We start from the raw sequence: 57,660 nt of genomic DNA, 5'->3' as shown, positions 1-57,660 counted from the left end.
CTATATTTATACATGAGGACGCTTAAAATAACACATAATATAAATAACTGTAAAATTAAAGAAGTGCTAAAATTGAATTATGAAATTAAATAAGGATACTAATACTTTAAATCAAGTTGCTACACTCGTTTCTGAAGCTTTTAAAAAAGAGAAAGATCTAAAACAAAATAACAATTTTATGACTAGATATAATCATAGTGATGGGTATGGAATTGTTAATGACCATAATTTAGAGAGCTACATTATGGTTAATCAGTTTGATTGTCGTGTTTTTAGAGAACGAACTAAGATGGCAGGTATTGGCTATGTATCTTCTTCAAAACTTGCGAGAGGGAAAGGAAATATAAGCAAGTTAATGAAAGAAATTTTCGAGGATTTACATAATCAAAATATTCCTTTTGCTAACTTAGCGCCTTTTTCGGAAACATTTTATAGACAATACGGTTTTGAAAATACTATTTATCAAAAGAAATATTCTTTTTCCAGTAAAGCTTTAAAAGATATTTTTGAACCACAAGATGGCGAGATTAGGGTAGGTAAGTGGCAGGATTTAATTATTCAAAATGGAGCTGCACAGTTATATGAAGTTCCCATGCATACCACTAATGAACGGAATACTATAAATAGGCCGTTTTGGTGGTGGAATCGCCTAGATGATTATTATCCTGATAGAAAACTGGCTGTATATTTTGGTAGAGTTGGTTTACCTGAAGCATATATGTTTTTTACCGTGAATCAAACTCATTTCAAAATAGATGAAATGTTTGCAAATGATGTTCAGGGGATTAAAGGATTATTAGGTTTTATGGCTGAAAAGAGTCAACCTAATATGGATTATTCAATTATTACTCCTGAAGAAAGCAGATTGGAAAATATGTTTCCTGAACAAAGATTGCTTTCTATTAATACTTATCCATATATGATGAGCAGGATTATCAATATTTCGCAAATTTTTTCTGCAATTAAGTTAGTGGAAAATGGTTCGTTTGTAATTCGTGTTTCTGAAGATGAATTATGTCCGTGGAATATTGGTAATTGGAAACTTACTCAAACAGATAATGAAATTAAAGTTGAAAAAACTGATTTAAAACCTTCCTTTGAAGGGAGCATTAATGCCTGGACTAAAATTTTTCTTGGTAATTTAAGTGTTGAGAAAGCATTTAAATTAGGTGAAATTAAGGGTAAAAAGCATTCTGATTTTGAAGTTATAAAAGGTACTACTTCATTTTATGATTATTATTAAAAACAGCGATAGGTTGATCTACCGCTGTTTTTTACTATTTATAATATTGCATATCTCTATATTGATAATTGTATGTATAAGTATAATTATCAATATAGAGATATGCTTGAAAAAACAAAATTATTGAATTACTTTTTAAACATTTATACAATATACGTATATGAAATAAAAATCGATAAAAACAGTTTGTTTTCATCGATTAATTATAATATTAAATTGTTGAGAAATAATATTAAGTATAAGTATGTAATAAGGAAACCTGATAGATAAAACTACTTTTAACTTCATCATAGTTTCTGATTTAACTAAATATATTTAGTCGATATTCCATGGATATTACGTGATCACAATTAATATAATCTAATAAATTAACTACTTTGACAACCGATAAAAAATCATAAAAGTTATAGTTGAGAACATTTTTTTGATATTGTTTACTAATCGAACAATATAAATATTTTGTTCGATTAACATATAGTAGAATTATAAAAAAAGAAAAAGGAAAGATTAGGAAATGGAGAAAACTATTCAGTATCATCGGACTAGTCGTGATATTATTCAGGCTTGTTGGACGCTATTGAAGGAAGAAAATTTTAATAAAATTACTGTTAAACAAATATTAGATAAAGCAATGATCAGCCGTTCAACTTTCTATCAACATTTCAGTGATAAATATGAAATTATTGAATATGTAGAAAAACAATATTTAATAGAATTTATGAAGTTAGTTAATTCGATGGCTATATTATCTAAAAAAGAAGATACCAATCTCAAATTTGATCAAATAGATAAAAAGGCTACAGAATTCTTTGAAAAAAATAATGAACATTTGAAATTGCTTTTTGAAATTGACGAAACTGATTTGAATTTTAGATATAAGCTTAGAAAGACAATTAGCGAATATATTAGTAATACGACTCCAAATTTAAATGAACTCGAATTGGCATTATTATCTGCACAGGCAGTTGAATATATTGTTTATTATATTAATCATACTAATGAGGTAAAAAACTTCGCGAGAACGATGATTGACGGCCAAATCACGGTGTTTTTAACTATTTTAGGAATTAATATTAATAGTACGAATGGTGGAAATATCAAAGAAAAATTGAATAATTTGATGATAAATTATCCGGGAAATAAATAATTATGAAAGAATCACTTCAATTTCAGAGAACAACTCGAGATATTATTAAAGCTACTTGGAAATTGTTAGAAGAAGAGAATTTTAATAAAATCACTGTTAAGCAACTGATGGATGAAGCGATGATTAGTCGATCAACTTTTTATCAACATTTTCCTGATAAATATGCTATCGTTGAACAAATTGAAGATAATTATTTGGAAGAATTTAAACGTGTTATAACTAGAAATGCTATATGGGGAGGTCAGCATCGAAGTTATAAAGAAATTAATCGATCATTGAAGAAGTTTTTTGTTGGTTTTAATAAACAATTAAAAATTCTAGATAATATTGATGACATGAATTTAAATTTTACTTTTAGGCTAAAAAACGTAATGATCGAATTTATCACTAAAAAAGCTCCATTTTTAGGTGATTTAGAAGTAAGAGTTTTAGCAGCACAAGTAACAGAATATTTTGTTTATTATATTGATCACCCAAATAAAGTAGATAATATGGCAAATAATGTGTTCAGTGGACAGCTCGATTTAATTTTATCGACATTTGGTATTCAAAATAGTGAAGAGAATCGTAAAAAATTAAAAGATACGTTAATTAACATGATGGGCTTGTAAAGTTGGGAAGGTATTAACTCTATAACGATTGCATTCTTCACCCATATAATGATACGTGTATTTATAAATATACATATAATTGCAATGATGACGTATATTTAACATAGAAATAAACTGTCTAAGTACTTTAAGAATAAGTTTTATCATGTGCGAAACGTTCCACGTGAAATATATTTGTTTGAAATATTAATCCAAAACAAAACCACAATCATTTCGAATTGAGACCCAAAAGTTAAACACTTTTGGGTCTTTTTAGCATAAAGTTAAACACTTTTGGGTCTTTTTAGCATAAAGTTAAATGCCGCGTTCTACTTGACTTTACATAGGAAGATCATAATATGTTAAGTTTATTTGTAATTAAAAAAGAATTATCAATGGTTGTAGAGAATAAATTATTATTTTTGTAAAAATAGTTAAGAGTAAGATATTTTTATAGGTAAATTAAAAACTAATATATTTGAGATGTTAATTTAAATAGGATTATATCATTATATTAGATATTTCTTCTGGTAAGAGTTTATTTATCATTAAATTACAACAGTATTATGAGCAAATAATGATATTATAAATGATCTAAATAGATGACAATATTTATTGAAGAAAGCGGTTGCATAGAAGGCAACTGCTTAATTATATAAAAAGTAGAATGATCTTAATATTGATTAAATTTTCATATTAATCGATAAATTAAGATATTTGTATTTTTTTATTCTTAAATGTTTTTCTGTTTTAGAGAGAAGGAATTATAAATGGATGGGAAAAGTGAAGATCTAGCCGTTAAAGTTAATGGTGGGAAACCGATTCCTAAATTTGGCTTAAAGGATAGAATTGGTTATGCTTTTGGTGACTTTGGTACGACTTTGTTAATGGGAATGTTAGCCTCATTTTCAGCTATTTACTGTACAAATGTTTTAGGAATTTCACCATTAACTTTCTCTACTGTAGGGCTTGTTACTACTTTCTTTGCAATGTTTACTGATGTTACAGTTGGGAGAATTTCTGATTTAACACCGTTAGGTAAAAAAGGACGTTTTCATCCTTGGATTAGAACACCGAAATGGTTTTTAGGCTTATCAATTATTATTATATATTTACCATTTATTCGGCAATGGGCATTGGGAGCTAAAGTTGCATATTGGTTTATTGCTAACATGTTTTATATTGCTTGTTTATCAAGTTTTAATATTCCATACGGAACTTTAGCTTCAGTATTAAGTAATGATCCTGATGATCGTGATTCATTATCAATTTTTAGAAATATCGGTTCAGCCTTGGGTGCTGGAGGAACAGGATTTGTTGTTCCGTTCATTGTTTACTCAACTCATAATGGTCAGCAAGTTCTTTCTGGTGATCGCTTATTCTATTGTGCATTGGGCTGTGTTGTTTTAGCAATGATTTTTTATACTATTATGTACGCTTTAACAACAGAGCGTATTGTAGTAGAACACCCCAAGCATGCTGAAAAGAAAACTTTCGTTAAAGGAATTTTAAAAGACAAAGCTTTACTTATCTTTATTCTTGCTGAAATTTTTATTGTACTAGGTACTTCATTTATTTCTTACATGACTAATTATATGTATGTTGTATATTTCCAAAATAGTCATGCATTATCTTTTGCTAATTTGTTTAATTATGCGAATACTTTGATTCTTTCATTATTTGCTTTTCCATTAACTAAAAAATTTGGTAAAAAGAAAGTTGTTTCAGTTTCATTATTTATTGCTTCCTTTATTTTCTTGGTAGTTTATCTTTTGAAGTTAAGTAACGGTTGGGTTTATTTAGCTTTGAGTTTCTGCAGTGCATTATGCTTCTCAATGTTTAATATTATGACTTGGGCATTTATGACTGACGTTAGTGAATATCATGAATATTTGACTGGAACTCGTGAAGACGGAACAATCTATAGCGTTAATATGTTAGGCCGTAAAGTTGCGCAAGCTATTAATTCGTTTGGCGCAGGTGCTTTATTAACAGCAATTGGTTATAAAGCAACGACAACTGGTAGTACAACTCAATCAGCTGATGTTTTAAGTAAAATGTATTCAATGAGTACACTTATTCCGTTTGTTTTATTACTTATCGGTGCATGTATTCTCGCCTTTGCTTATCCACTAAGTAAAGAAAAACTTTCTGAAGTTACTAATGAATTAAACAAACGTAGAGGTAAAAAAGAAAGTAAATAATTAAATATATAGCTCTAGGTTATAAAATGATCTGGAGCTATATATATTTATAAATATAACTATATGTACAAAGATAATTGATTTTACAAAATATTTTTAAAAGATAATAAAATAATCAAATTATGATATTTATTCAAGTAAAAAAACTATATAAATATAGTTAATAATCCAGAGAATATAAAGTACTCATAAGTATTTAAGAACTAAAAAACGGTCAATATAAAGGGAGGAAAAGAAAAAATGAAAATTTTCTTTATTCAAAGAAAAAGTAAAATTATTTTAGATGATGACCAAATTACAACCTTTTTAAATAGTAAAAAATTTCCACATAAAGATAATATAGAAATCCATTTCATTAATTATAATTCTGAAAAGGAATGGCAAGAAATTAAAGTAGTTAAAGATGACATCGTAATTTTAGGTTTGGGGCGTAGTTTCAATCCTAATTATGTTAGGAAAGAACTTAATAAGCAAATAAGATTTTTTATGGCGAAAGATGCTAAAGTGGTTTTAGCAACAGAATGTCGTTATTTTGATGAAATGGAAAAATACTATGATAAAGATACAGATAATTTATTAATTCATAAGTTGTCAAAGGATTATCGTTTACCCGTTTTAGATATTTATAGCTTTATTAATTCATGGTATTTATCTGCAAATAATGAGGAAAAAGAAATAGCTTTAGAACAAGTTCCAGGTTTAGAAACAAAACAGCAATTTAAGTCAGTACAAAGCAAAAAGTTATTTACTAATTTTATTGCAAGATGGCTTTATCATCATTTCTTTATGCCTACTAAGCAAGAGTATTTTTATGGTGCATCAATGTATCCTGAAGTATGGAATGATGAAGTAGTTGAAAAAGATATTAATAGTCTTCATAAATCTGGGTTCAATACCGTTCGTATAGGTGAATTTTTCTGGGATAAATTGGAACCAGAGGAAGGCCATTATGACATGAATTATCTAAAGAACTTATTAGATAAATACCAAAAAATAAATATTAATGTTATTCTCGGTATTCCTTCCCCTACACCGCCACGTTGGTTTACGATTCATTATCCCCAAACAAGAATTGTAAATAAGGATGGTCAGATTGATGAACATGGTTCAAGACAACATGTATGCACTAATAATTTGATTTTTAGAAAAAAAGTTTATGAATTAACTAAACAAATAGCTAATATTGCAAAAAAATATTCTAATGTTAAAGCGATTCAGATAGATAATGAATTTAAATGTCATGTTGATCAATGTTTTTGTCCAACTTGTAAGATACTATGGCATCGCTGGCTCAAAGAAAAATATTTAACAATTGATCGGCTTAATCAAGCTTGGGGAACCAATATCTGGAGTGAAGGTTATCCTAATTTTGATGCGGTAGTTATGCCTGTAAAAACGCCATTTGCTCACAATGCAGGTTTAGAAAATACTTTTGCAAAATTTACTCAAGATACGGTTAATGATTTTGCTTCAGGGATCATTCAAATTTTGATTGCAAAGACAAATATTCCAATATTACATAACACTTCAATGAACTTTAATTTAGATAACTTTGAATTATTTAATCAATTAGACTTTGTAGGTTATGATACTTATCCACGTTTTGATGAGTATTGGAATTTCCACATCAATTTAGATTTGTGGCGAAACTTGAAAGATAATAAAAAGTTTTATCTTTTAGAAACGTGTTCATCTCATGTTGGTTTTATTGGAAATTATGTGCCACCATATCCACGTGGTTATTTAGTAACTGAAATCTTTTTGGGTTATGCCGCCGGATTAAGTTCAATTCTGTTTTGGCCATATAGAGCCCAGCCGGTTGGAGTTGAACAAACTCATGGTGCGGTGTTAACTCAAGCCGGAACACCAGATTTGGGCTATAAAGATGTTGTTAAGGGTGGAAATTTACTTCAACAATTAAAACCAATTTTAGAAACAACAACTATTAAAGAATCAAAAGTTGCAATTGTTTATTCTGATGCCACTAAAATTTATATGAATACGGAAAGTGGCGGTATTTATCGTTATCGTCCAACTTTTACAGAAATATATGAAGCTGTTACCAGACGAGGTATTTCAGTAGAAATTATTAATGAAAATGATGATTTTAGTAAATATAAATACGTTTTTGTTCCATTTATTAGATATGTAAGTGATCATTTGCTAAATAAATTTAAAAATTTTACAAAAATGGGAGGAAAATTATATCTTGGACCATTAACTGGTGATCGAACAATTGAGGGTAATTGGCATAAAGACATTAATGGTTTAGGAAAATTAGGAGAATGGTTACAAGTTAAAGACGTAATACAATATTTGTCCAGCGAAGAGAAAACGGTTGCAAAAATTCACATAAAGGAAAAGAATGATCAATTCAAAGATTTAGTAACTTTATTTAACACAGATTATCCAATTAAAGGTTTTGTTACGGATGCACAAGTTGCAGAGAAGCGATCAATTACTTATCAAAAGAATAATGTTACTTATATTGGTGGAATGCCACGGAATTGTATGAAGAGTCCATTTTGGGATGAATTGCTTGCACCTATTAAGAAAGAAAGTCAAATTATAATGGATGATGGTATTTATAAATATGAACGTGAAAATAATCAGAATACTTTTATATTTTTAGCTAATATGTCGGATCATGCATCTAATTATAATCTAAATATTAATTATAAAAATATGAACAATGAAATTGTTGAAATCGGGCAACATACTATGCCTGCATTTTCATATCAAATTCTCAAATTAAAAAAGTAGAAGGCATATTATGCAATATTTTGAAAAACATATTGAAACTCCCCTTTCAAAGGATGCTGTTTTAGATTGTTATATTCAGGATAATGAGTCTTGTGCGCAAGATCGTCTTCGTCCTGCAATCGTTATTTGTCCGGGTGGTGGATATGAAGAAATTGCTGATCGAGAAGGTGAACCGATTGCAATTAAAATGTTGGGATATGGCTTTCAAGCTTTTGTTCTTAATTATAGTTTAACTCCAACGCATTTTCCGGTTGCTTTAACTGAATTAAGTAGTTCAGTAGAGTTTGTTAGAAAGAATGCTAAAAAATTTAATATTTCTCCTGATGCTATCTTTGTTGCAGGTTTTTCAGCGGGAGGGCATTTAGCTGCCAGTTTAGGCGTTTATTGGTCATCAAAGTTATTAAAAGAATTGGGGTATAATTCAGAAGATATTAAACCCAACGCTTTATTACTAGGATATTCAGTTATTACGTCTGGAGAATATGCTCATCATGCTTCTATTGTTAATTTGTTAGGTAAAAAGGATTCTAATAGTTTAAAAAAGTTGCATCAAGTCTCACTAGAATTACACGTAAATGAATTAACTCCCCCAAGTTTCATTTGGCATACAGCTACAGATGATGTAGTTCCAGTTGAGAATAGCTTAATGTTTGCATCTGCTTTAAAGAAAAATAATATTAATTTTGAATTAACTATTTATCCTCAAGGTGGGCATGGCTTGAGTCTGGGAACAATTGAAACAGCTCATAAAAGTGGAGATGATATAGTTCCGTGTGTAACAAATTGGCCAGATAAATTTGCAGAGTTTGCAAAAAATATTGGTCATACTTTTTTAAGTAAAAGAGGCAATGTATGTTAACGTCGTTGGATAAATTTAAAGACTATCGAGGTGTAGGTGAAAAACCGAAAGATTTTGATCAATTTTGAAAAAAAGGTAAGAAAAATGTTGATAAGTTAGGTACAAATTATATTTTGAAAAAAGCTAATATTCCATCTAACGTTGTTAACTTTTATCATTTATATTTTACAGGTATTGGCGGTGCAAAAGTTCACGCTCAACTTGTTATTCCGAAGAAGATACACGGTTTTCATCCAGGAATGTTAATGTTTCATGGCTATCACTGCAGTGCTGGTGATTTTGAGGATAAAATAGGCTGGGCAGCAGAAGGCTTTATAGTCTTAGCTTTAGATTGTCGCGGTCAAGGTGGTCTTTCAGAAGATAATCAAGCCTATCATGGTGATATTTTAAATGGTTTGATTATTCGCGGAATTGAAAATTGGAATCCTGTTAAACTGTATTTTTATCGTGAATTTTTGGATACATATCAAGCCACTAAAATTTTAATGAAAATGGAACATGTTGATAAAAATAGAATTTTTGTACATGGTGTCTCACAAGGTGGTGGGTTGGCTATCGCTTGTGCAGGGCTCGTTCCAGAGATTTATAAAGTACAAGTTGCGTATCCATTTTTGTCAGATTATCGTAAGGCTTATTTATATGGTTCGTCAACAGCTTTTAGCGAATTATCTTATTGGTTTCATTATCGTGATCCGTTGCATAAAAAAGAAACAGAATTCTTTAATATGTTAGATTATATTGATATAAAATTTTTTGCTGACAATATAAAAGCACAAGTGTTGTGGGAAATGGGAGGTTCGGACACTCAAGTTCCACCAGAGACACAAATGGCAGCGTATAATCGTATTAATTCTAAAAAGCAAATATATTTAGCACCTGAATATGGACATGAATTCATCCCACGTATTGGTGATAATATTAGAAAATTTTTTATCCATCCGATGTAAGCGGTATCATAAAATGATACAATTAGACTGTAAGCATAAAGTTGAAAAAAGCGATGGTCTAATGAATATTGAATTTAATGAATCTGAGAAAAATTATCCTTTCAAGTTTTATGATATTGGTTTGAATTGGGTTCAACATAAAGTTTATCGTCCTAGTGGTTTTAAATACTATCATTGGTTACAGACGGCTAGAGGAGTTGGACACATAGAAATTGGTTCTAAAAAGTTCAAATTATATCCACATCAAGGATTTTTAATGCGCCCCAATGTTCCATATTCTTGCTACCCAGATTCTGATAATGAATGGTTAACTTCATTTTTAACATTTGAAGGTACAGCAACAGATTCAATTGAAACTTTTTTGGAATTAAATAATTATCAATTATATTTAAGTCTTGATCCAGAATTAGAAAATTTTATTCAACAGAACTATAAAACCTTTTCGTTGGCTGATTATCCTTCATCTTTAGATCAATCAGCACTAGTTTATAAATTTGTGACACTTTTAAAGAAGAATGCTTTTTCTAATAAGACTCAGTTTACTACTAACAATATTAATAATTCGATAATTGAGTATATTAGGGTACATTATCGTGAAAAAATTACTAATCAAACTTTGAGTTTAGTAGCTGGATATTCAGTTCCTCATACTATTCGATTATTTAAAAATGAAGTTGGTGAAACACCAATGGAATACTTGAATAAATTTAGGTTGAGAATGGCAAAAACGTTAATTGATTTTAGAGATGAATTGAGTATTGAAGAAGTTTCTGAATTAGTTGGTTATAGAAATCTTTCATACTTTATTCAGCAATATAAAAAATTCTACAATTTAACACCTGGTCAGGAACGGAGAATAGGTAGTGATTCTAAAGAAGCTAAGTAATAAAAAGTTTGCTTAGCTTCTTTTTTATAAAAATGGGAGTACAAATATGGAAAAAAATTATTTAAAGCTAACAGTTGATAAACCAAATAAAATTAGAATGCAAAATTTTTATTTAGATGTTTGGTTTAATTTTCATGGATTTGCTACTTCAATTAAATATTTAGGGAAAGAATTGCTTAATAATTTACAAGGAGAACCTTGTGATCCTGATAAAAATCATAGTTTCTATTGTGATTATCATTTAGATGGCAAAACTATTCGAATTAATCCTAATAATTTCAAAATAATTAAAGCAGATCAAGAATTATTACATATTGTTTTCACTGATAATAAAAATGTTTTAGAGATAGCTTATCACTTTATTATGATGAAAAATGATCCTGTAATTTATTCTTTTGTAAAAGCTAAAAACAATGTACATAAAGAAGTTAAACTTGATGAATTAAGAACAGTTTATCGCTTTAATCATAAGCTATTCCCGATTGCTTTCAATGGAGTTAGAACTGGGATGCAGCCCACTTCTAAAGAAATGATGCAAGGAACAAAACTACAAGACGAAACTTATGAAATGTTAAAGGGTTCTTTGTATTCAAACAGTAAAGTTTATTCTAAATATGATTATGCTGGTTACTTTAAAGATACTAATTTTTGGGGACAATTTGGGGATGATTTAGGAGTTTGGATAATTAATACGGATACAAGTTATTACGGTGGCGGACCGTTAAATCAGGATTTAATGGTTCATTATGATGGTATCGTTTTGAATTATTTATCTAGTGAACATTTTGGTAAAGGAAAATTTTATATCTCTAAAGATTGGCAGAAGCTTTATGGACCATGGCTTATTTATTTTAATAATGGCAGCATATGTGATGTAAAAAAACGTGTTGAAAAAGAAAAGCATATTTTTCCATATTCTTGGGTAAAAGATAGCAATTATCCAATTTCATTAGGGGAAGTTTCAGGCAAACTTGATTTAAAAACAACTTCTTCAATTCAATATTGTATGATTTTGGCTTCCAAAAAAGATATTCCTGTTTTAGAGCAACATGATGGTTTTACATATTATTGTTTAACTGATGAAAAAAATAAATTTATGTTTAAAAATATTAGACCTGGTGAGTATTATCTTTCTTGTTATGCTCAAAGTGGCGATGATCTTGAGAATCATCAATTAGGTAAAGTATGGGTTAAGTCCAATCAAAGTCAAGATTTAGGTATATTTCAAATTAATAATAAAAACCAAACTATTTGGCAAATAGGTCAATCTGATCATACCACTAAAGGATTTAAATTTAGTAATCAATTAAGAAACTATATGTGGATGAATTTAGTACCTGATAATCTAAGTTATCATGTGGGAAAAAAGGACGATTGGTATTATTTACAAAATGATAAAGGTGTATGGAATATTTATTTTAATCTTGATAAACACTATTTGTCTAAAAATTTAAATTTACAATTTAGTTTTGCTGGTGTAACACAAAAACAAATGACTAAAAATGATGGTGAGGATATTTTTATTGAATTAAATGATCGTCATTTGATGAAGAAGCATTATGAAAATGATCGCTCAGGTTATCGGTCGTCTATGTTAAGTGGACGATATCATTTCTTAAATATAGAAGTTCCAGCACTGTATTTGAAAAAGCATAATAAAATTTCTATTTCTACGAATGGACTAATTATGTATGACACGATTAAGTTGTGTAAAGAAAGGCATTAAGATGAATAATAATAAAAACGTTGGAAAAATTCCAATGTGGCGAAAATTAGGCTTTTCAGCCTTTCAACTTTCAAATGTTATGGCAACTTTAGTGACTACTTGGTTGATGTATTACTATACAACTTTTTTAAAAATTCCAATTGTTATAGTAACATTAATGTTTACAGTTGCTAAAATAATTGGTGCTATCTTGACACCGATATATGGTTATATTTCTGATCGTCTTTACCAAACAAAATTTGGTAGAAAACACGGTAGAAGAAAATCTTTATTTTTAATTGGAATACCTTTAAAGGCTTTAACTTATATTTTTATGTGGATTCCAGGAATGTCAAAAATATTTTATTTTATATTCTTTTTACTTTATTATATGGTTACACCAATGCTTTCTACCTCACAACTCACTTTAACTTCAGAAATGTCTGAAGATTCAAAACAAAGAGCTCAATTAATAGGATTTAATCAATTTGGTAGTGCTACATCTGGTATTTTTGCTTCTTTGTTTATTACTTGGATCTTTAAAATTTTTGGCCAGGACAGTTTAAATAGTTTCATTGCTTCCGCAATTATTTATGATGTAATTGGTACAATAATGTTGATTATTTTTTACAATTGCGTGTATGAACGACCGATTGATGAATCAACAATTTTGGAAACAGAAAAGATTGGAATCTGGTCGAGATTGGTTAATATTTTTTGGAATTTTTTTAGTGCTATAAGAATTAAGTCATATTGGACCTATGTTTTAATGTGGCAATGCGAAGAACTGTTTAGAACTATTCGTGGTGATATTAATACTTACTTTATTATTTTTGTCTTGTTGCTAACCCCAGCTGATGTTGCCGTTTCTACTAGCGTAGGTTATATTTTTGGAATTCTATTCTTGTTATTCTTTATGTGGCTACAGAGTAGAACAAATGGAATGATTTCATATCGTGTAGGTGCATGGAGTGGAATTATTGTATTTGTTTTAATTGGAATTTTAGTAATAATGAAACCAAGTCATCTTAGTTTCTGGTGGATTGTTGCCATGATCGCTTTAAATTTTGGTATTACTGGTGTAGTTAATTCTTCACAGTATATTTTTACTTTTTTACCAGATATCGATGAAATTGTTACATCAAAAAGACGTGAAGGTGAATATGCAGGTATTAATACTACTTTAGATACTTTATTAGATTCTTTGTTTACTTTAATTATTGGAATTGTTTTGCAAGCGACAGGATTTCAAGAGGGAGCGAAAGTTCAGTCTTCTATTACGATTAACGCCTTATTTATTTTATATACAGTTATTCCAATTGTTTTATTGTTATTAGGGATTTTATTCTCTCATATTTGTAAACTTAATGTTAAAAATCATAATATTGTTTTAGCTGAAATCAATCGGTTGCGTAATGGTGGTTCGATGACTGATGTAGATCCTAAAACGAAAAAAGTTATTGAAGGATTAACTGGGTTTAAGTATGAAAACTGTTGGGGCAATAATAATGTAATGGATTATACTAAGAATAAAAATATCAGAAAATAATTACGGTTTTATATAATAAATAGTTTTGTAAATTATATTTATTGTTATTATATTATTTTCATATTTTTTAATGAAATATATTTGCTAAACATCCAAAGTCTTTTTAGTTTCTGGATCGAAGAAGTGAGCCTTGTTCATTTCAAAGCCCATCTTTACGCTTAGTAAAGTCACGAGCATCAACCTTGGATACCAATTCAATACTGCCGACCTTAGTGTAAAGTTGAGTTTCTGCACCCAAAAGTTTTGAAACGATAACTGTAACTTCAACGACTTGATCTGTGGGCAACGTCTTCTGGATAGAACTCCCCCTCTTAGATTAAAACTAGAAAGCGCACCAACTAGTTATGTACTAGTTGATGCGTTTTTGTATGCGCGTGTACATAAGTGCATAAATATACTTATAATATCATTTATACATATAAGTTATATTTATAAAACCACAATCAAATTCCTTGTTAAAACTCATAATAAAGATTAATATTTAATTAAAAATCAATAGCGAGGTGTTTAGTTATGATTCTTGAACATTCGGCAGGTGCAGTAATTTATAGAAAAAGGGACAAAGTACAACAATTAGAGTATTTAATTGTACAAAGTATTAAAAATAATAATTGGGGTTTTCCAAAAGGACATTTAGAAGGTGATGAAGCTCCAAAAGAAGCGGCACAACGTGAAGTGCTTGAGGAATCAGGTTTAAAACCGATATTTGATTTTAATTTTGTTAAAAAAACAAAATACGCTTTAAATGCTTATAAAAATAAAGAAATAACTTTTTATCTGGCAAAGGCTGTAGCAAATCAAAAAGTTAAATTACAAAGAGAAGAAATCAAGGCGGGTAAATGGGTTACTTTGGATGAAGCAAAAAAATATTTAACTGAACATGATAAAATGCGTATTTTAAAGGCAGCCCAAGAATATATTGAAAATTGATAAAAAAGCGCTAATATAGCGCTTTTATTATTTATAAGTAGTAAAATAAAAGTAAACATAAAGTAAATAAACAATAAAAAGTGAAAGAAGATGCAGTATGCCGAGTATAAGAGATGTTGCGAAAGTAGCGGGCGTATCACCAGCTAGTGTTTCACGAATTTTAAATAAAGATCCAGATTTTCATATTAACGTTAATACTCGAAAAAGAGTTTTAGAAACAGCTAAAAGACTCAATTATTCAAAAACGAAAAATAAACGTGGTCCTAAAGGAAAAAAAGGGATGTCAATAGGTTTAATTTTACGTCATACGGCTGAAAATGAGCCTGGGGATCCATATTTTAAAAATATTCATGACGGAATTACTGATGAAGCTGCTAAGTGGCGCCTTGATACAAATGTAGTATTTCGTATGCATGATAAGAATAAGGACTGGGAAGAATTAAGCAAATATGGTGCTGTTATTCTTGTGGGTCAAATGACTAATGACGCTATTAAAAGGATTAAATCACTTAATGAAAATGTGATTTTAGTTGATGCTAATCCAGATCTTGATTATTGCGATTATATTCAAAATGATTTTACAGATAAGACAACACAAATTTTGAATCATTTATATGAATTAGGACACCGCAATATTGCTTTTATAGGTGGTAATTCTAGTATAGTTGATATGGATGGAAACACAATTCCGCTTAAAGGTGATTCTCGAGCCGTTACTTATTCAAATTGGATGAAAATAAAAGAGCTAAATAAATATGAGCATTCATACATCAGCGACTGGTCAATTGAAGATGGATTTGAAATGTGTAATAAAATGATTGATGAGTTAGATGAATTACCAAGTGCAATTATTGTAGCTAGTGATCCAATGGCTTTAGGCGTTTATAAATCGCTTAATAATCATCATATTAGTATTCCAGACCAAGTTTCAATTATTAGCTTTGATGATGTTGAAATGAATCGCTATTTAACACCCTCGCTCTCAAGTGTTTACATGGACTCACGAGAAATGGGGAAAACAGCGGTGAGATTAGCAAAAGATATGATGATTGAAAAGTCTGCTAATACTATGCCGTTAGTAATAACTTGTAGAAGTCAATTACGTTTAAGAGATTCAGTTACAAAAAAAGTTTAGTAAAAAACTAAACTTTTTTTATTTTGCCCTTGTGTAAACAAAATATAAACATATATTATAATAAATGTAAACAGAAAGCGATTACAAAGCTTAAAAGGGAGTTTATTATGAAAAAGTTTTTAGATTGGATGCAAAAGAAACTCGTCCCTGTTGCGAGTGCTCTTGGGCAAAACAAATACTTAACTAGTCTTCGTGATGGTATGATGGTTGTTTTTCCTGCAACTATGTTTGGTGCTATCATGGTTATTTTGCAAAACTTGCCACAAACATTTGGTTTTGCACAATTTTTACCAAAAGGTGTTTTAGATTTTATTAATAATTTCTTTGCTCCTGTTGGTAATGCAACAATGAATATTTCTGCTATGTTCATTGCCTTTGGTGTTGCTTATCAATTAGCCGGCAAATATAAACAACCAAAAGTTTTTGCTGGTGCAATTTCATTATCATGTTTCTTAATGTTAACACTTGTCGGAACAGATAAGACTCAAGGAGCATTCTTCCCAATTACACAGTTGGGTGCACAAGGTATGTTTGTTGCAATTATTACAGGTATTGTTTCCAGTGAAATTTACTGCAGAATTAGTAGAGCAAACATTACTATTAAATTGCCTGACTCAGTTCCTCCAATGATTGGTCAATCATTTGTCGCCATCATTCCTGGTGCCGCTCCATTATTCTTATTTAACTGCATTAGATTTATATTTACTTACACACCATATAAAGATGCAATCGACTTCATTTATAAAGTATTGCAACAACCACTTATGGGCTTAGGTGATACTCTTCCAGCTGTTCTTCTTTCAGTATTCTTTATGCAATTATTCTGGTGGTTTGGTATTCATGGTACTTTGCTTGTTGACTCAATTATTCAACCTATCATGGATTCATTGGCATTACAAAACTATAATGCATATCGTAATGGTGTAGATGCAGGCCACTTGCCACATATTATCAACACTACTTTCATGGGTGTTTTCGTTATGCAAGGTTTGCAATTAGGTGTTGCTTTAGTATTTGCCTTTTGGCTTGCTAAATCAGCTCGTATGAAGACAACAATGAGAACTGTTTTAGTTCCATCAATCTTTAATGTTTCAGAACCAATGACTTATGGTTTGCCAGTTGTTTTGAACCCTGTAATTTTCATCCCATGGATTTTGGCTCCAATGGCTTCAACTTTGATTTCATATGTTGCGATTGCAATTGGTTGGGTTCCAAGACCAATTGGTGCGACAGTTGTATGGTCAACACCAATCTTTATTTCAGGTTGGCTTGGTACAGGTTCACCTGCCGGTGCGATTTTACAGTTAGTTGATGTTGTAGTTATGACCTTGATCTTTATTCCATTCTTGATCGTCTTGGATAAATCATACTTGAAAGATGAACAAACTAAAATGGCTAAGGAAACTGCAGAATAGTAGGTGGAAAAATGAGAGCAGATACATTAACTTATCGTTATGTTTATCAATCACCACAAAATAAGTTGTATCAAACTTTATTAGATCAACAGCTTAAATATTTTAAATATCACGATGCAAACATTACTAGTTTGCATGAAGGTGATGAAATTAGCACTAACTTAAAAACAAAAATTAGAAATTTAGATTCTGCAACTACCATTAAAGTTACCAAAATTGTTCCTAATAAAGAATTTCAATTAGAAACTCATCAGCCTGGTGATCATAACATTACGCAAACTTTTAAATTTGATAAAAATGTTAATGGTAAAAATGAGCTAGTTTATTCTGAGCAGACTAATATTAAAACCGTTAGAGGTCAAAGTTACTTTTTCTTAACTGCTTTGCTATATAAATTTTTCTACAATCGTGGAATGAAAAAGAAGTTGCAATACTTAGACAAAATTGCGTTAGGAGTTGCCTAAAATGATAGATATTATTTCTAAAAAATATTTTCATTTACATAATGGCGAGATCAGTTATTTGTTTTATGTAATGGAAAATGGCCAATTAGGACATTTATACTATGGAAAAGATTTAGGCACTTTAACAGAAAGTGACTTGAAATATATTGCTTTACACAATAATAAAGCTTCAGGCACGGTTAAATATTCTCCAGATATTCCAAAATTCACCTTGGCTGATCGGATGCAAGAATATCCAACATACGGAACATCAGATTTTCGTGAAGGTGCAATAAGTATTGAATGTGGTGACGAAATTCTTTATCCGGATTTTAAGTATTACGATTATCAAATTAATAATATTAAATCTCGCAATTTAGATATGCCAGCAAGTTATGCGGAAGATGATGAATCACAAACTTTGACAGTTAATCTTGTTGATGAAGAGCATAAACTACACTTAGCATTAAACTATACTATTTTAAAAATAGTCATGCAATTGTAAGAAGCAGTAAAGTTACAAACTTAGGTGATAAGGCCGTTAAAATTCAGAATTTACAAAGTACGGTTTTAGAATTACCAGATGATAATTATGACTTTTTACAATTATCTGGAGCTTGGTTAAAAGAACGTCATATTAAAAAACGTCCTTTAGAGCAAGGAATTACTAAAATTGAATCTTTACGTGGTGCTTCAAGTCACCAAGAAAATCCGTTTATTGCGTTAGTTTCTAAAACGGCAACACTTAATAATGGTAGAATTTTTGCGAGCAACTTAATTTATTCAGGAAACTTTGTTAGTCAAGTTGAGGTTGATGAATGGGGCGTCAGTCGTTTGATGACTGGAATTAATCCTGCTACCTTTACTTGGAAGCTAGAAAAAGATGAAAGTTTTTCTACTCCTGAAGCGGTAATTTTCTACACTGATAATGGTTATAACGGCCTCATGCAGGAGACGCATAATTTTGTAAAAGAACATATTATTGATCGCAAGTGGCAAACTAAAAAGCGTCCAATTGTAATTAATAGTTGGGAAGCCTATGTGTTTGACTTTAATGAAGAAAAATTGCTTCGTTTGGCTAATGAGGCAAACGAATTAGGCATGGAATGTTTTGTTTTAGATGATGGTTGGTTTGGCCATCGTGATACTGATCGGACTTCACTTGGAAATTGGACTGTTGATAAAAAGAAGTTTCCTGAAGGCTTAGATCACTTTAGTGATGCTTTACATGACCTGGGGATGCAATTTGGATTATGGTTTGAACCTGAAATGGTATCCCCAGATACGGAACTTTATAAAAATCATCCTGATTGGGTAGTTCGTCATCCATATTCAAGAGCTGCGATAGGTCGAGGACAATATGTTTTGGATTTTGCTAATCCAGAAGTTGTTGAAAATATTTTTGGACAAATGCGCAAAATTATCGCAAATTGTCATGTCGACTACGTTAAGTGGGATATGAATAGAAATATTACCGAAGCATATTCAGAATATCTTCATCGAGAAAATCTGCCTCAAGGTGAATTTTTCCATCGCTACATCATGGGTGTCTATCATTTGTATGCCAAATTATTAGAAGCTTTCCCTGATTTATTAATTGAAGGCTGTGCAAGTGGTGGCGGACGGTATGATTTAGGAATTATGTATTATAGTCCGCAGATCTGGCCAAGTGATGATAGCGATGCGTCCGAACGACTTGATATTATGTCAGGAACAATGCTTGCTTATCCATTATCTGTATTTAGCAACCATGTTTCTGCTGTACCTAATGGTCAAGTTAGAAGAAATACAAGCCTTAAGTTTAGACAAGATTTAGCAGATTTTGGCCCACTTGGATATGAACTTGATTTAAATAAGCTTTCCCCCTCGCAAAAAGATCAAATTAAAAATCATATTAAGTGGTACAAAGAAAATCGAGACCTTTTAGTTAATGGCAACTTTAAGCAATTAATTCCCCTCAATGATAATAATAAATATGCTTGGGTTGTTAGTGACAATAAAGAAAAGATCGTTGGCTTTTACCGAAAACTTGCTAAACCAAATGATACTTTAGATAGATATTTTGTATTAAAAGATTTAGATCAAGATAAAACTTATGAAGTTAATGATAATCTTATCGTTGGCGGCAGAATACTTCAAAACTTTGGCTTGCGTGAACCATATCAATTTAATGGTTCAAATGGCGATACGGCACAAGTTACAGGTGATTTTCAGTCATATTTATATAAGATTGTCGAAAAGTAAACAACTTATATTTCTCTCTTTAAGTAATTAAAGAATTAGGCAGTAATATATGTCTAATTCTTTTTTTGTTGAAAAAATATTAACCATATTTCCCCTAGAATGCTAAAATATTTTAGATACAATTTGGATCGAGGTAAAAATTTAAAGTGAGAGTTAAGAAATTATGGACTAGTGTCGTAGTACTCGGAGCGTTAATTACATTAGGTGGTACTTTAAATAGTCAAAAAGTAATGGCGTCATCTATGCGAAGCTATGTTAAAAAGACTTTGGAAAAAGGACACTTACGTGGTAGCGTGATAGTCGTAAAAGATGGCAATGCAGAACAAATTAGTGTTGGCTATGCTAAATATAAGAAACGCAACAATGGCAGTAAAAAAGTTGTTTATCCTTTAGGATCATTACAAAAAGTTGTTACTGGCGCAATGGTAACGCAACTAATTTATCAAAAGAAATTTTCGCAAAATACTAAAATTTCTCGTTGGTATCCTTCAATGCGCAATGCGTCAAAAATCACGGTTGGCCAATTAATGACTCATACTTCTGGAATTAATGTCGTAGGTACCGAGTCAAGCCATGGAAGAAAATTTTCTGAAGCTGGCGCAATTAACTGGGTAGTTAGCCAAGTTAATAGAAGTAGACGATACGGAGTAAATCAGTTTAATTACAATAACGCTAACTATATTTTATTAGCGGGAATTATTCGTAAAGTAACACATAAATCATATGCAAGTAATTTGAAGAGTCGAATTGTTAAGCCACTTCATTTACATCAAACATATATTTACGGGAAATTCCCTAAGAAAATTTTAGCAGCTACATCATATCTTTATCGTTACGGTAAAAATTATCAAAGTCCTGTAAATATTAATGGCTATGCTATGTCGCAGATGGTTGGTGCCGGTAATCTTTGTTCATCGCCAGCTGATTACTATAAGATTATGTGCGGTTTGACAAATGGCAAGATTTTAACGAAAAAGCAATATAATTATATGACTCATTTGGATTCAAAACGTTCGACTTATTCAGGCGGATTGTATGCGAAGAAATCAGGTAAGCTTAAGTTAGCTTATGGAAATTGTGGTGATACGCATTTTGCTAATTGGATGCAGATTACTGGTGATAATCAAAATGGAATTGTGATGTTTTTGAATCAAAGTGGCGGAAAAAATCATAATAAATCTGTTGGTTACAAAATTTTAAATCATATTAAAACCAGTACATTCTTAAAAAATTAATATAAAAGAAAAGATCAAAAAGTTATATGCTTTTTGATCTTTTTAAATTATTAAGAAAATTTAAAGAAAATTTTTTGTAGAAAAAAATCTATAAATATTGCGCATTTAGTAATGAGAACAAAAATAAATATTTATGGAGGATTTTTTATGAAAAAAAGTTCAAAATTAGCAGCAGTATTAATTGCCGGAGGAATTTTATTAAATGTGCAAGAAACCGTGAAGGCAAGTAGTGAGGCAACTCAGGTTGATTTAAAAGATCCAAAAATTAGTTTGGATCAATTGCAAGATAAATTAGTAGCAGTTACTAATAATCTTGAGAAGGCCGAAGAAAATGTAAATAAACTTCAAAATAAGAAAAATTATGATCAGGCTGAATTAGATAAAGCATTAAAAGAGCAAATAAATGCTAAAAAACAATTTAATGAAGCAAATAAAAATTTTGAAACTGCTAAAAAGATTTATGAAGGCGCTAAAGGAAAAAGTGGTGATGAGGAGAAGGTAAGAGAATTAGAGCAGAAAAAATTAGAATATGAAACTTTGCGTGAAGATGCCGGAAATTGGGAATTAAATACCCAAAGATATCGTTTGTCGCATAAAGAAGAGTTCTATCAACTTAGAATAATTACAGAATATTTAGATAATACAAATGCTGGGATTAAATCTAAAACTGAAAAATTAGAAGAATTAAATCAAAAATTACGTAAGTTGTCTCCTGATACTCCAAATTATTCAAAATTATTAGAAGAAAAAGATGAATGTATAAAGGTGTTGGAAATTTTAGAAAAAGTAAAAGAAAAGAGACAAGCGGAATTCAATAAATTTAAACCAGTAGACGATGAATGGACACGTATTAAAAATAAAGCGAATAATTTAGAAATACAGTGGCAAAGCGTAAAAAAAGATTATGAAAAAGTAGTTTCCGAATTAGAAAGAATGAAAAAAGGAGAAAATGTCTCTCAAGAAGTAATTGATAATTTTGAAAAAGAAAAAGATAATTTTGCGAAAGCTAAAGATTTATTTAATGCAAGCTTGACGCAAGTAGCTCAAATTGAAAAACAAATTAATACTGACAAAGAAGAACTTGATAGAAGTATTGAAAATAAAAATAATTTGCTAAAAGAAAAAGAATTATTATTAAAAAATATTCAAGAGCAAAAGCAAGAAGATCATTCTAGTTCTGAAAATAAAAAAGATGAAGGTATTCAAACAAAACCAGAAACTTCTGAAGAGAATACCCAAACTGATTCTTCAAAAAATTTAGATAGTACAATTCAAACAGACAGTAATGAAACTGTTGATAATGGAATTCAAACCGATCCGATGTTGCCGGAAAAGCCAGAGACAACAGAAGAAAGCAGTCAAACTGATATTTTTGAAAATACAGATAATATGACTCAGACAGATAGTACCGAAACAACTGATTCTGGAATTCAAACTGATTTGATTATTTCCGATAAGTCAGAAACTTCTGATTCAAGTACTCAAACGGATAAAAATGATAAAAAATTTAGTGATAATGCAACTCAAACCGAAGAACTTCCGATTACAGATGAATTTTCAATTTTAGATAAAATTTTTAAAGATAAGCATCAAGTTAACCAACCTTCATATATTGAAATTCCGGTTTACTTACCTGTAGAAAATAATTCGAAAAATTCTGAAAAAAAGGAATTAAGTGCTGCACTAAAAGATGAAAATATTCAAAATAAGCCTATTATTACAGTCAAGCATAAGCATGTTGCATTGAAATTTAATAAAAAGCATATTTTAGTAAAAATTAATGGAAAATGGACAAAAATTAGTCAAAGTAAATTATTTAAGCTGATTAAAGGCGATAAGCGCAAATACAAGTTGCATGGAATTGTAAAAATTAATAATAAAAAGAAAAATATTCATTTTTATGATAAAAACGGTAAGAAAATGACTAAGATTGCTAAATCTCGTAAGTATTTGCTTCGTGAGATTAAAGCAATTAATGGAAAACTAATGGTTAGAGTTGGATCACAAAAACAATGGATTTTGGCGAAGCATGTGCTTGCTAATTAAAAAGTTTACATATACTCTTAACTTTTGGTATAAAAAGAACTAGGATAAACGTGGCTGATCGAAAGCCTTCCTCCTAAGAAGTGTATAATCATTTTCTTCATTATAGATTTAGTCAAAAGCGTTAGTAAAATCTTACTAACGCTTTTTTCATTCATAAAAAAAGCATTTTCTAAAATCAGAAAATGCTTAATAATTAATTATTTGAATGGATTAAAGAATCGACCCGAATTAATGTGCCATAAAATAGCTACAATTACTACCAACACAATTGCCAAAGCAGTTACTGCATAGTCAGCTGGCTTAAATGGTTCATAAACATACCAAGTACGTTTTTTCTTAGAGCCAAATCGTCTAAGCTGCATTGCTGTACTAATTATGTCGATTCGATCAATACTTGAGAAAATTAAAGGCATAACAATATTTAATGTTCCTTTGATTCTTTTACCCAAGTTTGCTTTTTTAGATAATTCATTACCACGAGCTTGCTGAGCTGCGGAAATTGCCCAATAGTCAGTTTGGATTGTTGGAATATAACGTAATGCGAGTGAAACAGCGTAAGAAATTTTGTAGCTGATGCCAATTTTATTTAAACTTGATGCAAATTGACTCGGATTGGTTGTAAGTAGGAAAAGCAATACTAAAGGAACAGAACAAATATATTTTAAAATCACATTTAACAAATAAAAAAGTTCTTCTTTAGTAACTGTAAAGTAACCAGCATTAAGCAGAATATTTTTACTGCCGTATAAGTCTTGACCATAAGTTGGCTGGAAAATAAATACAGCAATAATATTAATAATAGCGAAGACAATAATAAATTTAACAATAAAAGAAATTTGTCTCCACTTAATACCAGCTATTTTTAAACAAATAAGAGAGAAGATGCAGACAATAGCTAGGAATCGGGTATCATAAGTTACCATACAGGCAACAGAAACTAAAAGTAAAAAGATTAATTTAGTTGTTGCATTTAATTTATGAACAAAAGTATTACCAGGTTGGTAACCAAGAATTTTATCATCTTGCATTATTTAGCCTCCCTTGGTTCTTCAGAATCGATATATGCTTTAACAAATCCGTTTGGATCGTCTAAATTGTAATGCTTAGCTAATTCGAATAAACTTGTGCGGCGAAGGGATGCCTTTTTAACTAATGTAGGATCAGTTAAAAGCTGAATTGGAGTTGTGTCCGCAATTAATTCACCGTTTGCAAAAGCAAAGCTGCGTTTAGTGTATTCAAGCATCAAATGCATATCGTGTGTAACAATCATGATTGTCTTGCCACGTTCATTTAGGTCGCGCAAGAAATTCATGATTTCTGTATATGTCTTCCAATCTTGTCCCGCAGTTGGCTCATCGAGAATAATCATTTCTGGTTCAAGAACTAAAATAGCGGCAATTGTTACACGTTTCTTTTGACCAAAACTTAATGCAGAAATTGGCCAATTACGAAAAGGATATAAACCACAAATCTTTAAAGTCTTATATACGCGATCTTTAATTTCGGCTTCATTAACATTTCTTAAACGCAAGCCTAAGGCAACTTCGTCAAAAATCATCTTTTGAGAAATCATTTGGTTAGGATCTTGCATTACATAGCCAATTTTTTCGGCACGTTCTTTGATAGAAAAATTAGCAAGATTTTCACCTTCAAATTCGGCTTTCCCTTCGTTAGAAATAAAACCACAAATAATTCGGCAAAGTGTAGTTTTACCGGCACCGTTTTGGCCAACGATGGAAATAAAATCACCTTTATTAATTTTTAAGTTAACGTCATGAAGGGGATGAGCTTGGCGTTTATTATATTGGTGGCCTACATCTTTTAATTCAAGCAGCACTGAACCTTCTTTTTCAGGTTTAGGATCAGTTTGCGTATTTTCCCAAGTCTGTAATTTATTGGCGATTTCTGGATTTGCAGGTAAAGCTGAAACAGAAGTAAGGTCAGAAATTTGAGCTAAATCAATATCTGCTTTAGATAGAGCCTTTACATAAAGCGGACTACGTACGCCGGCTTTTTCTAATTTGTCTTCATGAAGTAAATCATTAGGATTTTCATTAGCAATAATTTCACCATCATTAACCAATACAATGCGGTCAACATGCTCGGCTAAAACTTCTTCAATTCGATGTTCAATAATGATGACAGTTGCATCAACTTCTTTTTGAATTTTATCAATTAATTGAATTGTCTTGTAGCCTGCGGCTGGATCAAGGTTGGCTAAGGCTCATCAAAAAGCAAAATAGGGGATTCGTCAACTAAAACACCAGCTAGGGCTACTAATTGTTTTTGACCACCTGATAAAGTTTGTGGTGACTGCTTTAATAATGCAGTTAATCCTAATTCATTTGCCCATTTGGCAACAATTTTTTGCATATCGGCACGGTCTCGGCAATCATTTTCAAGTGAAAAAGCAATATCTTCACCCACTGTCATACCAATGAATTGACTATCTGAATCTTGCAAAATCGTTGAAGTAGTAAACGATAAATCAAAAAGACTCGTTTGAGTGATGTCTTTTCCATCTACTAAACAAGTCCCTTGAATATCGCCATGATCAACGTTGGGAATTAAACCGTTTAAACAACGACCAATGGTTGATTTTCCGCTACCTGAAGGACCTGCGAGTAAAATTTTCTCACCTTTATTAATATCTAAATTAATATTCTTCAAAGTAGGATCAGCCTGACTGTCGTATTTAAAGCTGAAATTCTTAAATTGAATAATTGGCTTCATATATTTTCTTTTTCCTTAATTAATCTTTGTGTAAACTGCCTTTCTTAACTTTAGTTGCGGCATATGCTTTAAGCAAAATAGTTCCTAAAATTAAGATAACGATTGAATTAGTAATTGTTGCAGCTGCACCTTGTAAAAATACCTTATTAGCAGGTTCACTGTAAATTAAAATATCGCCAACCGGAGCAATTACTAACCAACTAACAATATTAGCAATAATTTGGATAATATTAAACATTACCATTTGTTTTACGGAAAATTCTCCATGTTCGAGATCAAGGCGCATACCGTATAAACCAATAATTAAGCCTAAAACAGCGGTTGCTAATACCCAGCTCCACCAAGTTTGACCATACATCAAAAAGTCATTTAAAGCATGACCGATAAAACCAACGGCAAAGCCGACTACAGGACCGTAGATTGTGGCAAGCAAAGCCAAGAATGGATAAACGATTTCAATATTGGTGTTAGGAATTCCAGTTGGAATTGAAGTAAATCTTGCCAAAATTACATAGATGGCAGCGCCAATACCAATGGCTACTACGCTTTTAACAGACAATCCTTTTTGTTTCATTAATAAATACCTCGCAAAAGTAGAAAAAACAACATATCTTGTATAGTATTAATTTTTATTTAAGACCATACATATGTCAAGGTGAAAAGCGCACATTTGTTAATATAAATTGAGTATTGTGCGTATTTTGAAAGCGGTTGCTTATATACTAAAAAATAGTTTTTGAATAAATTGAAAATATTTTATTAATCAGACAAAAATTGAGATAATTAAAGGGTATTCTAAAGATTGGTGATTAAACATGGCAAATTGGCGAAAATTATTTAATGAAGAAACTTATAATCGTGGCATTGATTATTTTCAAGAAGGTAATATTTTAGATCTAAAAATTGAACCGGATGGTGAACATTTCAATGCGCAGGTAAAAGGTAATTATAAAAACTATTATGATGTTTCAGGACGTTTGCGTGATGGTGAAACAGCTTCACAATTAAAGTGTATGTGTCCATGGGCACAAAAAGGCCATCGCTGTAAGCATGAGGTGGCGGCACTTATCGCTGTGGAAATGGGATTTCGTCCAAATCCAGATGAAAAAATCAGTTTTATTGAACAACTGCCTGCTGATTTAAAAGAAAAAATTAAAAATTCTAATACTGATGATGATCCTTTAGAAATTATTGGTGATCGCAGCTATTCACGTGAAATATTAAATGAAGCTAATCGCTTGTTTAATAGCTTAGCTGTTACCTGGCATAGTTTTCAATCTCTGGACTTTAATGACAATAAATATCTCTTTGATTTAGCAATGGCGAAGGGATTTTTGAAGTTTAATTTTTATATAACTTTTACTAAACATAAAATTAAGAATATCGAGATTGATTCTCAAATCCGTAATTTTAATACTAAAACTTTAGAAGTAGTCGGATTAACGTATTTTATAAAATATTTTCTTCAAGAAAATCCGACTGAGGCAACTAATATTTCGGCACGGCGGCTTCTCGAAGCTTTTCAAAATCGAGAAGATGATGGATTAATTAACATACGTGCACAAATAACAATAGGAAGTTATGATCGTATTCCGAAACTATTTTTTAAAATTGGGCAAGGTGGTCACCTGTATAAGGTTCAAGATTTAAATAATCTTGTAGATATGTCTCGCCGCTGTTTACCAATGAAATTGGGAAAATTTTTTGATCGCACAATTAATCCTGAACAAATTGATGAGTTAAGCAAAAAATGGTATCAATTTATTGTCAGATTAGTTGATGCAAACGCAGTATTTCAAAGCGGATACGATAATTTCTATGGTTCGAATTTCAAAGAAATTTCACTCACTAATACAATGGTTGATCAAGTTGATGAGATGCTTAAAAATGGCGCAAAAATTTATGATGATAAAAGAATCATTAAGCGCGTTGAAAATGATGAAAAATTGCCGTTTTCTATTAAAGTAATTAACGGAAAAACTATTGTTGAAATAGGCAATCCTCTTAGAAATGTTGATTATTTTACTGGCAGTAGTAATTACTATAGTTATGAAAATGGCGTTTGGACAAAATATTTAGGGATGAATCCTAATACAATTACGCGTTGGAGTTTAGAAATGGGTGACCAACTTGAATTTGGTGCCAAGAGTTTAGCTAAATTCGGTCATGATGTTTTGCCCGCCTTAAAAGAAACAAATAATTTTGAAATTATTGGTGAAAAAAGTTTAGAAGAGATTTTACCACCCGAAGCAAAAATTATTTATCGATTAGATTATCAAAATGATGAACTAATCTGTGATCCACGTGTTCATTATGGTGATAAAGAATATGAACTTAATAAACCTGACAATGATAAAACCGTACGTGAATGGGAAAAGGAAAAAGCAGGACTTGCTTTAATTGAAGAATTAGGTTTTGTTTTAGAAAACAATCATTATATTTTGTCTCTCGGTAGCAATGATAAAGTAGATGAATTTTTTAATAATGGGATTAGTAAATTAAAGGCTAGCGGAAAAGTACAGGCAACGGCTGCATTTAAGCGGTTATTGGGGAATGCAAAAACTAAATTTCAGGTAAGTTTGGGGATTCGTTTAGGTGAAAATACGCTTAATTTGCAAGTTTTGGGTGAAAAGTTATCTCCTGAAGATATTCAAGCAATTTTGAACGCTTACCAGGAAAAACGTCATTATTTTATGCTTAAAAATGGTCAGATTGGGAACTTGGAATCACCGTCTCTTGAAGAACTTGATCGTGTTATGTCGGCTTTAGGCGTAAGTTTGAAGCAATTTGTTAAAGGAAAAATGGCTGTGCCGGCATATCGCGCCTTTTATTTGAATAAACAATTAGAAGGTAGGGATGATCTTGCCTACACAAGCAATGATGCCTTTCAAAAATTGATTGCTGATTTGGAAAATAAAAATATTAAAAAGTTTGTTGTGCCGAAAGAAGTTAAGAATGTTCTTCGTCCTTATCAAAAGCAAGGCTTTGAATGGCTTGCTCAATTAAACAATTATAATTTAGGTGCGCTTCTTGCTGATGAGATGGGATTAGGTAAAACGTTGCAGACAATTTCTTTATTACTTTCTAGAAAAGAAAAAACAAAATTGCCTAATTTGATCATTGTACCAGCATCCGTTGTATATAACTGGGATAGTGAAATTAAAAAGTTTGCACCAGAACTTAAAACTTTAGTTTTAGGTGGAGATAAAAAACAACGAAGAGATCAGCTTAAAAAAGCTAAAAAAGCCAATGTTTTGATTACTTCTTATGATTCGCTTAAACGTGATTTAGAACTTTATCAGGATTTGAAGTTTGATATTGAGGTAATTGATGAAGCACAGAATATCAAAAATGCGAAATCTGCGGCTTCGAAGGTTGTTAAAATTATTAATTCAGCACATCGAATCGCTCTTACGGGAACACCAATTGAAAATAATTTAAGTGAGCTTTGGAGTATTTTTGATTATTTAATGCCAGGTTTTTTAGGCAATTATGATTATTTTAGAAATAATTATGAGAAGCCAATCGTAAAAGAAGATGATGAAAAGCGCCAAAAACAACTTAGTCAAATCGTGGCTCCATTTATTTTGCGCAGACTTAAAAAAGATGTGTTGAAAGATTTACCTGATAAGGACGAAGAAGTTGTCTATGTAAAGATGTCGGGTAAACAAAATCAACTCTACCAAGCCCAAACTCAAAAGTTGATTGATAAATTGAACAGTTCTGATGATAAAGATTTTAAGAAACAAAGATTGCAAGTTCTGGCAGAAATCACTAAATTGCGTGAATTATGCTGTGATCCGCATCTTTTATATGAAGATTATCGAGGTAAGTCCGCAAAATTAACAGCAAGTATTGCTTTAGCACAGGATTTAATTAGTGATGGTCACAAAATATTATTGTTTTCACAATTTACATCAATGCTTGCAATTATTAAAGAAAAGCTTGAAAAGCAGGGGCTAAAAGTTTTTGAAATTACAGGTTCAACGCCGAAGCAAAAACGCCAAGAATTAATAAAAGAATTTAATGAACTTGGTCATCCCGCAATTTTTCTTATTTCTTTAAAGGCTGGCGGAACGGGGATCAATTTAACTAGCGCCGATATCGTGATTCACTATGATCCATGGTGGAATATTGCTGCAGAAAATCAGGCAACCGACCGAGCACATAGAATTGGTCAAAAAAATTCTGTACAAATTTATAAGATGGTAGCTAAGGGAACAATTGAAGAAAAAATTATTGAACTTCAAGAGAAAAAAGAAGAGTTAGCTGAAGCAGTTCTAAACGGTGAAAAATTTAATTCTTCCGTTTTGGATAGGGAAGATCTACTTAATATTTTGGAGAGATAAAGAAAAACAGGAAACTTTCAAAGGTTTCCTGTTTTTGCATGCAATTATTTTCATTAAAATCTAGCCATACCTAAAGCGTGCTGAGCAGCTAAATTTAATAAACTCCATTGACGATCAAATTCTGGTTGGAAGAAGAAATCTTGCTCAGCTAAATCTTCTAAGGTCATTTTATGAGTAATAGCTAATGCTAAAACGTTGCCTTGAGCAGTTATGTCGTATTTAGAAAGGACAGCACCGCCTAAGATTTGATGAGTGTATGGATTAAAGGTTAAACTTACGTAAACTTTTGGATTATCTTTTTCAGGAACATAAGCGGGGCACATTGAATCACTGTAAAAACTTGTCTTATGTGGAATCTTACATTTTTCGGCTGAAAATTTATTTAATCCGACTGTCGCAAAGTTATAGTCAAAAACACTTAATGCGGAAGCGCCAATTACGCCTTTAAATTCACGACTTGGTTTATCTTCAAAAATATGATCAACAAGATATTGAGCTTCACGGCGAGCAGTTGTTGCTAAAGCAATAGGCATTGGCTTGCCAGCCGGAATTGAAAGTGGCAAAATTGCATCCCCAATTGCGTAAACGTCTTTAACGTTTGTTCTAAGATATGGATCAGTTTTAATCCAGCCTCTTTGATCGAGATCAACAACATCTTTAAGCCAGTCAGTATTTGGACTAACTCCAGCAGAAACAATTACTAAGTCAGCAGGAACATTGCCTTGGTCAGTTTCAACGCTCTCTACTTTTTCGTGGCCCGCAAAACCTGTAATTTTAACCCCCATCTTAAGATCCATATGCTGTTTAAAAGTTGGTTCTAAAATATCAAGCAATTCAGGATTAAGATAAGTTCCCAATGGTCGATCAATAATGTCCATTAAAGTTACGTGCTTTCCAGCTTTGGCAAATACTTCACTAGCTTCAGTACCGATATAGCCAGCGCCAATAACAACGACATTTTTAATTGCATCGTCTTCAGTTGCTTTCTTTAGCTTAGTAGCCCAGTCGCGACCACGCATTAAGTAAATATTTTCAAGATCATTACCTGGAACAGGAAGTGTTTTTGGCGTTACGCCAGAAGATAAAATTAATTTGTCATAACTAACTTCTTTTTCTTCGTTCTTAGTTAGATCATTGACAGTAACTGTCTTTTTATCGGGATGAATAGCAGTTACTTGGTGATTTGCGTAAACATGACCACCATTTTTCTCGATGTCTTCGGCTTTAAAGTTGCGAACTTCGTCTTTAGTGGTTACCTTATTTTCAAGAAATAATTGCATTCCGCATGACATGAATGAAATGAAATTACCTGCTTCAAAAATTGTCACATCAACATCATCGTATTTATCAAGTAATTCAATAGCCGATTCGTGCCCGCCGTGGGAAGCACCTATAATAATGATTTTTCTTTTGTTCATATTTGTCTCCTAAATTAGAATTATTCTAATTTAGATATTAAATATTATTAGCTTGTTTTGCAAAATGTATGCATGTTATTTAAAAATAGCAATAAAAAATGATCCTACTTTCATAGATAACACTTTTATATATTTGTGTTGTCTACTTAAGTAGGATCATATCAGATCATATCACATTGATTTAATAGGATTTTTCTTTTGAGTAAAAGTCTAAATTATTTTCTTTGTTCGTTAGCTACTTTAACAATTTGAATAATAATTGTTGGTGCTAAGGCAAGACCAATAATCCAAAGCAATTGATTAGTGGTCAAAGGAGTTACTGCGAAGACGCCGTGAAGTGCTGGAACAAATAAAATAATTGCTAATAATACTGTTCCTACGGCGAAGGCAGCTAAGCTGTACCAGTTATTCTTAAAACCAATTTTAAAAATGCTGTGTTGTGAACGGCAGTTGAAACCGTGAAGCAATCTGGCAAATGTCAAAGTGGCAAAGGCCATGGTACATGCGACAGCTGGACTAGTTTGACGACCAATCATGAAGGCAGTAATAACGCCAACAGAAATGATTGCACCTTGCAAGGTGATTTTAGTCACAAAACTCTTTTCCAAGATACCAACTTTAGGATCACGAGGCTTTCTGTCCAAAATATCAGGTGATCCTGGTTCCATTCCGATTGCCAAAGCTGGAAGTGAGTCCGTAATTAAGTTAATGAATAACAGCTGAACAGCAATAAATGGTACTGAGAAACCACCAATTGAAGCAAACAATACAGTGATGATGGCTGATAAGTTACCTGAAAGCAGGTACATAATCGCATTTTTGATATTTTCAAAAACGGTACGACCATTGGCAACGGCTTTAATAATTGTTGCAAAGTTGTCATCAGCCAAGATCATACTTGCTGCATCTTTAGATACTTCCGTGCCAGTAATACCCATAGCAACACCGATATCGGCTTTCTTTAAAGCAGGTGCATCGTTGACACCGTCACCAGTCATTGAAACAATGTGATCTTTTCCTTGCCAAGCATTAACGATGCGGATCTTGTTTTCTGGTGATACACGAGCATAAACAGAAATTTTTTCAATATTTTGTTTAAGCTCTTCATCGCTCATCTTGTCAAGTTCTAGGCCAGTTACAGCCATATCTCCATCGTTAAAAATACCGATTTTCTTCGCAATAGCTACGGCAGTAACCTTGTGGTCACCAGTAATCATTACGGTACGAATACCAGCCTTTTTAGCTCTAGCAACGGCTTCAATACTTTCTTCACGCGGAGGATCCATTTCAGATACCAAACCAATGAAGGTAAAGCCGTTTTCGTTTTCGGTGGTTAAATCTTCGTCATTTTCTTTATATGCGAAGGTTAAAACACGTAAACCATTTTCGGAAAAACGATTATTTTGAGCTAAAATCTTTTTCTTATCGTCGGCAGTAATAGGACGAACTTCATCTCCGATACGAATATTGATACAGCGGTCAAGCAAAACATCAATCGCACCTTTAACAAAGACAGTTGGCACATTGTGAATAAGGTGCTTCGTACTCATCAATTTACGATCAGAATCGAATGGAATTTCTTGCTTACGGGTCAATAAACCACGTAAATCATTTTCTGATAAACCAAGTTGTTTGTTTTCACCCAAGTTAATACCAGGTACTTTGCGGTACATTTCCAAAAGAGCATATTCAGTTGGATCACCGATACCCTTACCATTTTTTAAGCTTGAGTCATTGTTTAATACTGCATCGTAAAGTAAGTAACGGTGAAGCTGATTGCCTAAGTCTAATTGTTCAGGCTTCAATACTTCGTCGCCAATATAGATGTCTTCAACTGTCATCTTATTTTGAGTTAAAGTACCGGTTTTATCAGAACAAATTACAGATACTGAACCCAAAGATTCAACAGCGGCCAAGTTCTTAATGATTGCATTTTCTTTAGCCATTTTTTGCGTACCCATCGCTTGCACAATGGTTACGATTGAACTCAAAGCTTCAGGAATTGCGGCTACGGCTAAAGCAACAGCGAAGAGCAAGGCATCCATAATTGGCTGACCACGCCAAATTTGTAAACCAAGCACGATCGCACAAATAATTAAAATAGCCGTTGCTAACTTAGATGAGAATTTGTCTAGTGATACTTGCAATGGAGTACGACGTTCCTTGGTTTCGTTCATTAAGGAAGCAATCTTACCAATTTCAGTATTCATTCCTGTGCCGGTTACTAAAACATTAGCTCGGCCATAAGTTACAAGTGAACTGGAATATACCATATTCAAACGATCGCCTAAAGGAATTTCATGATCGAAATCTACATCCGCTTTATCGATATTGGTTGATTCACCGGTTAAGGAGCTTTCGTTAACTTGTAAAGAAAAGTTATCCAAAATTCGTCCGTCCGCGGTTACCATGTCACCAGCTTCAAGTAGCATAATATCGCCGGGAACAACATCCTTAGAATCAATCTCGATCTTTTCTCCATTACGTAAAACTTTTGCGCTAGGGGAGGAAAGGGACTTTAATGATTCCAGTGACTTTTCAGCCTTAATATGTTGAACAGTACCCAAAATCGCATTCAAAATTAATACTGCGATGATTACCAGGGTGCTTTCTAAGTCTCCCGTAAAAGCTGAGATGACGGCTGCTATTATTAAAATAATAACCATCAAATCTTTGAACTGCTCTAAGAAAACTTGAAATGCGGTTTTCTTTTTACCTTCAATTAAGGCATTTTTACCATATTTAGCAAGATTTTCTTGAGCTTGCTTAGTTGATAAACCATTGCTGTCCGTCTTAAATTCCTTTAAAACTTCAGCTTTGGATTGTAAATAATATTTTTTCAAAAAATCCCTCCAATTTATTTTTTAGTAAGTCCCAAACAAAAAAAGAGACTATCGTATAAACTTCAAGAGCTTATACAATAGTCTCACCATTTAAACTCACAGCGGAAATTGCTTTCGTGATATGACGCCATGAGTACAGATATATGTCGGTTACTCCCTATATGTATATTAAATTTATACCATATACTAACCGTTTTTACAACTTATTATTTAGTAATAAGGAAAAAGTTAATTAACACCTTAGTTTAAAGATTGAATTTTATTTAAAAAGTAGGTGATATGTAGTTGATAGGAGGAAAAGGTATAAAATAAGTACTGTAATAGTGCTTATTTTTTTGTTAGGTAGGTGAAGAAAAATGACACAATATTTAGCTTTTGATATTGGTGGGACAAATTTAAAGTATGCTTTAATAAATAGAGAAGGGCATATTATTGAAAAGGGCAGTACACCAAGCAGAACCGAAAGTTTAGATTCATTCATGACTTCAATGTATGAAATCGGAGATAAATACCAAGGTAAGTTCGAAGGTATCGCTGTGTGTGCTCCAGGCAAGATTGATACTAAGAAGAAAATCATTCACTTTGGTGGGGCGTTGCCGTTTCTTGATGGCCTAAATTTGCAGGAAACTTTAGGTAAAAGATATGACGTGCCTGTCGGTGCAGAAAATGATGGCAAAGCTGCCGCGTTATGTGAACAATGGCTTGGTGAACTTCATGAAGTTAATACTGGCGCCGTTATGACACTTGGCACTGGCGTTGGTGGCGGAATTTTAATTGATAATCGGGTGCTCCATGGTCGTGATTTTCAAGCCGGCGAACTTAGCTGGATGATTACCAATCAAGGCGCTGGATTTCAAGATATGCATGCTTATAGTGGCGCGCTTTGTTCAGCCGTTCAAATGGTAAAAGCCGTTAATAAGAAAATTGACAATGAAAATTTAAATGATGGTAAGGCTGCCTTTGAAGCAATTAATGCTGGCAATGAAGAGGCTGTGAAAATTTTTAAGCAATTCTGCTTTAATGTTGCCGTAATGATTTTGAATGTTCAAACTGTAATCAATGGTGAAAAAGTTGTCATTGGTGGCGGGATTAGCGCACAACCAGTTTTAATTGAAGAAATTCGTCATCAATTCAAGAAAATTTTGACTAATAATCCAATGTTAGGCAATCAAGTAAATCCGCCTGAAATTGTTGCAGCCAAGTTTAAGAATGATACTAATTTATATGGTGCTTTGTATGCGCTGCTGCTTGAATTGAACGGTCAGGAAGTTAGATAGATTTAAACTGCTAATACTATATATACAGTTGCTTTTAAATGAGTCCATAATAGGGCTCATTTTTTGTTTATATTGAAAATCTGTCAAGTCTTTTGTGAAAATAATTCTGTTATTTTTTGCTATTTATTAAAAGACGTGGTATATGAGAAGCACTTTAAAACTAATATACTAGGCATGAGGTAATTACTATTATTATGAAAATTTACTCAAACAGATATACTAGATGTTATTTATTTTGATTTTTTCAGTATTTTGAAAATTTCAGGGTATAATTACAAAAAATTATTAGATATAGAATGTAGAGTAATAAGGAACAGAGTATATATTAATGAAAAAGTTAAGAGCAAATTTTGAAAATAAACCTCATTATTCAATTAGAAAATTAAGTGTCGGTGTGACTTCAGTAATTGTAGGTTTATCATTTTTTGGATTTACTTCTAATGTAGTAAAAGCAGATGATCAAGCTGCTTCTACCGTAGAAAAACGCGAACAACATCCTGAACAATCTACAGTTACTTCTAATACAGATAAAGTAGAAGGAAATGCAGCAGAAAAACAGGCTCAAAATACAGTTGATATAGATACTGCTTCTTTAGATACAGATACTACACATGTTAAAGCTTCTTTAAATGAAGTTAATGATGAAAAAATAGCAAAAGAAACTTCAAAGACTACAGTTAATTTAAACTCCGAAAAGAAAAGTCAATCAGTACAAGTAAAAGAACAATCTACAACTGAGGTTAATAAAGATAAATCTAATGTAAAGCCAGATGATTCAAGTACTAAGGCCAAGAATCCAGAATCAGATTCAACTCTTCAAAATGTACCAGCTAATGTTAACGACTGGCAATATAATACGGATAATAATCAAGATATTAATTTAACTGATTACATTGGTAAAGATAAACTTCACATTGTTATTCCAAATGATCAAGATTTCATTCAAGCGGGTAAGCTTCACGAAGGACATAAAGTAAAGATTACTTCAGCAGTTATGTATAACATTATTGTTAAGAAGCAGCCACAAAGTGTTGTTATTTCTAAGAATAATAATGGTAAGGTAGTAGCTTCAGATCACGATTGGTCCAATGCCTTTGGCGGAAAACTTAGTGATACACGTTTTGGAGTATCAGGAACGGATCCGAAGCTTGAAGTTTTAGACGTAACTAATTTAGATACGCATAATATCACTAATTTTAGTCAAATGTTTTATTACTGTGATAACTTAAAAACAATTGGTGATTTGTCTAATTGGGACGTTTCTAATGGTACGAATTTTGTTCGGATGTTCAAGAATGCTTCATCTTTAATTACGATTGGTGATTTATCTAACTGGAATGTTTCTAATGGTACAGATTTTACAGGTATGTTTAACCAAGCACGCCATATTGAAAAATTAGGTGATTTGGCTCATTGGAATGTTGGTAAAAGTAAATCGTTTGACAATATGTTTAGAGATACTTGGAACCTTCATGATATTGGTGATGTTTCAGACTGGAATGTCGCTAATTCGAAAAGTTTTCAATGGATGTTTGGTAATAGTGCATTAGATAGAATTAATATTTCAGGTTGGGATTTACGCAATGCTACGAATTTTAGCAATATGTTTCAAGGCGAACCTTTTAAAGAAGTGAAAAATCCTGCCAATGGTTTATGGGTACCACAGACTGTTCACCACGATAAAATAGTTATTGCTAATGATATTAAACTTCCCGCTAATGCCGCTAAAATTATTACTGACCATGATTTTGCTGGGGGTAATAGTCACCAATTTGTAATTACTAATAATGATGTGTTATTAAATATAAAAGTTGCTAATATCAGTAATGATATTAATGTAATGGACAAGCAAAACGATATTTTGTTTGCTTTTGTGATGCCATCATTTTTTAAAATAAATGATATGAATCATCTTGAAGATGAAATTAAGGCACAGATTCTTCAACGGTTAAAAGAACAAATAGCAGATTATAATAGTACAAACGATGATCGGGGAATTTTAAGTTGGTCAGATGATCAAATTAAAGGTCTTATTTCTCCTATTACTAATAAACTAACTATTTCTGATAATAAAGAAATTGGCACTTTGACTTTAACCACTAAAAATGGTGATAAAGTTGAAGATATGACTGTACCCGTAATCTGGAATTTGTCTCAAGTTGAGAAAAATGTTACTCGTAAAGTTATTGCTCGTTTGCCAAATGGTGAAGAAAAATTATTAAAAACTCAAGTAGTGCGTTACTATCGTGAAGTTGAATGGGATAAGCTTTTAATTGATACGCCAATCGAATTTACTCCTTGGGAAGTCGTTCCAGGCACTTTAGATTTTTGGAAACAATTAATCTTAACTGATGAACCATATACTCCAACTGAAGAAGAAAAGAATATTACAGAGGTAGTTAATACAGCTATTCCTGGTTATATTTTTGATCCAAATAATGTTAAGACCGTTGATGAAAATCTTAATTCTGACGATAACTCAGTCACAGTAGATTGGAGTCAAAAGGTCGGTCCTGATAAACGTAATGAATATATATATATAAATTATACAGCTAAGAAATATCACGCTAATTTTAAATATGTAACTGATTCGGATCGTTGGTATTATCCTAAGTATCAGAAGAATAATGTTGAAGAAACGTATGATGAAATAATTACTGTTCCTGATCAATATAAAACCTTACCAAAATTCTTTAAAGATAAGCATTTTAAATTATCTTATATTGAATATGAAGGGCACCACTATCAACCGGCAGATCTTACTAAATTAAAATATTCATTTACTAAAGATACTGATTTTATCTATCATCTTGTCCCTACTGCTTCAGTTATTACCTATAAGGATGTTACTGGATTAGATAAAAAGGATTACGATTCACAAGGTGTGGTTATTACTGCTTCGGTAATGAATAATTTAAATGTCGATACAAATCCCAAAAACGAAAACGGTAAATGGGATTATGATACAAATGGTTGGACTTACGTTAGCTCTCGTTCTCCAAATAAAACTAATCTTACCGTTTATTTAAAGGCAAAAGATAAATCAATCAATCGGACGATTAAATATGTAGATAAAAATGGCAATAAATTGTTGCCAAATGAATCAGCATTAATTTTCGTAACACATAAAGTTGGAGAATTTGAAAAAGACCTTAGGCCCAAGTATGAAGGCAACCTTGGAGAAAATAGTATTTTCAATATTCCAAGTAAGAAAGAAATAAATGGTCAAACTTCTTACTTTGATGGAAATAACTCATATTTTGCAACTAATGCGGAAAAGAATCATCAAAAAATTGCTGATAATGGTATTACAGTTAATAAATTAGCAAAGACCATTTTGGTAAATGTTCCTGAAACTATTGAAGATGGTACTAGCTATACTTTTGTCTTACCTTATGTACAATCACACATTAACGTAATTTATAAAGACGTCACAGGTGTAAATGATGATCTATATAAGGAACAGGCTAAAGTAATTGAAGGCCATGAAAAGTCGATTGTTTATACTGATCAACCAGGGATGCCATTTTTGAATACAAATGGTTGGAACTATGAACAAGATAACTGGGTTGTAGCTTCAACTACTGAAAGACCAAGAATTTTTGTTGGTCAAGGTGGTAAGTATAATCAGGACTATGTAATTTATTTGAAGCATGGAACTGAATCGGTTGTGAAAACAGTCACAGAAACAATTCAATATCAGCTTTCAGATGGTACTAAGCTACCTGGATTAACTTATGAAAATTCTGTAACTCTTAATGGAACAAGGGATAAAGTAACTAAAGCAGTTAGTTATGATGAGCAAAGCTTTCCTGCTGTAAGTATTCCAGTTAAAAAGGGATATACTGCGACTGTTGATGGTCAACCAGTAACCGAAATTGCAGAAATTGATGTTGATGGCACAACAACTGATATTGTTAAGACCGTTACTTATACGCCAGATGCCCAAGAAGCAATGGTCGAATATATCGATGATACTGACCATAAAGTAATTGCTCAATCTCCTATCTTAAGTGGAGTAACAGACGGAACGATAAATTATAATACTAATCAGACCATTGAAGCATTAATGAATGAGGGCTATGTTTTAGTTCCAAATAGTGATGAAACTAAAATTAGGTCAATGAAGTTTGATAATGATGACAATAGTGATCAGTTATTTAGAGTCCACTTTATTCATGCCATTAAGCAAGTTAATCGTACAGATGACGTCAAAAAGACTATTCATTATGTTTATGAGAATGGTAAGCAGGCTCAGTCTAATAATGCACAAACTGTTCACTTTACTGAATCTGGTATCGAAGATTTGGTAACAGGTAAGACTAAATGGACTAATGCAACATCACAAAACTTTGCTGATGTATCAACTCCTAAAATCGAGGGCTATACTCCAGATCAAACAAATGTAGCAGGTCAAACCGTTAACTTTGGTGATAAGGATATTCATGTCACTGTAACTTATAAGGCAGATCCTCAAACGGCACATGTAATTTTCCGTGATGATGATTTAGGGACAGATCTTGAAAAACAAGATATGCACGGCGTAACTGATAGCAATATCGATTTTAGTAATGCTCAAAATTCATTTAATGAATACTTATTAAGCAGAGGTTTTGAATTTGTTAACTTAGCTGATGAAACTGCTTCGAGAAATAATGCGTTAGATATTCAAGACCAATTTGTGACGGCCGATAAGGATAAAGCCATGAGCTTTACAAGCAAGTTTGGCAATCCAAAGTATGAACAATTCTTTGTAGTTCACTTGAGACATACCAAGCAAAGTGCCATGGTGCAATATGTTGATGATACTGAAAATAAGGTGATTTCAACTTCTGGCATGTTGAACGGCAAGTCTGGAGAGCAAATTGATTATTCTACTGTGAATACGATTGATCAGTTAATAGGTAAAGGCTATGAATTGGTATCTGATGCTACTAATGGCACGCCAATTATACTTGATCAAGATAGCAATAGCGATCAAGTATATCTCGTCCACTTAAAGCACGGTATACGGCCTACTAAGCCAGGTGATAAGAATAAAGATGGCAGCGACATTGTTTTAACTGGTAAGGCTACAGCTATTATTCATTATGTAGATGAAAATGGTATTAAAGTTGCTGACGATAAAGTTCAAACGATTCACTTTAAGCGTACTGGCAAGACTGATGCTGTAACTGGCGAAGTGATTGAATTAAATCCTTGGATTGCGGATAAGTCGTTTATATCAATCAAGAGTGCTGATGTTCCAGGATATACTGCCGGTAAAAAGGAAATTCTTCCTGCAACGCCAATGGAACCAGAAGAAAAGGCTCAAGAGTATACAGTAGTTTATACTGAAAATACCCCCGACTCTGATGGACCGCAAAATGGCAATAACGGTGACGATGGTGATATCGATGATAATGGTGGCTCACCAACGGGCGATCCGTCTTCTGAGAACGAACCAGGTACAGATGTACCTACTTGGGTAAAGAATAGCGAAGAAAAAGATACTTATGTTGAAAAACATAAAGATAGCAAGCCCGTTTATGAAGATAACAAAACTGTTGCTAAGCAAATTAAAAAGGTGGCTGCTGATGCTAAACGTTCTGTTCGTGGCGGGGATGTAATTGGTAAAACAGAAACAGTAAATAAGCACGTTGTTTTAGACAAAGTTCATCCTGTACATTTTACAGATAAGGAACAAGCAGAATTGCCACAAACTAGCGAAAAGCAAAATAAATTAGGCTTAATTGGGTTGGTGTTTGCCTCAATTGCTGGTTTATTCGGTTTAGCTGGTAACAGAAAACAACGTAAATAGTAAAGAAATTCCAAAAGTGTTAAGCTTTTGGAATTTTTTTGGTGCAAATATGCAGAAACTATTTACATCATAATTTTCTGGTATATAATATTTGAGACTAAGAAATTGATATATTAGTTGTAAGAGAAAGAACGATTTAGATTTAAGTATAAGGATTTAAAAATGGTAGGAAGAAATAATTTTTTAAATAAAATGCAATCTAATATGGAACGCAAGCCACACTATGGAATTCGTAAATTGGGTGTTGGTGTTGCGTCAGTTTTATTGAGTACTACGTTATATTTAGGAACTGTTTCATCGAATCACGTATTGGCGGATACAAATGATGCCGAAAATGAAAATGCATCAACTGAAATTTCGGGGGGGTACGAGAGCCCTCTAACCCACTAATACCAAGCGGTTCAGAGACTTCGCAGACGGTTGAAGTTAAGAATGGTTCAGCAGATACTTCATTAAGTAAACCAGCATTAGCTGAATCGAAAGTTGAAGCTGGAACGTCGGGAGGTTCTGAAGGATCGCAACAATCCTTGAATTCTAATGAAGATACAACTAATCAATCTATTACTGATTTAAACAGTGCACTTGCAAAGCGAAATGACCAACAAAAAGAAGCAGCGCAAAATAGTAATGTTACTGTAACTAAAACGAAGTCACATGAAATTACTGGTACGGATGCTAATAATGCGGAGCAAAAGGCGGCAGAAGATTATCAGAAACAAGCTGGTAATTTAATTAAAGCCATTGATGACCAACAAAAAGCACAAACACAGTCTGATAAAGCTTATGAAAATGCTGTAAAAGCTTATAATGATGCTTTAATTAAATATCGTAAAACTCTTCATGATGCACAGAGTGTTCAATTTGGAAAAAATGGTCCGATTCTTGATGATCGCCATAAATCAAAACCTCTAACAGTTGCTGTTGTAGATCCAAAAGATCCAAAGAATATTAATAAAGAAACTGGAATAGTTGAGATAAAGCCTGGTGAAGGTGATGAGGTTCCAGTTGGCGATGTCATTAAAACAGGTAACGATCTAAATCAAGCATTATCAATTTCATCTGATGATAATGCTACGGTTACTGTTGATATTGATTCTAAATATCAAGCTACTTTGACATATGAAACTGGCAATGATAATGATTATAAGGATCAAGGTGTAAGTACTTTTGCTCCTCAAGGGGCCTACCATTCGATTGTTTTTAAGTCAGCAGAAACCGGTAAGAATACCAGTGAAATAGCTGATCATTTTGCTGATGTAACCTTTGATAATTTGCATGGTTCCTCTTATCAAGGAACACCAATCACGAAAGTTGTAATGTCACTTTCAAACCTCGAACGAAAGGGGACAGCACAACTTAATCCTAACAAGGGTGTTAGTCCTGAACATTATGGTAAGCATGCAGTTGTTGTTTACGATGATATAACTCGTGGTTTTCAATTTTCTGGGGTGTCTGTGGATGTAACATACACATTCTATGATAGTCAGGGAAACCAAATTAACTTTGATTCTAATAAAGATGATGCTTGGTTTACACCATTCTCTCTCAATAACCATGGTAATTACATTGAAGCTGTTCATTCTCTCGATTCGAAAAATATTCAACCAGCACGATTGATGGGATCCTCTGTTAAGCCGCATCTTAAAGGTGATTTTAATGCTGACGCAGATGGGGAATATGCTGATAGTGTTAACGATGGTGTTAAAATAACATTTAATTACAGTTCTGAGGTGCTAAACGATCCTAAGCTAAACAAAAATCTAACTGATGATCTATTTAAAGAATGGGATAATTCTGAATCAGATGATCCTGATGGATTAAGAACATTTGGTGCCGGTCTTTATCATGTTAAGGGAAACCAGATTAAGCTTCGTTTCTTCATAATTAATAAAAATCAAGATTTTAACTATAAAACTGTAAAAAGTGGTTCAATGGCTGGTCAACCGCAATGGACCTATGGTAGTACATGGACTGGAATTACTACTAACATTCCTCACTATAGTCAAGCACCTGCAAAGCCAGTTAAAAAGGGTGAGTCTACTTCAGCAACTTACTATGACAACAATCTGCAAGTTCCAGGTTCAGTAACTTATGTTGTTGAAGATGGTGCAAAGGGTAAAAACTTATCTGGCTTAGTTGATCAGACAGTTAATGTTGATGGTCAGGATCATGACTTGGGTTACGCTCAAAAAGATCCATATTCCTTTACTAATAATATTAATAAGGAAACTGGCACTTATGGCACTTGGGAGAAGCAAGATGTTGTGCTCCCTCATATTAATGAAGGGTACGCATTCTATGAACAAAATAAAGATGGTACTTATAAATATCTAGCTAGTGCTAAGGATAAAAATTTAAAACAATATTTAGATGCTCATGATCCTAATAAGGTAATTTATATTAAGGCCAATCGAGCATATAATATTCACTATATTGATGTAAATGGTATTGATAAGTCTTCTGACTTTACTACTCGTGGTAAAGATTTAATTGAGCATGAAGTTAAAAATATTAATAGTTATATTGGTGATACTAAAGATGCAACTAATAGACTACTTTGGAACTATGCTGATGAAGGTTATGTTTTAGTTTCTAATCCAAGTGGTGATAAACTAGGTAAGCAAAAAATCACTAGTGATATGGGAACGGCTGATGATACTTTAGGTGATCAGTATGTTTACTTAAAGCATGGTGTAGTTCCAGTAACGCCAGATAAGCCAGAATATCCAGGCAATGTTAAGAAGGAAGATCAAAAGGCAACGCAAGTAAGCCATAGCCGGACAATTCATTACTTGGATGATGAAACTGGCACAGCAATTTCAGGTGTTGACGCTAAGAAGCAAACGATTACCTGGGGCCGTACAGCTGTTTACGATAAGGTTGATGGCAAATTCTTAGGCTACTTAGGCCAAGATGGCAAGATTGATCCTAAACTTACCGACGATAATTCATGGGCAGTAATTTCAGGTGCTTATGATGCAGTTGATTCTCCTGATTTAACTAAATTAGGCTACAAGGCAGCTCCATCACTTGTTCAACACCAAGATGATCAAAGTGGGAAGACAGTTGGATCAGCAAGCGGCGATCCAAGCAAGGACGCCGCCGATGTGAACGTCTACTACTTCCATGATATGGTCACTATTACTCCTGAAAATCCTGGACATCCGAGAGAACCAATCAATCCTAATGATCCACGTCCAAAGGATGAGCAACCTAAATATCCAGACGGTACAGATAAGGATTCATTACAACATGATGTAAAACGGACTATTAAATATATTTATAGTGATGGTAGCCCCGCATCAGAATCTGTACATGATGTACTTCACTTTAAAGAGACTAAGGTGATTGACAAGGTGACTGGCGAAGTGATCTCAGATACCTGGGAAGGTCCAAAAGACTTTATTACTAAGTTTTCACCACATATTTCTGGATATACTCCAGATCGTTTACAGGTTTCAAATAAGAATATTGGTCATGATCATGATGATATCGTTGAAACTGTAATCTATACCCCAGATTCTGTGCCACCTGCAGACCCAGAAGATCAAGGCTCAACTCCAACTTCGGATCCAATTCCAGATAATCCAACTGATCCTAAGAAACCAACACAAAATGTTCCTAACGTTCCAGATGGTTATGAACCTGACAATGGTGAAGATGAAGGTGATATTGAGATTAAGATTGATAAGAAGAAGGTCGGCAAGACTACTAAGACTGAAAAGAATAACAGAGGTGGCGAAGTTGATAAAGGCATCTCAATTGACCGCCATACTTCGAAGAAGATTAATGAAGTCAAGACAGACGGTGTTTCAACTAAGATTGAACGCGTTAAGAATGATGTAAAGACTTTACCACAAACTGGTGAAAAGAAGAATATAGCTGGCCTCGTAGGCTTAGCACTTCTCGCTACAGCAGGATTGCTAATTTTGGGAGGTGATAAGCGAAAGAATAAATAGAGAATATCCTAACTTATTACTATATTACATATACCATATTTTCACAACACGAAAGGACAGATGAAGATAATTCATCTGTCTTTTTTCGTGACTTAAATTGGTGTAAAATATGTATAAATACGTTTGTATCTCCTGAGATACATAGTTAAGGTTTATTGTTATGGCTACACGTGAAGAAATTGAGGAAATTCTACGTAGTATTAGGTTACGTAGAGAATTATGGGTTTTATCTCCACGCCGAAAAAATTTACAAACACTTTCAGCTTTAGGTATGGATGGTGAAACTGTATTTGGTATTATCTATGATACTTTAAGTTGGCGTGATTATTCTAAAGGGCCTGAACCTGATAATCATGTTCCACCAATACCGGGTAATATTTGGGTATTTGGTTTAGTTATTTCTGGACAACAGTGTTATCTTAAGTTTCAAGATAAACCCGAAAGAACAGTAATGTGGATTTCAATTCACCAAGCAGAACGCCAGGTTGAGTTGCCATACAAATGATAGAAAGGATTTTAAAATGAATAAAAACTTTTTTAATCCAGAATTAAATGCTTATGATACGTATACTGAAGTATGGATTCCCGAAAAAGTATGTGTTAAAGATGAAACTGATTTATTAGTAGTAAATCATTATTGGCGTGATAGTGAAGGCGAGTTATGGGGAGACTTTGAGAATCCAATGGAAAATGTGTATCGAAGTTTCGATGCATATCGTGAAAGAAAAGGATATATGTCTCCAAAAGAATTAAGAAATTTACGTGAAAGTTTAGGCTTTTCGGTTAGAAAATTTGCTGATGCATTAGGAATTAGTCCATCAACGTTAACACAAATTGAAAATAATCATAGAGTTCAAGCCAAATACCAAGATATTTTATTCAAAAATGTTAAAAATAATCCCTCTTCATTTTTAGAAGAATTAAAATTTGAAAAAGAAAATTTAAGTAATGAAGTAAGTAAGAATTCGTCTTATAATGTTAATTTCTATTATAAGGATTCCGATAATCAATTATCTAATAATGTTTTTACTGAGTTTAATGAATTAGGAGATGCAGCATAATATGGCAGTTTTAGAATTTGATGGATATAGAGTTGATAAAATGATATATACCAGAAATGAAAAATTTGATCTAAAGACTAAATCTATAAACATGACGCCAAATTTAAATACAAGTTTTGATGTAAAGGAAGATAAAATAAACGTTTCTTTAAATGTAGTAGTGGGTTCAACTGAAAATACTTCTGTTCCGTTTCAAGCAGAGTGTTCATTAACTGGTATTTTTACTTATAAGTATGAAGAAGATCAAACGAAGGTAGGATTAGATACTCTAGTACGAAATAATGCAGTCGCAATATTGTATCCATATATAAGAGCGATTATTTCTACGCTATCAATGACTTCTAACGAATTTCCTAATTATAATTTACCTACTATTAATGTTGGAAAAGTATTAAAAGATCAGACTAACTAAATCAAATATTAACTGACAGATGAAGATAATTCATCTGTCTTTTTTGTTCTAAAATTTTAAAAAATATTTTTAACATCGATGAAAGCTAGTCATAGAAGTGTTTTGCTGGGCACAAGGTATAGAGTGTCTATTTTTATATAGAATACAATATGTTGTGTTTATGATATTATTTAAGCATGATATATAGGAGTTGAAGAATCATGTTAAAACAAGAAGTAAACCAAGAATTAGAAAAAAGCTTAGCTACCCCGACATTTTTAATTAAAAGAGATGGGGCAAAATATCCATTTGAAATCTTCAAATTGAAGATGGTTCTTCATGCGCTTGAGCTAGATGATGTGCAAATTGCGGTTTTATCTACGATCATGGACAAACTCGCTGATCAAGATGTAGTTCAAGCACAAGATGTGGCAACTGCCTTTCATGATTCTCTTAATGAATTAGGCTATCTAGAGGAAGCTAAAAAGTTTGTTGAATATCGTCAAAATGACGAAAAAGAATGGGCTAAACAAACGGATACTAAAAATCGTCTGGAACGATTAGTTCATAAGGATCCAACAATTGTTAACGAAAATGCCAATAAGGATAGCGATGTTTTTTGTACGCAGCGTGATTTAACTGCGGGGACAGTTGGTAAAACTGTTGGACTCACTTTAATGCCAGAACATATTGCGAAGGCGCATCTTCGTGGTGACATTCACTGGCATGATCTTGACTACGTGCCACTTTCTCCAATGTCCAATTGCTGTTTGATTGATTTTAAAGAAATGCTTACCAATGGCTTCAAGATTGGTAATGCCTACATGGAAAGTCCAAATTCAATCGGTGTTGCTATAAGTCAAGTTGCCCAAATTATTACTAATGTTGCTTCAAGTCAATATGGTGGATGCTCATTTGATCGTGCTGATCAAGTTCTTGCGCCTTTTGCTCAAAAGAACTACGAGAAGCATTTAAAAGATGCTTGCGAATTAATCGATGATGAAGAAAAAGCCGAGGCATTTGCAAAAAAGCGAACAAAGAAAGATATTTACGATGCGATGCAAAGTCTTGAATACGAAATTAATACTATGTTTTCTAGTCAAGGGCAAACACCATTTACAAGTTTAGGCTTTGGATTAGGAACTTCATGGATTGAAAAGGAAATTCAAAAAGATATTTTGCAGATTAGAATTACTGGTTTAGGCAAAGAACACAGAACCGCAATTTTTCCTAAGCTTTTGTTTACTTTAAAAAAGGGAATTAACTTGCATCCCGGCGACCCTAATTATGATGTTAAGCAATTAGCCGTGGAATGCTCAACCAAGAGAATGTATCCAGATGTCTTAAGCTATGACATGATTAAAAAGATTACTGGTTCATTCAAATGCCCAATGGGTTGTCGTTCATTTTTGCAAGGTTGGAAAGATGAGAATGGCAAGGAAGTTAACTCAGGTCGAATGAACCTTGGTGTAGTAACTGTTAACTTGCCAAGAATTGCTATGGAGAGTCATGGCGATATGGAACTTTTCTGGAAGATCTTTAGTATTAGAATGCAAACCTGCCATGAAGCATTAGAATTTAAGGCTCGTCGCGTAACTGAAGCTAAGCCGGTTAATGCGCCAATTCTTTATCAGTTTGGAGCTTTTGGAAAACGCTTGAGTGAAGACGGTAATGTAAATGATTTGTTCAAGAATGGTCGTGCCACCATTTCTCTTGGCTATATCGGATTATACGAAGTAGGTACGGTATTCTTTGGTCCCGATTGGGAACATAATAAGGAAGCACATGACTTTACTGTCGAAATCGTTAAAAAGATGCATGATTTATGTGCCAAATGGGAAAAAGAAGATCCAAATCATTATCATTACAGTTTATATTCAACTCCAAGCGAAAGTTTAACCGATCGTTTCTGCCGTCTTGATATGGAAAAGTTTGGCAAAGTTAAGGATATTACGGATAAAGAATATTACACTAATTCATTCCACTATGATGTACGGAAACATCCTAACCCGTTTGAAAAATTAACTTTTGAAATGGACTATCCTAAATATGCTGCAGGTGGTTTTATTCATTACTGCGAATATCCTAATTTGAAGCAAAATCCAGCTGCGCTTGAAGCTGTTTGGGACTGGGCTTATGACAAGGTTGGCTATCTTGGTACTAATACTCCGATTGATAAATGTTACAAGTGCGGTTTTGCTGGTGAATTTGAAGCAACTGCTAAAGGTTTTCAATGTCCGGTTTGCGGAAACCATGATCCAAGAACTTGTGACTGTGTAAAGAGAACTTGTGGTTATCTTGGCAATCCACTTAAGAGACCGATGGTTCATGGTCGCCATGAAGAAATTTCTCATCGTAGAAAGCATATGTCTGTTGGGTTGGTGCGCGAAGAAGCAGAAGAGGAAACTGAGAAAAATGCCGGAGAAAGATAGAAATAAACAAGAGGGACCGGATATTCGCAACAGCATGGTCAAAGTTAATATTGATGGTGATACGATGTTTGTTGATGCCAATCAATATAAACCACAAGTTGAGCATGCTAAAAAATTATTGAGACAAAAAAGATTGCCTAAAAATCCTAAACCTCAAGAATGGAAAGCGGAAGATTTGAGTTTGCATAAAATCGCAGATTATAAACCTTTTAATTTTGTTGATGGTGAAGGGGTGCGTTGCAGTCTTTATGTTTCGGGATGCTTGTTTGACTGTCCTGGATGTTATAATTTAGCAGCTCAAAATTTTAATTACGGTCAACCGTATACTCAAGAACTAGAAGATAAAATTATTACTGATTTGTCGCAATCTTATGTTCAGGGTCTGACTTTGTTAGGTGGCGAGCCGTTTCTTAATACCTGGGTTTGCTTAAAGTTAATCAATCGAATTAGGAAAGAATTTGGCCATAGCAAGGATATTTGGTCTTGGTCTGGCTATACTTGGGATGAGCTTCAAAAAGAGACTCCTGATAAAAAAGAAATGTTGTCTAAAATCGATATTTTAGTTGATGGACGATTTTTGGAAGCTAAAAAAGATTTGACTTTGCAATTTAGAGGCTCAAGCAATCAGCGTATTATTGATGTTCCGAAGTCGCTTGAAGCTGGTAAGATTGTTATTTGGGACAAATTAGTTCGATGAAGGAAAAGGTAATTGTAAAATATAAGTACAATTACCTTTTTTATTGGAGAAAAATAATGAAAGAAGCAAATTTAAAATTAGTAGATCAAATCATGACAGCATTACAGGGCGTGATCGATCCAGAATTGCAGGTTGATGTTGTAAACCTCGGTTTAATTTATGGTATTGATATTGAAGGTGATCAAGCAATAGTTAAGATGACTTTAACAATCAGTGGCTGTCCGCTTTCTACATATTTACAAGATCATATTCAAAAAGCAGTTTTATCAGTTAATGGTATTAATTCTTGCGAAGTAAAACTTGTTTGGTATCCAGTGTGGTCGCCTGAGCGAATGACGAAAGCTGCTAAGAAACAGTTAGGGATGCTTGAAGGCGAAAAATCTACGGAAGAAGTTGGTGAAAGTAGTAATGAAGAAAAAGTTATTGACTTTTCTGTACCAATTAAAAAATTAGCTGAGGAATATCCCGATTTTGTTCAAATTATGTATGAGTGTGGTTTTACGAGAATTAAAATTCCTGGTTTGCTTAAAACTGTAGGTAGAGTAATGACGGTTCCATTAGGCGCACAAGCCATGAAGCTTGATTTGAACAAAATTAAACAGGCTTTTGAAGATAAAGGCTATAAGGTGATTGAATAATGAAAAATTTGAGTAAAGAACGCCAAGATGCAATTCTTAAAATTTTGCATTTTATTCAGGATGGTGGCGATTTTTCAACTGCTAAAAAAATGTTTGAAAAAGAATTTGATCAGGTAGATGTTGCAGAAATTACGGCAGCTGAGCGTGAATTGATTGCTCAAGGACTTGATCCACGACAAATTCAATATTTGTGCAATGTTCATGCCGATGTCTTTAAAGGCAGTATTAAGGAAAATGATGAAAATCCAGATTTTTTAATTCCAGGGCATCCCGTATATACGATTAAACAAGAAAATGTCGTTATTAAGTCATTAATCGAAGATTATTTACTTCCTAATTTAAAAAAGTGGGAAGAAACAAATTATGATTCTACTTTGGATAAAATTAAGCATGCATTAGCTGATTTAGCAACGCTTGATAAGCATTATGCTCGAAAAGAAGTTTCGCTTTTTCCATTAATGAATAAATATGATATTACTGCACCACCGCAAGTAATGTGGGGCGTTGACGATGAAATTCGTGGTTATATTAGGAATGCTCAAAATGCAGTAGATGAAATCCCGGCAAATAAAGACAAAATTAAAGATACAATTGAAAAAGCAAGCCATGAAGTATTGGAAATGATTTTTAAAGAGGAAAAAATCATGATTCCGATGATTGATGAAGTTGCTACTCCAGAAGATTGGTATAACGTTAAGCAAGAAGAAACGCAAATTGGCTATACTTTGATTAATCCACCAATGAATTGGAAACCTGATTTGCCAAAAAGAGCAGAAAGACCAATTTCGGTTAATAATTTGCGTTCTTTCTTTATTAATTTTAAGGAAGGTGCGCTTAACTTAGAGCAACTTTCCGCAATTTTAGATTTATTGCCGTTTGCGTTAACTTTTATTGATGAAAATGATAAGGTTGCTTACTTCGGTGGTGGCGCTAATATTTATCCGCATTCTAAAAATGCAATTGGAAATTCCGTTTTTTCATGTCATACGGCAACTAGTAGGCCGTTGATTGAGAAAATTTTTAATGATTTTCATACAGGCAAGCGTGATGAAATTGAATATTGGTTCACTCCAAAAAAGATGGGAAAAACGTTGTATTTAAGGTATTATGCTGTTAGGGATGAAGAAGGTAAATATTTAGGTTGCTTAGAAGTGGCCGAAGATATTACCAAGATTAAGCAACTGACGGGTGAAAAGAAGAGTTTGTAAGAATAAAAGCTACTCAAGTTTTGAGTAGCTTTTTTAATTTTAAAAAATATTTTAATAGAAATAATCAAATCCCGAAAATATGTTTGTGTATTGTGAAAAATAAGTGTATACTCGAATGTAAGTTCTCGAGAACAAATATTCGGTGCAGGAATAAATACCACATTTAGAAAAGGATCGTGGAAAAATGAATAACAAAATATTTTCCCCAGATTCATTTAAAAATGAAATTAAAAAAGAAATGCTCAATTTAAATGAAAAACTGGATAAACTTGATATAAATAAAGATGGTCAACATTACGGCTTAATTCAATTATCGCCATTAACAGGTGCTGGTAAGTCCATGGCTTCTAAAGAAATTTGTGATGAAAAAGTTGCAGATATGATTGAAAAAGATAATATGAAACCATGTACTGTGGTTTTTACTACATCTAAAAAGAACAATCTTCCTGGTAATAATAGTTATGATTTCCCACGAATATCAGCATTAGAAAAAAGAAATAAGAAAAAATATATTCATCGTATTTATTCCGTTATAGAAGATGAAAAAAACTTTAGTGATTCGTGGCAAGTCCCTCAAACTAAAAAAGAGATTATTTCCGAATTTCGAAAACTGTACAATCAAAAAATAATAGCTAAGAAAATTTATGATAAATTGCTTGATGTTCTGAATAAATATAGTGAAAATATTCGCTATTATAGTAGCTTAACTTCCAAGAATGAAGAATCTGGTCAAAATATTTATGGTCAAATGATTCAACAAATTCAACGAAGTAAAAATAGCAATAGATCAGAGTTGAATAAAATACTTCGTTTGATTTTTACTAAGGCAATGATGGTAAATCAATTGACTAATGGCAATTATGATGGACCATACATGGCGTTTTCTAAAAAATTGGATCAAGAGTCAATCTGTAAATATTCGCTTAAAAATTTACGAGATCACATTCAGATTAATTATCTTGATCAGCAATTAGTATATTGTTTTCAAAATTTTAAGCTTGTGCGCTTGCTTTATTCAGCTTTAGGACTGGCTATTTATCCAGTAAATATGGTTACTATCTCTAAGTTGGTTTATCCAAATAATATGATAATGTCCTCACAGATACATTTATATGATGTTATTCCTAAAATAAACAAAAATGGAGCGATGCTTTTCTTAGATGAAAGTTCAAAAACACAGTCTGATATTCAATCTATGATTAATCAAAATGCTATTGTTGACAATGATTTGATATTAGCCTGTTCAATAATTTATGATCTTTCAAAATCACAGTTGGAAACGGGAATAATTGCAGATGATCCAGAGAGTACTAAGAAGAAATTAAGAAAAATAATAGCTCCTATCACTAAGATATTTAAAAAATATAAATTGCAGTATGCCTTACATCCTGATGATAGCTTAAAACGTAATAGAACCATGTTTGCTTCATCACCAGAATTTTCTATACAGGAGAGTAATTCAAGCGGATCCTTACGCTATCTTATTGATACTAAAAATAATAATAAAACACATTTTAACGTATTGATTGATATTGGGAGCAGTTTTGAAGATATTACGGATAAAAAAGAAAAAATTAATAGAATTAAGAAAATTAGGCAAGAACTAAAAAAGAAAAATAATAATGATCGTTATATTAGCGTATCTTGGTTACTTCCAAAATTGCGAAATGCATTAATTTCTTCAGTATGGAATTTATCTGTAACTGCCTTTAATAAAAATAAAAAGCATGACGGTGATATTAGATGGTTAGTTCGTAATTTATTTGTTCATAAAGGCAATGAAACTAAGGCTTATGAGATTTTTAATAAAATTTATCAAACAAATTTAAATGTTTCACTTCATAAGTCTTATGATGAAGATTTATTTACGCAAGGAATAAATTTTTATGTGGTTGAAGTTGATCGTGATAATTTTGTAAGTATTAAATGGATGCAGATTCCTAATACTAGTGACCGTATTGTGGCTGATATGGCGACAAAAATGAAAATTTTTGCATTGGATGCAACAGGCGATCTAGCAGAAGATTTTAATAATTATTCACGCTTTTGGTTACAGGCCCATCTTAATAATCATTATATTAATCAAACCGACGAAAAACTTTTAGATATGTTTAGAAAATTGCTCACTGAGCAGAAAAAACAAATAATGCCTGTAGCGTTTAAATTTATGGATTATGTTACTGCAAATAAAAATGAAATTTTGCACGATGTAATTGACGATATTTTAGATGAAAAAGACATATGCTTATATAATGCAAAATTAGCTGATAATATTAATAATTTTTTAGATATACATTTCGATAATAATAGTTATATTTGGGGACTGTCCTTTAAGGAAATTAATGAAGAGTATGCAGATGATCCACAAATAGCACACTTGATACCGCATCTTTATTTATTGCAATCTATTATTAGGTTTATCAACTACCATCAATCACATATTGAATATCGTTCATTATTATGCTTAATAAATGCCAAGATCAATGGTAGTCAAATGCAGGCATTAAACAATATTGTTAGTTATTATATTAGGCAGCATAAATATTCATTACCACTGGTTGCTAAAAAAGGCGATTATGATGACCAACTAATTAATTTTTGGGATTCAAAAGATTTTAATAATGGAAATGTAGAAAAAGTAATAAATAGTCTGGAAAAAGGTCGAATGCGCATAGTGATTTCAACCTATGCCACTATGGGAAATGGACAAAATATTGATTATAAGATTCCTGATATAAGTGAAATTAAGGATAAAGTTGTTGATCTGAATTTGGGTGAACGTCCAAAAGAAGATCGTAAAGATTGGGATGCAATATATCTTTCTCATGTAACCAATGTTGTTACTTCACCGAACCAAATTAAACCAACTCAAAATTTTGAAGAGCGTACACTTGCTATTTTGGAATCAGCTGTTAGTTTTAATCGTCTTTCTTGGTTTGGAAATTTAGCTAGAAAGCAATATTTAGCAGAAATTCGAAGAATTTTGCAACGAGGTTCATGGATGAATGATATTTTTGGTGAAAATGAAGAATATGATGATTATGCTAAATATATTGGTTATACAAAAACTAGAGGTGCACGAGCTTCAAGTACGGCAATTATAGCGCAAGCTTTGGGACGATTGAATCGTACTGATAATCGTTTGAAGCAATTAATTTTCTTTGATCCAGAAATTGAGAAGAAGACGAATTTTAAAGAATATGGGAATAAGGAATATAGCGGCAAACAATACCCGATTTTGACAGCATTGGAAGAAAGCTTAGTTAATAGCTTTGGTTCATTAACTATTGATGATTTGCCAGAATTAACAACTATGGACGAAGAAAATAATATGTTTATCATCCACGAGTCACTACAAAAAGCACAACAAATTAAAAGTAAAGTTGGAGAAAATGCTCCGAAATTTTGGCTTGCATATGATCGTTGCCGTAGTGTTATATTGCAACAACCAATTTTAGATGAAAAAGAAAATCAGTGTATGCAAGAATACTTAGCTACTTTGCAAAATTCTAGTCAATTGAATAGTGACTCACGTCTTGCATCATGGCTGCATTTTGCATATATTAAAGCACCTGAACCTGTTAATTGCTATTATGTGACTACTAATAATCCTAATAGCAACTTAGATAATTTTGCTCATCATGAAGAATATAAAAAAATTATTTGGGATGCGAATTCACCAGAACTCAAAGAAAATAAAAATCAGATTATTAAAATTGATCTGAGTGAGAATAATCGTATGGCAACAATATTAAATAATGTTGATGGCTTGAAGAAATATTATCAAACAATAAAGCCAATCGATTTTTTAAATCAAGAAGAAATAAATCTTCTTAGTAAAGAATTGATTAATCGAAATAAAGATTCAAGCGATACCGAATTCGAAAATACTTTATTAAGTAAAGTACCAATGTTTACTAATTTTGGCAAAAAAGCCACATACCTTCTTAATCCATCAATATATATGATGATGCTTGGTGCATTTGGAGAAATTGCAACTCAATATATTTTTGAACATAAAATAAACGAACTAGGCGTGAAGCAATTCATTTAGTGGACTATACAAATCCTGAATTCTTAGATGGCAAACTTGCTGATTGCAAAGAAATAGGAGATTTTGCTGATACTAATTCAACAAAAGATGTTCTTAATATTTACGATGTAAAATTCTGGGAATCTCGGCCTAAGGCTGACGAATATTATAGACGTAGATATTACAAAGTTAAGAAATTAGTCGATTTAGGATTTAACCGAATTAATTATATTTTGATTAATTTAGCTCAGAAAAATCCAGATCCTAATGTTAAGATTAGATATTCAATTCAACAATGGGAAAATTTGCCAGCTGTAAGAGTAACTGAAGTACCATATCTTTTCGATTTAAAAAATAATACTCTTTTTGGTATTAATAATCGATATAAAAATGATTTAATTAACTTTTTCAATAAAGTTAATAATATGCAACTTTAAGAGAGAAGAAAATAACTATGGAAATTAACGTAAAAGAAAGCCATCCTGATATACCTTTAAATACAGTTGATTTTTTACTTGATGAAGATAAATTCAATAAAGAATTTGAAATGTATAATATTAAAACAATTTATGATGGAAAAGTAAAATTTATTTTTAGAAAACATTTTATTGTTGATGATATTTTACGTGATAAATTAATTGGTGAATATTCTTCGAAAACAAACGATGGTGGGACTAGAACTCATTTAATATTTGAACGTAGTAATTCTATGACTCTTGAAGAACTTCAAAAAGCATTAGATGATTTTAATAAAGATAAAAGTAATGAAATTATCTTTCAAATTATCCCAGAAAAAATTGAAGATCTTAAACCATACCAGCAATTAAACGTTTTGCTTAATATGTTAGCGAATTACAGGCCAAGTAGTTATGATGTAGTTTCTTCTGGCAAACTGGGGAATTTTTATTTATTACGTAAACATCTGTCTCCTACAATAAATCAGATTGAAAGTTATCAATTTATTAATTATTATTTTGGAAATTATAAGATGCCGAATGGAGATACAGTGCCTTATCTTTACTGGGGACAGACAGCATTTTATCCAATTAGTAATAAAAATGATTTAAAGGGTTATGAGACTTTATATAAATTTAAAGATAAAAATCTAGAGTTAGCAAACGAAAATGATAAAAACGTACTAATTAATTCAAATCCGGACGAAAAAAGAAGACAGACTAAACCTGATGATATTGCTGATGTAGCTTCATTAAAAAATGATAATGATACACTCAATATATATAGGGCGAATTTAATCAAAAAAATAAATGAAAAATTTGATTTTTGTTTAAAGAGAAAAATAAATTTTACTAATCCTATTCCGTTTACGCATATACAAGCGAATGAGTATATTAATAAGTTAAATAAAGATAAAAGGAAGGGTAACTCACTAAATGAGTTGATTGACAATAAATTTTGTATTCAAATTATTTTTTCTTCTGTTAAGCAATATTTATCTACAAAGCAACTTTCAGACCTTAAG

The 57,660-nt window shown here is 32.2% G+C and carries 34 protein-coding genes and 4 pseudogenes; 32 read left to right on the top strand and 6 right to left on the bottom strand.

Annotation, left to right across the window (positions count from 1 at the left end; translation table 11 throughout):
- Nucleotides 1–79: 79 nt before the first annotated feature.
- From JCM6256_RS03740 to JCM6256_RS03695, 10 genes and pseudogenes are all read left to right on the top strand, one after another.
- Entirely contained in the window at nucleotides 80–1,243 is a 1,164-nt protein-coding gene (locus JCM6256_RS03740; RefSeq protein ID WP_025080466.1) for a GNAT family N-acetyltransferase, read from the top strand.
- Nucleotides 1,244–1,757: 514 nt separating this feature from the next.
- On the top strand, nucleotides 1,758–2,390 hold the full coding sequence (locus tag JCM6256_RS03735) for a TetR/AcrR family transcriptional regulator (RefSeq protein ID WP_025080465.1): 633 nt from the start codon (nucleotides 1,758–1,760) through the stop codon (nucleotides 2,388–2,390).
- A gap of 2 nt (nucleotides 2,391–2,392) precedes the next feature.
- Nucleotides 2,393–3,001, top strand: a complete 609-nt coding sequence (locus tag JCM6256_RS10330) for a TetR/AcrR family transcriptional regulator (protein WP_025080464.1) — start codon at nucleotides 2,393–2,395, stop codon at nucleotides 2,999–3,001.
- A 749-nt stretch (nucleotides 3,002–3,750) separates the two neighbouring features.
- The gene (locus JCM6256_RS09615; protein ID WP_051545868.1) at nucleotides 3,751–5,184 is read left to right on the top strand and encodes an MFS transporter; all 1,434 of its coding nucleotides are present in this window, start codon (nucleotides 3,751–3,753) and stop codon (nucleotides 5,182–5,184) included.
- Between the two features lie 240 nt (nucleotides 5,185–5,424).
- Nucleotides 5,425–7,947 carry a beta-galactosidase gene (locus JCM6256_RS09610; protein WP_025080463.1) on the top strand — a complete coding sequence of 841 codons (2,523 nt, stop codon included), beginning with the start codon at nucleotides 5,425–5,427 and terminating at the stop codon, nucleotides 7,945–7,947.
- A gap of 10 nt (nucleotides 7,948–7,957) precedes the next feature.
- A complete protein-coding gene (locus JCM6256_RS03715; protein WP_025080462.1) occupies nucleotides 7,958–8,806 on the top strand; it encodes an alpha/beta hydrolase in 849 nt (282 codons plus the stop codon).
- A 92-nt stretch (nucleotides 8,807–8,898) separates the two neighbouring features.
- A pseudogene (locus tag JCM6256_RS09605) lies at nucleotides 8,899–9,753 on the top strand (acetylxylan esterase); the annotation flags it as partial.
- Between the two features lie 61 nt (nucleotides 9,754–9,814).
- Nucleotides 9,815–10,639 carry an AraC family transcriptional regulator gene (locus JCM6256_RS10325; protein ID WP_162149729.1) on the top strand — a complete coding sequence of 275 codons (825 nt, stop codon included), beginning with the start codon at nucleotides 9,815–9,817 and terminating at the stop codon, nucleotides 10,637–10,639.
- Between the two features lie 46 nt (nucleotides 10,640–10,685).
- Entirely contained in the window at nucleotides 10,686–12,365 is a 1,680-nt protein-coding gene (locus JCM6256_RS03700) for a polysaccharide lyase family protein (protein WP_025080460.1), read from the top strand.
- Between the two features lies 1 nt (nucleotide 12,366).
- Entirely contained in the window at nucleotides 12,367–13,893 is a 1,527-nt protein-coding gene (locus tag JCM6256_RS03695) for an MFS transporter (RefSeq protein WP_025080459.1), read from the top strand.
- 84 nt (nucleotides 13,894–13,977) lie between these two features.
- On the opposite strand, the pseudogene JCM6256_RS10475 reads toward JCM6256_RS03695, so the two are convergent.
- A pseudogene (locus JCM6256_RS10475) lies at nucleotides 13,978–14,170 on the bottom strand (sugar ABC transporter ATP-binding protein); the annotation flags it as partial.
- A 236-nt stretch (nucleotides 14,171–14,406) separates the two neighbouring features.
- On the opposite strand from JCM6256_RS10475, the gene JCM6256_RS03685 reads away from it, so the two are divergent.
- From JCM6256_RS03685 to JCM6256_RS03655, 7 genes and pseudogenes are all read left to right on the top strand, one after another.
- Nucleotides 14,407–14,823, top strand: a complete 417-nt coding sequence (locus JCM6256_RS03685; RefSeq protein ID WP_025080458.1) for a bis(5'-nucleosyl)-tetraphosphatase — start codon at nucleotides 14,407–14,409, stop codon at nucleotides 14,821–14,823.
- A 97-nt stretch (nucleotides 14,824–14,920) separates the two neighbouring features.
- Nucleotides 14,921–15,958 (top strand): LacI family DNA-binding transcriptional regulator, encoded by a 1,038-nt coding sequence (locus tag JCM6256_RS03680; protein WP_025080457.1) that lies wholly within the window; start codon nucleotides 14,921–14,923, stop codon nucleotides 15,956–15,958.
- Nucleotides 15,959–16,065: 107 nt separating this feature from the next.
- Complete coding sequence (locus tag JCM6256_RS03675; protein ID WP_025080456.1) at nucleotides 16,066–17,373, top strand: PTS sugar transporter subunit IIC; 1,308 nt, start codon at nucleotides 16,066–16,068, stop codon at nucleotides 17,371–17,373.
- 11 nt (nucleotides 17,374–17,384) lie between these two features.
- Complete coding sequence (locus tag JCM6256_RS03670) at nucleotides 17,385–17,837, top strand: DUF3284 domain-containing protein (protein ID WP_025080455.1); 453 nt, start codon at nucleotides 17,385–17,387, stop codon at nucleotides 17,835–17,837.
- 1 nt (nucleotide 17,838) lies between these two features.
- Nucleotides 17,839–20,060, top strand: a pseudogene (locus JCM6256_RS09595) (alpha-galactosidase).
- Between the two features lie 146 nt (nucleotides 20,061–20,206).
- Nucleotides 20,207–21,295, top strand: a complete 1,089-nt coding sequence (locus JCM6256_RS03660) for a serine hydrolase domain-containing protein (protein ID WP_025080454.1) — start codon at nucleotides 20,207–20,209, stop codon at nucleotides 21,293–21,295.
- Nucleotides 21,296–21,442: 147 nt separating this feature from the next.
- The gene (locus tag JCM6256_RS03655) at nucleotides 21,443–23,341 is read left to right on the top strand and encodes a hypothetical protein (RefSeq protein ID WP_025080453.1); all 1,899 of its coding nucleotides are present in this window, start codon (nucleotides 21,443–21,445) and stop codon (nucleotides 23,339–23,341) included.
- 197 nt (nucleotides 23,342–23,538) lie between these two features.
- Here JCM6256_RS03655 and JCM6256_RS03650 read toward each other — a convergent pair whose 3' ends face one another.
- The 3 genes and pseudogenes from JCM6256_RS03650 to JCM6256_RS03640 all read right to left on the bottom strand — a co-directional run bounded on the left by JCM6256_RS03650 (nucleotide 23,539) and on the right by JCM6256_RS03640 (nucleotide 26,648).
- Nucleotides 23,539–24,369 (bottom strand): energy-coupling factor transporter transmembrane component T family protein, encoded by an 831-nt coding sequence (locus tag JCM6256_RS03650; RefSeq protein ID WP_025080452.1) that lies wholly within the window; start codon nucleotides 24,367–24,369, stop codon nucleotides 23,539–23,541.
- A pseudogene (locus JCM6256_RS09590) lies at nucleotides 24,369–26,074 on the bottom strand (ABC transporter ATP-binding protein). The gene JCM6256_RS03650 and the pseudogene JCM6256_RS09590 overlap by 1 nt, the downstream one beginning before the upstream one ends.
- 19 nt (nucleotides 26,075–26,093) lie before the next feature.
- Nucleotides 26,094–26,648: an ECF-type riboflavin transporter substrate-binding protein gene (locus JCM6256_RS03640; protein WP_025080451.1), complete on the bottom strand. Its 555-nt coding sequence runs from the start codon at nucleotides 26,646–26,648 to the stop codon at nucleotides 26,094–26,096.
- A 241-nt stretch (nucleotides 26,649–26,889) separates the two neighbouring features.
- On the opposite strand from JCM6256_RS03640, the gene JCM6256_RS03635 reads away from it, so the two are divergent.
- Nucleotides 26,890–30,423, top strand: coding sequence for a DEAD/DEAH box helicase (locus tag JCM6256_RS03635; protein WP_025080450.1), 3,534 nt, complete (start codon nucleotides 26,890–26,892; stop codon nucleotides 30,421–30,423).
- Between the two features lie 53 nt (nucleotides 30,424–30,476).
- On the opposite strand, the gene JCM6256_RS03630 is transcribed toward JCM6256_RS03635, so the two are convergent.
- A complete protein-coding gene (locus JCM6256_RS03630) occupies nucleotides 30,477–31,841 on the bottom strand; it encodes an FAD-dependent oxidoreductase (RefSeq protein WP_025080449.1) in 1,365 nt (454 codons plus the stop codon).
- A gap of 215 nt (nucleotides 31,842–32,056) precedes the next feature.
- Entirely contained in the window at nucleotides 32,057–34,684 is a 2,628-nt protein-coding gene (locus JCM6256_RS03625) for a cation-translocating P-type ATPase (RefSeq protein ID WP_025080448.1), read from the bottom strand.
- Nucleotides 34,685–35,040: 356 nt separating this feature from the next.
- On the opposite strand from JCM6256_RS03625, the gene JCM6256_RS03620 reads away from it, so the two are divergent.
- The 14 genes from JCM6256_RS03620 to JCM6256_RS09585 all read left to right on the top strand — a co-directional run.
- Entirely contained in the window at nucleotides 35,041–35,961 is a 921-nt protein-coding gene (locus tag JCM6256_RS03620) for an ROK family protein (RefSeq protein ID WP_025080447.1), read from the top strand.
- Between the two features lie 328 nt (nucleotides 35,962–36,289).
- A complete protein-coding gene (locus JCM6256_RS03615) occupies nucleotides 36,290–41,761 on the top strand; it encodes a mucin-binding protein (protein WP_025080446.1) in 5,472 nt (1,823 codons plus the stop codon).
- A 162-nt stretch (nucleotides 41,762–41,923) separates the two neighbouring features.
- Entirely contained in the window at nucleotides 41,924–42,151 is a 228-nt protein-coding gene (locus JCM6256_RS03610) for a YSIRK-type signal peptide-containing protein (protein ID WP_025080445.1), read from the top strand.
- Nucleotides 42,152–42,288: 137 nt separating this feature from the next.
- A complete protein-coding gene (locus JCM6256_RS03605) occupies nucleotides 42,289–45,720 on the top strand; it encodes a mucin-binding protein (RefSeq protein ID WP_025080444.1) in 3,432 nt (1,143 codons plus the stop codon).
- Between the two features lie 160 nt (nucleotides 45,721–45,880).
- Complete coding sequence (locus JCM6256_RS03600; protein ID WP_025080443.1) at nucleotides 45,881–46,225, top strand: hypothetical protein; 345 nt, start codon at nucleotides 45,881–45,883, stop codon at nucleotides 46,223–46,225.
- Nucleotides 46,226–46,241: 16 nt separating this feature from the next.
- Nucleotides 46,242–46,781: a helix-turn-helix domain-containing protein gene (locus JCM6256_RS03595; protein WP_025080442.1), complete on the top strand. Its 540-nt coding sequence runs from the start codon at nucleotides 46,242–46,244 to the stop codon at nucleotides 46,779–46,781.
- 1 nt (nucleotide 46,782) lies between these two features.
- Nucleotides 46,783–47,193: a protein-export chaperone SecB gene (locus JCM6256_RS03590; protein WP_025080441.1), complete on the top strand. Its 411-nt coding sequence runs from the start codon at nucleotides 46,783–46,785 to the stop codon at nucleotides 47,191–47,193.
- Nucleotides 47,194–47,393: 200 nt separating this feature from the next.
- A complete protein-coding gene (gene nrdD, locus JCM6256_RS03585) occupies nucleotides 47,394–49,604 on the top strand; it encodes an anaerobic ribonucleoside-triphosphate reductase (RefSeq protein ID WP_025080440.1) in 2,211 nt (736 codons plus the stop codon).
- Nucleotides 49,588–50,301 carry an anaerobic ribonucleoside-triphosphate reductase activating protein gene (gene nrdG, locus JCM6256_RS03580; protein WP_025080439.1) on the top strand — a complete coding sequence of 238 codons (714 nt, stop codon included), beginning with the start codon at nucleotides 49,588–49,590 and terminating at the stop codon, nucleotides 50,299–50,301. The genes nrdD and nrdG overlap by 17 nt, the downstream gene beginning before the upstream one ends.
- 56 nt (nucleotides 50,302–50,357) lie before the next feature.
- Nucleotides 50,358–50,939 (top strand): iron-sulfur cluster assembly protein, encoded by a 582-nt coding sequence (locus JCM6256_RS03575; protein ID WP_025080438.1) that lies wholly within the window; start codon nucleotides 50,358–50,360, stop codon nucleotides 50,937–50,939.
- Nucleotides 50,939–52,147 carry a DUF438 domain-containing protein gene (locus JCM6256_RS03570; protein ID WP_025080437.1) on the top strand — a complete coding sequence of 403 codons (1,209 nt, stop codon included), beginning with the start codon at nucleotides 50,939–50,941 and terminating at the stop codon, nucleotides 52,145–52,147. Before JCM6256_RS03575 ends, JCM6256_RS03570 begins: the two co-directional genes overlap by 1 nt.
- Nucleotides 52,148–52,331: 184 nt before the next feature.
- Nucleotides 52,332–56,201 (top strand): hypothetical protein, encoded by a 3,870-nt coding sequence (locus tag JCM6256_RS03565; RefSeq protein ID WP_025080436.1) that lies wholly within the window; start codon nucleotides 52,332–52,334, stop codon nucleotides 56,199–56,201.
- Entirely contained in the window at nucleotides 56,201–56,617 is a 417-nt protein-coding gene (locus JCM6256_RS03560) for a hypothetical protein (RefSeq protein WP_025080435.1), read from the top strand. Before JCM6256_RS03565 ends, JCM6256_RS03560 begins: the two co-directional genes overlap by 1 nt.
- A gap of 17 nt (nucleotides 56,618–56,634) precedes the next feature.
- Nucleotides 56,635–57,660 (top strand): hypothetical protein (locus JCM6256_RS09585; protein ID WP_035438242.1); only part of this gene is annotated, 1,026 nt, incomplete at its 3' end.

This window comes from Lactobacillus hamsteri DSM 5661 = JCM 6256, from assembly GCF_000615445.1.
GTDB classification, from domain to species: Bacteria; Bacillota; Bacilli; order Lactobacillales; family Lactobacillaceae; genus Lactobacillus; species Lactobacillus hamsteri.
Note: the sequence above shows the minus strand (reverse complement) of the source record. Positions and strands in the feature narration are given on the sequence as shown.

Excerpts from the sequence above, each read along its gene's own strand:
- JCM6256_RS03740 (WP_025080466.1), top strand. The coding sequence starts at position 80 with ATGAAATTAAATAAGGATACTAATACTTTAAATCAAGTTGCTACACTC.
- JCM6256_RS03735 (WP_025080465.1), top strand. The coding sequence starts at position 1,758 with ATGGAGAAAACTATTCAGTATCATCGGACTAGTCGTGATATTATTCAG.
- JCM6256_RS10330 (WP_025080464.1), top strand. The coding sequence starts at position 2,393 with ATGAAAGAATCACTTCAATTTCAGAGAACAACTCGAGATATTATTAAA.
- JCM6256_RS09615 (WP_051545868.1), top strand. The coding sequence starts at position 3,751 with ATGGATGGGAAAAGTGAAGATCTAGCCGTTAAAGTTAATGGTGGGAAA.
- JCM6256_RS09610 (WP_025080463.1), top strand. The coding sequence starts at position 5,425 with ATGAAAATTTTCTTTATTCAAAGAAAAAGTAAAATTATTTTAGATGAT.
- JCM6256_RS03715 (WP_025080462.1), top strand. The coding sequence starts at position 7,958 with ATGCAATATTTTGAAAAACATATTGAAACTCCCCTTTCAAAGGATGCT.
- JCM6256_RS10325 (WP_162149729.1), top strand. The coding sequence starts at position 9,815 with ATGAATATTGAATTTAATGAATCTGAGAAAAATTATCCTTTCAAGTTT.
- JCM6256_RS03700 (WP_025080460.1), top strand. The coding sequence starts at position 10,686 with ATGGAAAAAAATTATTTAAAGCTAACAGTTGATAAACCAAATAAAATT.
- JCM6256_RS03695 (WP_025080459.1), top strand. The coding sequence starts at position 12,367 with ATGAATAATAATAAAAACGTTGGAAAAATTCCAATGTGGCGAAAATTA.
- JCM6256_RS03685 (WP_025080458.1), top strand. The coding sequence starts at position 14,407 with ATGATTCTTGAACATTCGGCAGGTGCAGTAATTTATAGAAAAAGGGAC.
- JCM6256_RS03680 (WP_025080457.1), top strand. The coding sequence starts at position 14,921 with ATGCCGAGTATAAGAGATGTTGCGAAAGTAGCGGGCGTATCACCAGCT.
- JCM6256_RS03675 (WP_025080456.1), top strand. The coding sequence starts at position 16,066 with ATGAAAAAGTTTTTAGATTGGATGCAAAAGAAACTCGTCCCTGTTGCG.
- JCM6256_RS03670 (WP_025080455.1), top strand. The coding sequence starts at position 17,385 with ATGAGAGCAGATACATTAACTTATCGTTATGTTTATCAATCACCACAA.
- JCM6256_RS03655 (WP_025080453.1), top strand. The coding sequence starts at position 21,443 with ATGAAAAAAAGTTCAAAATTAGCAGCAGTATTAATTGCCGGAGGAATT.
- JCM6256_RS03650 (WP_025080452.1), bottom strand. The coding sequence starts at position 24,369 with ATGCAAGATGATAAAATTCTTGGTTACCAACCTGGTAATACTTTTGTT.
- JCM6256_RS03640 (WP_025080451.1), bottom strand. The coding sequence starts at position 26,648 with ATGAAACAAAAAGGATTGTCTGTTAAAAGCGTAGTAGCCATTGGTATT.
- JCM6256_RS03635 (WP_025080450.1), top strand. The coding sequence starts at position 26,890 with ATGGCAAATTGGCGAAAATTATTTAATGAAGAAACTTATAATCGTGGC.
- JCM6256_RS03630 (WP_025080449.1), bottom strand. The coding sequence starts at position 31,841 with ATGAACAAAAGAAAAATCATTATTATAGGTGCTTCCCACGGCGGGCAC.
- JCM6256_RS03620 (WP_025080447.1), top strand. The coding sequence starts at position 35,041 with ATGACACAATATTTAGCTTTTGATATTGGTGGGACAAATTTAAAGTAT.
- JCM6256_RS03615 (WP_025080446.1), top strand. The coding sequence starts at position 36,290 with ATGAAAAAGTTAAGAGCAAATTTTGAAAATAAACCTCATTATTCAATT.
- JCM6256_RS03610 (WP_025080445.1), top strand. The coding sequence starts at position 41,924 with ATGGTAGGAAGAAATAATTTTTTAAATAAAATGCAATCTAATATGGAA.
- JCM6256_RS03600 (WP_025080443.1), top strand. The coding sequence starts at position 45,881 with ATGGCTACACGTGAAGAAATTGAGGAAATTCTACGTAGTATTAGGTTA.
- JCM6256_RS03595 (WP_025080442.1), top strand. The coding sequence starts at position 46,242 with ATGAATAAAAACTTTTTTAATCCAGAATTAAATGCTTATGATACGTAT.
- JCM6256_RS03590 (WP_025080441.1), top strand. The coding sequence starts at position 46,783 with ATGGCAGTTTTAGAATTTGATGGATATAGAGTTGATAAAATGATATAT.
- nrdD (WP_025080440.1), top strand. The coding sequence starts at position 47,394 with ATGTTAAAACAAGAAGTAAACCAAGAATTAGAAAAAAGCTTAGCTACC.
- nrdG (WP_025080439.1), top strand. The coding sequence starts at position 49,588 with ATGCCGGAGAAAGATAGAAATAAACAAGAGGGACCGGATATTCGCAAC.
- JCM6256_RS03575 (WP_025080438.1), top strand. The coding sequence starts at position 50,358 with ATGAAAGAAGCAAATTTAAAATTAGTAGATCAAATCATGACAGCATTA.
- JCM6256_RS03570 (WP_025080437.1), top strand. The coding sequence starts at position 50,939 with ATGAAAAATTTGAGTAAAGAACGCCAAGATGCAATTCTTAAAATTTTG.
- JCM6256_RS03565 (WP_025080436.1), top strand. The coding sequence starts at position 52,332 with ATGAATAACAAAATATTTTCCCCAGATTCATTTAAAAATGAAATTAAA.